Raw genomic sequence first — 57,671 nt, 5'->3', positions numbered from 1 at the left:
CCGATACTAATTATTCTACACTAAAGAAAAATCACATATCAAAGTACCAGCATTTATTTAATCGTGTTGATCTAACTCTGAATAAAAATAAAAACTCTGATCTGCCAATCAATAAAAGATTAGAAGCATTTGCTTCCGATAAAAGCGATTTCGATTTGGTAGCCCTGTATATGCAATATGGACGCTACTTGCTTATATCATCTACACGTGTAGGTGGCTTACCGCCAAATTTACAAGGATTATGGGCTCCTCAGATTCTAACACCTTGGAATGGCGATTACCATTTGAATATCAATCTACAAATGAATTTATGGGGTGCAGAAGTTGGTAATTTATCTGAACTGCATTTACCTATGATCGAATACACAAAAGGCCTAGTTGAACCCGGAGAGAAAACTGCTCGTATCTATTACAACAGCAGAGGATGGGTTACTCATATTTTAGGTAATGTTTGGGATTTTACTTCTCCCTCCGAAGATCCTTCTTGGGGAGCTACTAACACAGCAGGAGCTTGGTTATGCCAACACTTATGGGAGCATTACTTATATACACAAGATTTAGATTATTTGAGATTGGCTTATCCTACAATGAAAGGTGCAGCTCTATTTTTTGAAGATATGTTGATTGAAGACCCTAACAACGGTTATCTGGTTACAGCCCCTACCACTTCACCCGAAAACAGCTACTTTGCACCAACGGGGGAAGCTGTTAGCATCAGTGCAGGTTCTACAATGGACAATCAAATAATAAGAGAACTATTTACCAATGTCTCGGAGGCTGCTAAATTATTGAATATTGATCAGGATTGGATTCAAACAATAGAGACTAAAAAGGAAAGACTTGCACCTACTTCTATTGGTAAATATGGACAAGTGATGGAATGGTTACAAGACTACGAAGAGGTGGAAATACACCATCGTCACGTATCCCAATTATACGGACTATATCCCGGATACGAATTAAATGAAGCGACCTCTCCTCAGTTAATGGAAGCTGCAAAAGTAACATTAGACCGACGAGGTGATGAGTCAACAGGATGGTCTATGGCTTGGAAAATAAACTTCTGGGCTAGACTTAAAGATGGAAACAGAGCTTATAAATTGATTGGTGATCTGCTTAAACCTGCCGGAGAAGGAAGAGGTACCTACCCTAACCTATTCAGCGCTCATCCTCCAATGCAAATAGACGGTAACTTTGGAGGTTCTGCCGGAATTATAGAAATGCTAATACAAAGCCACGCTGGCTATATTGAACTATTACCTGCAATACCGACAGAATGGAAAGATGGATTGGTAAAAGGCGTAAAAATAAGAGGTGGAGCTGAAGTAGACTTTTCTTGGAAAAATGGAGTTATTGATTTTATTGAAATTAAATCTGATGTTCCAAACAATTTTATACTTAAATTACCCCAAGGACAACCTTCAATTAAGGGTGTAAAAGATTATACACTTAATGAGGGTAAGTTAAATTTTCAATTAAAGAAGGCTGAAAAAATAACAATACAATTCAGATAAGGTTTCAGACCTCTTTATGCTTTAATAAGCACAAGTTAGAATAATAGAAATACATTGATCGATAATCAAATTACTTAAATACAAAATCAAAGAAGAGGATATGAAAAAACTATTTTTCTGTAGTATACTTGCTTTGTTTACTTCCCAAACTCAAGCACAAACTAAATCGGTGCCTGTTTATTTGGACGAAAGTAAACCTATAGAGGTAAGAATAAACGATGCTTTGTCAAAAATGACACTCGAAGAAAAGATTGCCATGATACATGCACAATCTAAATTCAGCACACCCGGATGTCCTCGTTTAGGCATCCCCGAGATTTGGATGAGTGATGGTCCTCACGGAGTCCGTATGGAAATAGATTGGGACACATGGGGACACGCAGGATGGACAAACGATTCTTGTACCGCATTTCCTGCTTTAACTTGCCTCGCAGCAACTTTTGATCCTGAACTATCTCTCGAATATGGAAATGCATTAGGAGAAGAGGCACGTTTCAGAAAAAAAGACATTATTCTAGGTCCCGGAGTAAATATTTATCGTACTCCAATGAATGGTCGTAACTTCGAATACTTAGGAGAAGACCCTTATTTGGCATCTAAAATGGTAGTTCCTTTCATCAAAGGAGTTCAACAAAATGGAGTTGCTGCCTGTATGAAGCACTTTGCTCTTAATAATCAAGAATTATGGCGTGGACATATAGACGTAGAAGTAAGCGACAGAGCACTCTATGAAATCTATTTGCCAGCATTTAAAGCCGGAGTTGAAGAAGGAAATGTGTGGGCTGTTATGGGATCATACAATAAATTCAGAGGACAATATTGTAGCCATCACGAAATACTGGTAAATAAGATTCTAAAAGGAGAATGGGGTTTTGATGGTATTCTGGTAACAGATTGGGGCAGTGCTCACGATACCAAAGAAGCTGCTTTAAATGGTTTGGATATAGAAATGGGCAGCTGGACAAATGGATTGACATGGGGCGAGAGTTTCGCCTATGACAACTATTTTATGGCTCAACCCTATCTAGATATGATAAAAAGAGGCGAAGTTTCCGAATCGACATTGGATGATAAAGTGAAAAGAGTTCTTCGTCTAAACTTCAGAACCAATATGAACCGTAACCGTCCTTATGGCAGCTTTGCAACTCCTGAACATGCAGATGTAGCTCGTCGTGTAGCAGAACAAGGTATTGTATTGATGAAGAATGAGAAAAACTTCTTTCCTATAGCAAAAGACAAATACAAAAAAATTATAATTATAGGAGAAAATGCAACTCGATCGTTAACCGTTGGCGGAGGTTCATCGGAACTTAAAGTAAAGCAAGAAATTTCTCCATTAGAAGGTCTTAAAGCTAAGTATGGCGAAAACAATGTATCCTATACAATGGGATATGGTTCAGGTCCTACTGTGTATGACAGTTTTGTACCATCGCCTTACAATGCTGATTCGTTAAAAAAAGAAGCTCTAGCCTTGGCTAAAGATGCAGATGTAGTTCTTTTCTTTGGAGGATTGAATAAAAATTTCCAACAAGACTGCGAAGGAGCAGATCGTATTACATATGATTTGCCTTTCGGACAAAACGAATTGATTGATGACCTACTAAAAGTGAATAAAAACTTAGGTGTAATACTTGTCAGTGGTAATGCTGTTTCGATGCCTTGGCTTGATAAAATCCCTGCCCTTATGCAATCTTGGTATTTGGGTTCGGAAGCAGGTAGTGCTACAGCAAATGTTATAGCAGGCGATATTAACCCATCGGGTAAGTTACCTTATAGTGTACCTCGCAAATTAGAAGATAATGGAGCTATCTCGTTCGGTACGATATCATATCCCGGAGACAGCATCAAACAAATCTATAAAGAAGATATTCTGGTAGGTTACCGCTGGCACGATACAAAAAAGATTCCAGCTTTATTCCCATTTGGTTATGGTCTTTCATATACAACATTTGAATACGGAAAAGCCAATACTGACAAAAAAGAATATGGAAAGGACGAAACGATCAAAGTTTCTATTACTGTAACCAATAAAGGTAAAATAGATGGTGCTGAGTCAGTACAAGTATATGCCTCTCAATCGAAACCATCTTTAGAACGTCCAGAAAAAGAACTTAAAGCATTCAAGAAAGTATTCTTAAAAGCGGGTGAGACTAAAACTGTTGACTTAATCGTTCCAGTTAAAGATTTAGCCTTTTTTGATGATAAAGCTCATAATTGGACTGTGGAATCAGATCAATTTACATTGCATTGCGCGGCATCTTCTGCTGATGTGAAAAGCTCGGTAGCTGTAAAAATAAAATAAATACTATAATCTTAATTCGTATAATAAAATAAGGTTGCGCTAATTGAGCAACCTTATTTTTATTTATGTTCTAATGCAACTTACTTCTTTTCCAAAACAAAGGCAGTGCGTGCGGGAATATACACCCTCAACACATCTTTTCCTTTAATACTGAGAGTTGAATAATCGTAATTATCGTCTACCCTGTCGAAACCATCAAATTCGGAATCATCAGAGTTTAGAACAATTTTATATTGACCCTTATCCACTTCAAAACCATAATCAGTAAATGATTTAACCGGGTTGAAATTAAAGATAAACACCAAGTTATTACGCTTAAATATCAATACCTGATCGGGGGTACTTTGTATAATAGCAAAAGGTCTGAACGAAAATATATCCTGCTTATTTATCAAGCCTAGCATCTCTTTCTCAAACTCTGCTAAAAATCGATATCTCAGATTGGTATCAGTAAGCAAAGACCATTGACGGCGGGCATATTTATAAGACCAATCATTACCTTCTCTCGGAAAATCAATCCATTCGGGATGTCCAAACTCATTACCCATAAAAGTAAGATAGCCATTTCCTGCAGTGGCTAGTGTAGCCAATCTGATTATTTTATGAAGAGCTAAACCTCTATCTACTTTCGGATTGCGTCCAAAAACATTCATATCCGTATACATCAAGCTATCAAGCAAATTGAAGATAAGTGTTTTATCTCCTACCATTGCTTGATCGTGACTTTCTACATAACTGATTGTCTTTTCTTCTTTCCTTTTATTAGTCAACTCATAAAACATATCTCCTACATGCCATTCCTCGTCTGTTTTATCTTTGAGTATTTTAACCCAGAAATCAGCAATCCCCATCGCCATACGATAATCGAAGCCTATACCTAAATCTTTAATAGACGAAGCCAATCCGGGCATTCCGCTGACATCTTCGGCAATTGTAAATGCCTGAGAGTTCACTTCATGTATCAACTTATTAGCCAAAGTCAGATAAACAATTGCATCGTCATCCTGATTACCATCATAATACATGGAATAGTTAGTAAAATCACGTCCAATGCCATGATCGTAATACATCATACTGGTTACACCATCGAATCTGAATCCGTCAAATTTGAATTCTTCCAACCAATATTTACAGTTCGATAAAAGAAAAGCCAATACTTCACTCTTTCCATAATCAAAACAACGGGAATTCCATACAGAATGTGTTCCACGTTCTCCAGAATGAAAATAAAGATCAAAAGTTCCATCAAAACGGCTTAACCCATCAGCTTCATTAATTACCGAATGTGAATGTACTATATCCAGAACAACCCTGATATTTAGCTTATGAGCAGTATCGATCAATTCTTTCAATTCTTCGGGAGTACCAAAACGTGAACTTGGAGCAAAAAAATTAGAAACCTGATAACCAAACGAACCATAATAAGGATGCTCTTGTATAGCCATCAGTTGTATGGTATTATAACCCATATCAGCGATATAAGGTAGTACCTTCTCCCTAAAATGATTGTATGTAGCTACATTTTCTTCCTCTCCCGACATCCCTATATGCGCTTCATAAATGATAGGAGCTATTTCTTCCTTAGGCTGATCATACTTCCAAACATAAGGTTCGGGCTGCCACACCTGAGCCGAGAATATTTTGCTGACATCATCCTGTACAACTCTTCGAATATAAGCAGGGATACGCTCTCCTGCCCCATCTTCCCATTTTACCCATAGTTTAAATAACATGCCATGCTGCAGGGTTTCCAAAGGTAATTCTAATTCCCAATTACCTCCGGGTATCGGATAGAAAGCGTACTTAAGGTCTATTTGCCAATGATTAAAATCTCCCATCAAATAAACAGCCGTAGCATTAGGAGCCCATTCACGCAATACCCATTTATCTGGATATGCATGCAATCCATAAAACAGATATCCATTAGCAGCGTCACTTAAATTATCCGAACCGCTTGTCAGTTCAGCCACTTTTAACTGATATTTTTCATGTCTGCGCAAAATAGTAGATCGATATTTTTCGAGTCCACTATCACCATATATTGAAGCTTTCATTTATAATGTCAGGTATTAGTTTAAGTAAAGTTATCAATAACAATAGGTCTGCGACCTTAAACATTATATGGCTAAATTGGATTACAAAATAGCCATATAATTATTATTTTATTATAGGGGTGAAGTCGAAACTCACTTCTATAAAATTTTTACATCCATTTCACCAGACCCGAATCTTGTTGATGTGCCAACAAATCGTTTTTAGCAAAAATACGAAGTCCCATATTAAATGTTCCGGCTTGTTCACTGGTATGCTTCAAGCGATACGTAGCAACACTACTATCCTGCGATACACAAGTAAATGCATGTTTAATCAAGAATTCTTCGCCTTTACTGGTTTGATCATTAGTAATAACTAGCTCAACACCTATATCTTCAGCAGAAAGTGAGCCGCAAGTAAGTCGTATTTCCATTTCGTACTCATGTCCCAGTACAATTGGTTCTTTATAGACACTTGGCATTTTTGTTGAGATAATCTCAACACCATCCCACTCTCTCGACATTTTGTGTTTCCAAGTAACGATGTCTTTCGCCATTGCATAGTCATTCTCCCTGATCACCCTTGCACGTTTACTCAACTTATTATAGAAACGATCCTCATAATCTGTCAACTGACGGTTCATGGTAAAGTTTGAAGCAACCTTATCAATAGAGTTCTTTACATGCTGCACCCATTCAGTAGGAATACCTTCCGCATTTTGTTGATAATACAATGGAGCTATTTCATTTTCAATAGTATTGTAAATTATCTCGGCATCCAACTCATTTTGGTAGTCGTTATTTTCATAAACCTGCTCAAGAGGCAATGCCCATCCTGCATCTTTTTGATAACCTTCAACCCACCATCCATCAAGTACACTGAAGTGCATAACACCATTCATCACAGCTTTTTCACCACTAGTACCTGATGCTTCCATTGGTCTTGTAGGAGTATTCAACCAGATATCAACACCTTGAACCAATTTCGAAGCCAGCTCCATATCGTAATTCTCGATAAATAAGATTTTACCTAAGAATTGAGGATATTTAGATACTTCAACGATCTTTTTAATTAAGTCCTGACCTGCTTTATCAGCGGGGTGAGCTTTTCCTGCAAAGATAAACTGAACCGGTTTTGTCGGATGATTTACTATCTCGTTTAATGTGTCAATATTCTTGAACAAGAGTTGAGCACGTTTATAAGTGGCAAAACGTCTGGCGAAACCAAAGGTTAATTTATTCGGATCAAGTCTTTCTACAATTTCTACAATTTCACGAGGTGTATAATATAATAACTCATTATTACTATTGATGCGTTCTTTGATATGCTCAATCATTGCTCCACGCAATTTGCGACGAATATCCCAGATCTCTTTATCTTCAACGTCTTGAATATTAGAAAAACAAGATTTATCATAATGATGCGTTGCAAAGTCTGCACCAAAGACACGCTCATGTAAAGTTTTCCACTCCGGAGCAGCCCAAGTAGGATAATGCACACCATTAGTTACATAACTGATATATGATTCCTGAGCTAAATAACCCGGGAACATATCTTTAAACATTTCCTGAGAAACTTTTCCGTGTAACCAGCTTACACCATTCACTTCCTGAGAAAGATGTACTGCAAGATTACTCATCGAGAACTTTTCGTATGGATTATCTGCATGTACACGACCCAATGCCATTACTTGTTCCCAGGTTATCTGGAAACGATCAGGGTAATGTGATATATATTTACGCAACAATCCTTCATCAAAAGCATCGTGACCCGCAGGTACAGGTGTATGAGTTGTAAATAATGAAGATGAACGGATAGCCTCTCTGGCTTCTTCAAAAGACAGTTTTCTATTAACCATCAATTGGTGTACACGCTCTAATCCTGTAAATGCAGCATGTCCTTCATTACAATGATATACATCAAAATGACGTCCTATTTTTTGGAGTACTCTAATACCTCCAACACCTAACAGAAGTTCTTGTTTTAGTCTGTTTTCCCAGTCGCCACCATAAAGATGATGTGTAACCGAACGATCTTCCGGTAAGTTGTCTTCAATATCAGTATCCATCAAGAACAGCTCAACACGTCCCACATTTACTTTCCAGACACGTGCATGTAAGTCACGTCCGGGTAATGCTATTTTCACAGTCACCCAATTGCCATCTTCATCACGTACTGCTGATACAGGTATTTTATCAAACAATTGAGCTTCATAGATATTTTCTTGCTCTCCTGATGTTGATAAACGTTGTGTAAAATAACCATAGCGATACAAAAGCCCGATACCTGTCATGCGTACTCCTTTATCACTAGCTTCTTTCAAGTAGTCTCCGGCAAGAATACCAAGCCCTCCCGAATAGATCTTAAGTGAAGTATGCAAACCATATTCCATACAGAAATAAGCAACAGAAGCTTCGCTCAAATCACTCTTATTATTCATGTATGTTTGAAAGTGATTGTATACAGCAGCTAAATTTGCTACAAATTTTTCATCATTTTCTAATTCATGATAACGTTGCAAACTAATATTATCAAGCAATACAATAGGATTATAATATACTTTTTTCCATGCAACAGGATCTAATGATTCAAAAAGATCTTTCGCATCCTGATTCCAACACCACCAAAGGTTATTAGCAAGTTCTTCGAGAGCATGAAGTTTTTCGGGTACGTTACGGTGTACAATGACGTTAAACCAGTTAGGTGTTGTATGTTGAGACATTTGTGGAATATAATTATTTTGTGGTTCTTCAATAATAAAATCACTTTCGGTATAGCGTTCTGCAACTTTTTCAAGAGCAGTACTATACGCTTGCATATAATAAGTTATCAGATTATCCCAAAGGGCTATTTTCGAAATCTCATATGCATTTTGTTTTGCTTCTAAATATTCTGCATTACTATTTTTAGCATGACGGATTACATGAGCAACAATACGATCGATTACTTCTTCATCATTAGTATCCGTACGATTTATAACTGCAATGCCCGGACGTTCACCTTCACGATGAGTTTTTACCCATAACCCGAATCCGGCTAATGTTGTAGTAATAGTAGGAACTTTAAATGCAACACTCTCCAAAGGTGTATAACCCCATGGTTCGTAATAAGAAGGGAATAAAGACAGATCGAGTCCTGCCAACAAATCATAATATGGAACATCAAATACTCCGTCATTACCATTCAAATAAGAAGGAACGAAGAATATTTTCACCTTATCATTTTTTGTATTGTAAAGTTCATTTTTTCTTACAGCATTCAGTACAGGATCGTAATTCTCATCATTTAAATCATGAGTTAAATATGGGTTTGCCAGAGGAGATATCGCTTCCTTACTTTGTAAATTGTGCAGAAGAGCCTTAGATGGTCCATGATGTCCTGCAGGCACTAGTATAAAGCCTACAATCTCTCTGTTTAGAGCATCACTCTTATTCAATTTGCCCAAAGCTTCGATAAATACATCTATTCCTTTGTTTTTATACTCATAACGTCCACTGATACCGATTAATAAGGCATTACTGTCAATTGGTTCAGCCAATATCGCCTCGGCAGCCGTCATTAATCTTTTACGTCCGTCTTTTTGCTTTTGAGCAAATTCTGCTTCATTTGTTATGAAATCCTGAAATCCGTTAGGTGTTACCAAATCCACAGGTCTTCCGAGAAATTGCTCACATTCTTTGGCAGTAATATCGCTCACTGTTGTAAAAGCATCAGCTTGTTGGGCAGCAATTTTTTCAAGTGATTGCTTAGCTGTCACATTAAAATTATGTGCAATATTATCAGGATTATAAGTTTTCAAACTATCGTAAAGAGGTAAATTATTACCTGCGATACATCTTCCCAGTGCCGTTGCATGAGTAGTAAATGCACATCCGATCTGAGGAACTGCCGATTTAAGATATAATAATCCTGTACCCGTCATCCACTCATGGAATTGTGCTATAATCTTATCACTTGGCGAGCAATGGTATTTTACATAACTCTCGATCACTTTACCGGCTGCATAACCAAATAATGCAGGTTCGATATAATCCCATTGTCCCGAAAGAGAATCTAATTTGTATTTCTCCCACATAAATGACAAAATATCATCTTTTTGAGAAAAAAACGGAGTGAAGTCTACCAATATTGCAATAGGTCTTTCTGCAATATTCCATCGACCTACACGAATACGTAATCCATCATTTGCGGCTCTGGCTTTCCATGATTTCAGCAAGAGAGAATCTTCTATAAATTCTGGATTTGAGTCATTTTCTTTTACAACATCCGGACCAATCAGAATGTGGGGTTTTCTTAATACCTTCTCCAAAGTAGGAACTTTAGTCGCAATAACGGTATGTATACCGCCAACTTTGTTACATACCTCCCAGCTAACTTCAAATAAATAATCCGGCGTTAGTAATTTTTCGTTTTGCATAAAATTATTATTAATACACTAATATAAATTCTAAATTAAGGTCTCTTAACTACTTTATAGTAGTTATCTACAAATAAAATAATAAACTTAATATCACCTTTAAAATTCACTGTTAATTATTTTGACTTTGAAACAGGTTTGCCTGCTTTAGTCGATAATAATTCGACAACTTTTTTTATTTGTAATGATGAATATTCTGTCTCCTTTGATGTAACAAATTTAGATATTTCATTTGCATAATGACTATCTTTCATCAATAAACCCACCTTTTCTGCCACAGCATCATTAACACGGGATATCAAATCACTTAATACATTCATATAATTGATATATGCATCATAAGGGCTGGAATACACACTCTTGAATCGACGAGAGGCTGCATCAGACATCCATTTGGTACACATATAATAGTAATGGTCGCTATCTTGTAAACGCTCCCAATCCTGAGTTAACACTGCATCATCAAGAAATCTAACTTTTTCACCCAGATCACAAAGAGATGTAAAAGCATCATTTTGCAGGTCATTTCCAAGCCAGATACTTAAATCGCGTTCTTCTTCCGACCAAGAAATAGGATAAGGCACATGTACAGGACCTACGGGCTTATGTTTCTTAATGACCTCTGAAGGGGTTAAAAATTCAAATTTATCATGGCTAAACACCTCTTTAGGCAAATAACGCATAAATTCGAATATTCCGGTAGCCCGTGGATGACGATTTCCGAAGGTTATATAATCCATAAACAAATTTACAACCTCATCCGTTTCGTTGACTTCATCCAGCCAGTTTGCAAATTTTTCGCTGGTAACCGGCCATTCACTCCAACTTCTATCCGAAAAACGATAAGCAATATCATCACTCAAATGGAAATTACGGAGTAATACATTTAAATCGGGATTATTAACATTGCTATACACATAATTAGGACTCTTCCATCCTAACACATGTTTTGCACCTTCCGTTACAATAGCTTTAAAGCCTAACTTAGCAACTCTTTCTCCAATCTGATCAGAATACATAAGCCCTGTCAGACGAGCTGTTACAGGCTCTTGATTAAAATATTTTTTAATCGTTGCGGCTTGTTTTTTCAACTGACGTTCCAATTCTTTCTCATCTTTCAGAAAAGCAAGTGAATGGGCATATGTTTCGCATATGAACTCAACAGAACCTGTAGCTGCCAATTCTTTAAAACTATCTAATACCTGAGGGGCATACTTTTCGAGTTGCTCTATAGTTTCTCCCGTAATAGAGAAAGCTACTTTAAATTTACTGCCATGTTCTTTAATAATGTCTAATAACACTTTATTCATAGGCAGATAACATTGCTCTACTATCTTACTCAAATAGTTACGCATATTAAACTCATCATAATACTGATGTGAGTTTCCTATATCAAAAAAGCGATACCGTCTCAATTGGAAGGGAAGGTGAATCTGAAAATAAAAGCATAAAGTTTTTTTCATGACTAATTATGTATGTCTGTTATATTTTGCGTTTTTAAAATCTGTTCAAAAAACAATGAGAATATCACTGCATTTATCCAAGTATAACGATTCAATACGCTATACTAAATCAAAGGACTAAACTATATTATCCTAAATTAGAGTCTGCTAACATTTTTTCGTACACTTCTTTTACTCTAACTGCACTATCATCCCAACTTAAAGAGTTAACTTCATCCGTTCCTCTTACTTTAAGTGTATTAGTCAAAGTAGGATAAGCTAATAAACCATACATAGCATCTGCTAAGGCATCTATATCCCAGAAATTAACTTTCATAGCATGTTCCAATACTTCTGCAACTCCCGATTGATTCGATATAATGACAGGAACACCCGTGCGCATAGCTTCCAATGGAGATATGCCAAAGGGTTCGGATACTGATGGCATCACATATACATCGCTTTGAGCATACATTTGATTTACATCATCTCCTGTAAGAAAACCCGTAAACGAAAACTTAGAGCCTATACGTAATTTAGCAACTCGTTGCACCATTTTATTCATCATATCGCCACTTCCTGCCATTACAAAACGGACATTCGGATAGCGTTTCAAAACTTTACTTGCTGCCTCGATAAAATATTCAGGTCCTTTCTGGTAAGTAATACGCCCTAAGAAAGTGATTACTTTCTCTTTAACAGCTTTCTTTACCTCTATTTCCTTACGTCCTGAGAAATCTACTGCGTTATGTACTGCAAATACACGTGACTTATCAATTCCATAACGGTTTATTACGATATTACGAGTCAGATTACTCACAGCTATTACTGCATCAGCCTGCTCCATACCCATACGTTCCAGTTCATAAACAACCCTGTTTACATTTTCACCGCTTCTGTCAAATTCTGTAGCATGTACATGTACAACTAATGGCTTTCCTGAGATCTTTTTGGCAACAATACCTGCCAGATAAGTAAGCCAATCGTGAGCATGAATTACATCAAAATCATTTTCTCTGGCTATTTTAGAGGCGATATAAGCATAGTTTCTAACTTCTTCCATCAGATTAGCACCATACTTACCCGAAAACGGAAACTTCCCCCCCAAGTGAGTAAAAGACCGTTGCCCTCCACCATTTTCAGTTTCTGTTACATATTGTTCGTACTCTTCTAAACCTAAATACGGAATAAGCCCTGAACTGACAGGCAGAAAGCTCACATTTTGCCAGAAATCATCCACGTAAGATGTTGTTCTGGGCATTTCAACATCGCTGGCATTGATTATTTTCCCAATGCTGGAGTCTTCATCACCTTCAGCCTTAGGCATAACAAACAGGACTTCAACTCCTTGTTGTGCTAATCCTTTTGTTAATCCGTAACAGGCAGTTCCTAGTCCTCCTGATATATGGGGAGGAAACTCCCATCCAAACATTAATACTTTCATACTATATCATAGCATTTAGGTTGTTTTTATTTTTTCTTGTCTTGTTTTTTGTGTTGTTCCATCATTTGCAGAATACGAAGTACCTCGCTTACACTCCATGCCTGAGAAATACTTCCTCCCGGATGGTGCGGTGGATTACCATCATATACCTCAGCTATGCTACAGATCCCATAATCGGTCATATCCTCTTCAAAATGCTCTACAATCCATTTAGCATCTCCATAGAAAGCATCTCCGTAAAGTTTAAAATTAGCTTCGATATAATGACTTAATTGCCATACCCAAACCGTACCTTGATGGTAAGCTAAATCTCGGGTTCTCTGATCACCGCTGTATATACCCTTATAATCAACATGTCCCGGTGATAACGTTCTCAAACCTTTAAAAGTTAATAGTTCTCTTTTGATTACATTTAATACATTGCTTTTAATTTCATCACTAACAGGACTATATGGCAATGAGGTTGCTATAACCTGATTTGAACGGATATCTAAATTTTGTCCTTTCTCATCTACATAATCAGCTAAATAACCCAAATCTTCATTCCAGAATGTTGACACATAACTCTCTTCAATACGATCAGCCAGGTCTTTCCAATCTTTTACAAATTCTTTATCTCCGTTTGCTTCAGCCAATTCTATTGTAAACCGAATGGCATTGTACCATAACGCATTTATTTCGACAGCATAGCCTCTACGAGGAGTTACGGGTCCTTCTTCGACCACTGCATCCATCCAAGTTAGAGCTTTGCCTTCTTGTCCTGCCCAGATAAGCCCGTTTTCATGCATAAGAATATGCTCGTTGACCCCAGACCTGAAAGCAGACAATACGGCTTTCATTTTTTCACCATATGCTTTCCAAACAGTTTTTTGATCCTTTGTTGCCTCTGCATATTTTTGAATAGCCCAAAAATACCACATAGGAGCATCTACAGAATTATAAGCTGCATGGTCGCTCTTCCCGATATTGGGAAAAAGCCCATTATTCACTTCACCCGACATGGTATCCAGTACTCCTTTACAACTCTCTAAGTCATAATTAGCAGCTAGAGTAAGTCCCGGTAAGGCTATAAATGTATCGCGTCCCCAACGTCCAAACCAAGGATAACCGGCTATAACTTCTGTATCTTTACCCTGCTGAACAATAAATTGGGTCGCCGAATTTTTCAAACAATTCAAAAAACTATCTTTTGGAGGACGTGATGCAACTCCTTTTTCAAAGGCATCTGCCAGTGTCTTTACTTTTTCTTCTTTTAATGAAGCGGAAAAAACAATACTTTCTCCTTTTTTAATAGGCATTTCCAGATACCCGGGAGTAAATAAGTCCTCCTGAAAATCATAACCTCTTTCTTTTTCTTCCGAATATTCTATGTTGTAATACCAATCGGGATTTTCTACGAATTCGTTCTTCTTGCTTAACTGCATGTTCAAAGTCGGAAATTCGGTGTACAGCCTCGAAGCGATACCGTTTTCTATTTTGTCCGTATCTGTATTAACAAATAAGTTGGCTTTGCTCAGTTTATGCCTGCTTCTGAAAGCCAGAAAAGGTCTTAAACGTAATTTTGTATCAGAGTGGGCCTCCAACAGAGTATACTTAATAAGTATACGATCTGCATTATGCTCCATTAGAAATTCTTTTTTGAGCACAACTCCTCCTACCCTATACACCAGAGTTGGTGTCGGCTCGAACTCAAAATCGATAATATACTTATGCCCACGAGGATTATATATACCTCCCGGATACTGATGTATACCCAGATTAAATGATTGGTCGTGCTGTATGACCGTCTCGTCCAAGGACGAGAGTAACACGTAACTTTCACCATTAAATTTTTCAATGGGACAAACCAGCAGGCCATGATATTTACGGGTATTACAACCAACAATAGTTGTACTCATGTAAGCCCCTGCTCTGTTAGTACTCAAAATCTCGCGATGCAATGAATATTGTAGATTAACTAATTCATCTTTATTAAAATTCAGATAGCTCATAGTATATAATAGTGTTTTGTTTAGTAAAGTGAAACTATTAAAATAAATACATCCTAAATTTAAGAATTTTTTCAATAAAAACTCCAAAATCCATGATGTTTTATAACATTTTATTAAAATGGACACAACCTATATCAAGGCTGAAAAGAATTCAGCCTCAACCAATCTGAGTGTAATCAGTTACTCTATTCATTTATAACACCTCAAACCTCGTTATTGTTTTTGTAAACGGCGTCTGAATTCAGTGCAAATTATAGCAGTAGCAATTGCGACATTTAAAGATTCGGATGTTTCCCTGTCTTGAGGGTAATTCGGGATGAAAAGTTTATTTGTTATAAGAGTTTCTATTTGCGGACTGATACCATTGCCTTCATTTCCCATGACAATAATACCTGTTTGTGCTAATTCTTGTTCATACATATTACGACCATCCAGAAAAGTACCGTAAAGAGGTATCTCTTCTATATTCTTTAAATATGAATACAAATCCATGTAATGCACTTTAACCCTTGCTAAAGCGCCCATAGTAGCCTGTACAACCTTCGGATTATAAACATCGACAGTATCTAAAGAACATATTATATTTTCGATACCATACCAGTCAGCCAATCTTATAATTGTACCCATATTTCCGGGGTCCTGAATACAATCCAAAGCTAAACTTAACTGATCTTTTAATTGGTGTGAATCCAATGCATAATGAGGTTGATAAAACACAGCTAATGCTTGCTGAGGGTTTTTGAGGAAACTGGCTCTGGATAATTCTGATTTGGAAACCTCTATAATTTCTTCTATATTGTCTGGTCGAATAAAATTCGTTTGAATAAAATCAGGTGTAGCAATCAGTAATTGGCATTTCATCGCAGGCAATAATTCTGCTACCATTTTATCTCCCTCTACAACAAAAGTATTATGCTCCTCACGGAACTTTTTATCTTTCAGGGATTGTACATACTTTATTTTATTCTTACTTAAACTCATCCAACTATGTTAACCAACATTATTTAATAATTCTTTATTGGACAAATCTACAAAAAAGATACAATTATATCCTAAATTTGTCGTTTTTTAAGCAACTGATCCTCTTTTAAGGTTACAAACCTTTTTTATTACTTTGGCTAGCGAATAACTAGAGACAGTATACTTGTAAAATGTAGCAATAATATTTAATGTTACTTATCTATATCAAAGAATGAAATTCAGACCTCAAAATATAATTTTCATAATAAGTACTTTATTAATATTGGGTTATTCTTGTAGCTCGACCAAATATGTTCCCGATAACGAATTTCTTCTCGACGTAGCCACTGTAAAAGTAGATGCAAAGGATATCTCTTATTTTGATCTGGAACCATACGTGAAGCAAAAAGCAAACTTTAAAACTTTTGAAGTCTTTAAGTTTCCTCTATTTATGTATAATCTATCGGGAAAAGACTCTACAAAATGGTATAACAGAGCTTTAAAAAAGGGAGGCGAACCACCTGTTTTATACGATAGCACCCAAGTAGCCCCGACAGTAGTCAATCTTGAACGAATAATGAATAACAAAGGTTATCTAAAAGCCGAAGTTGCCCCCAAGATTACTCAAAAAGATAAAAAAGCAAAAGTTATATATGATGTGAAATCCGGAGCACCCTCTAATATCGAGAGCTATACAATTAATATAAGTGATACTGTATTTGCCGCTGAGGTTATAAACAAATCATTCCGGCTAAACCGAAGAAGGGCACAATCATCAGCCGATTCTACCAGGCTGAGTCTGAACAGATATTTAAGCAGAGGTAATCTTTTAAAGGAGGGAGACCGATTCGATCTGGAACTGTTGGATGAAGAGCGTAACCGAATTACTTCGATCTTAAAAAGAAATGGTTACATGGCTTTTAATAAGGAGTATATCGGCTTTGTAGCTGATACAATAGAAAAAGAAAATAAAGTAGACTTAGAACTTATTATCTATCCCTTTACTCAACGTATAGGCAATAATGAAACAGCAGAGGTAGCACATCGCCAATATTACGTGGGTAAAATAGATATATTCGTCGATTATGATCCTATTGCCGATGGAGATATCAGTAATTATCAGGCTACGGATACTGTAACAAGAGGAAAATACAAGATATATTACGGAACCCGGGGTAAATATATAAAGCCTTTCGTTATTTTGGAAAATTGCTATATTCAACCTCAGGCATTATATAATGAGAATCAGGTTTCAATGACTTATAACTCATTGTCTCAACTACACATCCTTAAGAATGTCAATATAAAATATGAAGAGTATTTAGAAAATGATTCTACAAAACTCAGATGTATAATAACAGCCGTTCCCGATAAAAGACAAGGTATATCAGCCGAAATCGAAGGAACAAACTCTGCCGGTTTTTTTGGAGTGGGTGCAAGTTTAGGCTATACACACCGAAATACTTTTAAAGGTTCGGAAGTATTCAATACCAAAGTATTAGGATCATACGAAGCTGTTACTCCTAATTTTTCCAGTTTCAAAGACAATTATTTCGAAATAGGAGGTGAAACGTCACTTACTTTCCCTCGGTTTTTATTTCCCTTTCTGGATCGGGATTTAAGGCGAAGATTAAGAGCTTCTACTCAGGTTGTATCGAGCTATACCTTTCAACGCCGCCCCAACTATTTTACAAGAACTGTTTTTACGACAGGAGTAAAGTATATATGGGAAAACAGAGGCAACAATACAGTGCGCCACACACTTGATCTTATTGAGATAAGTTATGCACACATTCCTCATCTTGACCCACGGTTCGAAAACACATTATCTCCCAATGCCAAGCTATATAGCTTTACCGACCAGTTTATAGTGGGAACAGGCTATACTTATTATAAAACGAACAGCATTGTTCCGGGGATTATCGCTTCGAACCGCAGAAATACAAATAGGTCGACATACTCTTTAAGAGCCTCTATAGAAACAGCAGGTAATGGTCTGGCATTAGCCGCAGCATTAGCCAATATAAAGAAAGACCCAGAGACCGGATCAAGAAAGATATTCGACACCTTCTTCGCCCAATATGTACGTGGTAATTTAGACTACAGCAAATCAATACGTATTGATGAAAAAAATGCCCTGGCATGGCGATTAGGAGGCGGTATAGCCTATGCGTATGGAAACAACACACAAGTACCTTTCGAAAAACGTTTCTTCTCAGGAGGAGCCAACAGTGTAAGAGGATGGGCTGCCCGCGAATTAGGTCCCGGAGCATTCTACAGAGAGGATGCCAATTTCAATGACCAATCGGGGGATATCAGATTTGACGCTAATATTGAATACCGAAGCAAGGTATTCTGGAAACTGGAATTAGCAACATTCCTTGATGCCGGAAATATCTGGACAGTTAGAAGCAGTGACCGCCAAGAGAAGGGAGAATTCAAATTAAACAGTTTCTACAAACAAATTGCTTACGCATGGGGAATGGGTATAAGACTCGACTTAGAGTTTGTAATCATTCGTCTTGATTGCGGGTGGAAACTATATAATCCGGCTGATATACCCAACTTTAGAATGGATGATAGCGGCTATCAAGTAGTAGATGGCTATCAATCGAAATGGTCTGTATTAAAACCTCTCAAATTCAGGGAAAATACAGCCTGGCATATTGCAGTGGGGTATCCATTCTAAACACTTCACTTCACAACCATCTCCTGCTGATATGGAGTAAAGGTCGCAGACCTTTTTATTGCGTTGGCCGGGCATAACAACCGGAGATAGTTATGCTGATAAAACATAGCACTAAAAGTTAGTATTACTTATTTCTCCTCTTAAGGGAGATTAAGAGGGACTGTGTTATTTATCTTCTAATAAATCAGGTCTAAGCAATTTAGTTCTTGCTATAGCTTGCTTTAACTTCCACTCATCTATTTTAGCCTCATGACCTGACAATAATATATCTGGAACTTTCCAGCCTTTATATTCTGCGGGACGTGTATACACGGGTGGAGCTAATAAGTTATCTTGAAAAGAATCCGAAAGTGCCGACTGTTCATCGCCAATGGCACCGGGAATTAATCGGACAATTGCATCTGTAATAATAGCCGCTGCAAGTTCTCCACCCGTCAGGACATAATCGCCTATCGAGATTTCTTTAGTTATGAGGTGTTCTCTGATTCTGTAATCGATACCTTTATAATGACCACAAAGGATAATTATATTTTCGAAAGACGACATTCTGTTTGCCATCTTCTGATCGAATCGCTCACCATCGGGCGATGTGAAGATTACTTCGTCATACGATCTTTGGCTTTTTAAAAGAGATATAATATTATCAATAGGTTCAATTTGCATTACCATTCCGGCTTCTCCACCAAAAGGGTAATCATCAACCCTATGATGTTTATCCAACGAATAGTCACGAAGATTATGAATTTGAATTTCGACAAGTTCTTTGTCTTGTGCTCTTTTTAGGATGGAACAATTCATAGCTCCTTCAAGCATTTGTGGAAGTACGGTTATAATGTCTACTCTCATTCTTGTATCTGTAATAATTAGAGGGATTGAGCCCAATCTCTTTTCAGAAGACAAAAATAATCAAAAATAAACGATTAAGGTCTTAAAATTTTGTAGCCTAAGAAATAAACTTTCACCTACATTTGTAAATTATTAGAGTTCGTATTCAATAGATTGTTATATTTCTGGTTCATACTAATTTAAGCATAGAATAATACCTTGACGTCCTTTGTGTTTAAATCGAATTTATTCAAAAAAATATGTTTTTATTGAATGTAAACTCTATTATATATATTAACTTTATCTAAATCAGAATTTTATGAGATTATTTGAAATTAAAGAAAACCAAATCATTTTCTATCCAAAACGACACGATTTTTTAGCTTTAGGAATCATCTTATTTGTAAGTCTGTCTATGATTAGTATTCCGATATTTTTTAATATGAACGAACAAAGTCTAAATATTGGCAGTATTCCAATATTATTAGCAATTTTTATTCCTTTAATTATATTGGTTCTATTTATTATTCTAAGTAAAACACAAATAATAATCAATACTAAAGAGAAAACAGTGGTAAGAAGAAATTTATTTGTACAAACTAAATTAGCATCGTTAGATAATGTTTGTAAAGTCCAATTTTCAGATAGTGGATCAAGTTATGTGACTACATACATATATGAACTTATTTTCAAAGATGATATATATGGGCAAGGCATAAGGTTGACTCCTGCTTTAAGAGAAAAATCAAAAAAACTGAAAGAGATATATGATAATGCTATCATCAAAGTAGACAGTTTTCTGAGCGAAAACATATCCACCGATTCAAATACCAATACAATACAGAAAATTCATTTCTTCAATGAAATACATCGAGGATGCTATTCTTACAGACAGAAAAGTATTGTGGCATTAATTTTTAGTATACTGCCATTAATACCTTTCGTCTACTTAACCATATTCCAACCAGTAGACTCCTATTATCAGTATATATTTATACTATTTTCTATAATTTTTCTTGTTGCCTATGGGAAAGAAGTAAAGATTGACACAGATAATAATACTATTGAAAGCTCGACTTTTGGATTCTTCAAATCTAAATGTCTTTTTATTGAAATTGCTGAGATTGAAGCCCAAAAGTCGTTTTATAATGGTTCGTATTCAACAACTAATATTATTGTAAGAACTAATAGAGACAAAAAGCCATATCAAATACATTTAGCGAGTATAAAAAACACTAAAAAAGTTGCCTTATTTATAAACGACCTTGCCATTTTATTGCCTTCTATAAATCAAAGGCTCTAATTGTATTTAGGTTTAATTTTGCCCATCATTTTATTAAAGCGAAGCCTTATCACCCCATAAAATGCCTCTCCGAAAATGCCTGCATTCATTTTTGATTCGCCTAAAACACGATTGACAAAAATGATAGATACTTCTTTCAGTTTAAAGCCTAAGGTATAAGCTGTGTATTTCATTTCAATTTGGAAAGCATATCCTTTGAAACGTATTTTATCCAAATCGATAGTCTCCAATACTTTTCGTTTGTAACAAACAAAACCGGCTGTAGCATCGTGTATATTCATTCCCGTTACCAGCTTTACATACTTCGATGCATAAAACGACATGATAACCCTACCCATTGGCCAGTTCACCACATTAACTCCGGTAGAGTATCGTGAGCCGATTGCCATCTCTGCACCGCCTATCGCACATGCATTGTAGAGATGTATCAGATCATTCGGGTCATGAGAAAAATCAGCATCCATTTCAAAAACGTACTGATAATCGCGAGCCAGAGCCCATTTAAAACCTGCAATATAGGCGGTACCTAACCCTTGCTTCCCCTTTCGTTCGAGTAAGAATAACAAATCAGCATACTTCTCCTGTAATCGTTTTACGATAGCAGCCGTACCATCGGGAGAGCCGTCATCGACTACCAGAATATGAAAAACTTTCGAAAGGGAAAAAACCGTTTCGATCATTTTTTCGATATTCTCTTTTTCGTTATACGTTGGAATAATAACAATAGAATCCGACATCACATTATATTTTTACCCAAAATTAGCTATTCCATAATTCAGTTTATGCATAGATTATCCGATTTTTAAACATTTTTCATCAAAAAACCGTGATTTCTCTTTTATTCACATCTATATTGCTGCTATCTTCAATTATTATTACCTTTGTAAGCATAAAACAACTCTATTTTGGAATCGATTTCTCCTCTCCATCTTTTCGATGGACATAAAAGCATAAAAGCGATATCAAGCACCCTAAATAAAGACAAAAACGTACACATCAAAGGTTTACTAGGCTCTTCATGGTCAGTTTTTGTGTCAGCTTTATTCAATCAAAAAAAGGGGCAATATCTATACATATTAGATGATCTTGAAACGGCCGGATACTTTTATCACGACCTCAATCAGTTATTAGGATCAAAGGATGTACTTTTTTTCCCTTCTGCATACAAGAGGGCAATTAAGTATGGACAGTCTGATCCTGCAAACGCTATACTCAGAACTGAAGTTTTGAGCCGTTTACAAGGAGAAAGTACTCCGCTCATCATAGTAACGTATCCCGAAGCGATAGCTGAAAAAGTTGTATCGAAAGACACACTTAAAGAAAATACTTTACGAATTACTGTAGGTGAGAAAATCGATTCGGCATTCGTTTCGGAGGTTCTCGATTCATACGGCTTCGAATACACTGAATATGTATACGAACCCGGTCAGTATGCAATTAGAGGAAGTATTCTCGATGTTTTTTCATACTCCAGCGAATACCCTTTCCGTATTGATTTCTTTGGGGATGAAGTAGAGACCATACGACGTTTTGATATCGAAAGTCAATTATCAAAAGAGCAATTGACCTCTATACAAATTATACCCGAAATGTCTAAAGCCAGCCAGCTTCAAGACTCGTTATTGAGCCTTCTACCTGCTGAGACTGTTATCGGATTTAAAGATTATTCGTGGATACAAGGACGTCTGAATTTGATATATGAAGACAGTGCTATATTAGATAATCCCGAATACGAAGCCGATGTCCAATTGAAAGTAATATCCGAGCCCCTCTTTACGAGCGAGCTTGTGAAATTTAAGCAAATGCAATTCGGAAATACCTGCTTTGGCGTACCTGATGCTTCTTTTGAATACAATACTGCATTACAGCCTATCTACCATAAAAATTTCGATCTGGTAAGTAAAAGCTTGCACGAATTTATAGCACAAGGATATACAATCTATATCCTGAGCGATAGTATGAAGCAAATAGAGCGTCTGAAAACAATTTTTGAAGACAGAGGCGATAAAATACCACTCGTTCCTATAAACAAAACGTTACACGAAGGTTTTTACGACCAGACTCTAAAGATATGCTGTTTTACAGATCATCAGATTTTCGATCGTTTCCACAAATACAATCTGAAATCAGACAATGCCCGTACCGGAAAGATTGCATTAAGTCTAAAAGAATTGAAGCAATTACAGGTTGGCGATTTTGTGGTTCATAACGATCACGGGGTCGGTAAATTCGGTGGGCTTGTCAGGCTCATTGCCAATGAAAAATTGCAGGAACATATCAAAATATCGTATCTGAATAATGATGCCATATTTGTCCCTATCCACTCTTTATACAAGATATCCAAATACAGAGGAAAGGACGGTGAAGCTCCACGCCTAAACAAATTAGGTTCGGGTGCATGGCAGAAGATGAAGGAGAACACGAAAAAACGTCTGAAAGACATTGCTCGTGATCTAATAGTTCTTTATTCGAAACGTAACGAAGAGGAAGGCTTCAAATTCTCGCCTGATACCTTTATGCAAACTGAGTTGGAAGCTTCATTTGTATATGAAGATACTCCCGACCAGATAACAGCTACGGCCGATGTCAAAAAAGACATGGAAAACCATCGTCCTATGGACAGACTTATCTGTGGGGACGTAGGCTTCGGAAAAACTGAGGTTGCTATCAGAGCAGCATTTAAAGCTGTTGCCGATAATAAACAGGTAGCAGTTCTTGTGCCTACTACAGTATTGGCGACTCAGCATTTCCATACTTTCAGAGATCGTTTAAAAGACTTTCCCTGCAAGGTCGATTACATAAGCAGAGCTCGAAAGCCTGCAGCTGTAAAAGAACTGCTGGATAAACTAAAAAAAGGCGAAATAGATGTACTTATCGGTACACACCGCATTGTCAATAAAGACATTCAGTTCAAAGATTTAGGATTACTCATCATAGACGAAGAGCAAAAATTTGGAGTATCTGTAAAAGAAAAATTGAAGCAGATGAAATCAAACGTCGACACACTGACTATGACTGCAACGCCAATCCCCAGAACGCTTCAATTTTCGTTGATGGGAGCTCGCGACCTTTCAACGATAACGACTCCCCCACCCAACCGATACCCTACTCAAACGGAAGTACATACTTTCGATGCTCAAATAATAGCGGAAGCTATCAATTTTGAGATGAGTAGAAACGGACAGGTGTTTTTCTTGAATAATAGAATCAACAATCTACCCGAAATAGAAGCTACTATACGCAAGGGTGTTCCCGATGCACGTATTGCAGTAGCACACGGGCAGATGCCTCCCACTAAATTAGAGGAAATAATTACTGATTTTGTGGATTACGAATACGATGTGCTGATTGCAACATCTATCATAGAATCGGGTATAGATATTCCTAATGCCAATACGATAATAATAAATAACGCTCAACGATTCGGATTGAGTGACTTACATCAATTGCGTGGACGCGTTGGTCGTGGCAACCGCAAAGCTTTTTGTTATCTGCTTGCTCCGCCATTGGATAGCTTAACAATTGAGGCAAAGCGAAGATTACAAGCAATAGAGAACTTTGCTGAATTAGGAAGTGGAATACATATCGCGATGCAAGATTTGGACATAAGAGGTGCAGGAAACCTTTTAGGTGCAGAGCAAAGCGGTTTTATTGCCGACTTAGGTTACGAAGCATATCAAAAGATATTGACCGAAGCCGTTACCGAATTGAAGAACAACGAATTTGCAGAATTATATCACGAAAGTAAAGACGGAGAGAAAAACAAAGGCGATAACTTTGTGGATGATGTGGTTATTGATAGTGATTTAGAGCTTTTGTTCCCTCCTATTTATATACCCAACGATTCGGAGCGTATATCTATTTACAGTACTCTAAATAATTTAGAAAAGGAAGAAGAGATAACCGAGTTTGTAAAAATGTTGAAAGACCGTTTCGGTGAAATTCCGCAGGAAGGTCAGGATTTAATAGGGGTAATTAGAATCCGTAGAATAGCCAAATATCTAAGTATAGAGAAAGTAATTTTGAAAAAGGGACAAATGCTATTGTATTTGGTTTCAAACCCTGACTCCCTATATTATCAATCTCAAGCTTTCGATAAGTTGCTAAGCTATGTACAAGGTCATCATCGCGACTGTCAACTAAGAGAGAATCAAGGAAAGCGATCTATTATAATTAAGCATATCGACAATGTGGAGAAAGCATATAATGTATTAAATAATATATATTTACAAGAATAATATAGTAGAGAGAAATACTCTACTATATTATCCTCATATGCTTTATTTAGGCAGCACAAACTTAATAGGCAGTACATAGTACACATCTACATCCTTGCCATTTTGTTTTCCGGGTGTCCATGTAGGCATAGCTTTTACAACTCTTACAGCTTCAATATCGCACCTTGCATCTAGGCTTCTTAGCACTGTAACATCCTTTACTTCACCTGTCTTAGAGACAACAAGGCGAATTACTACGTTTCCCTCCACTTTGTCTTTTACCGCTTGCTCAGGATATTTAATATTTGCATTGATATACTTCATCAACGCCTCATCTCCTCCCGGATATTGCGGCATTACTTGAACTGAAGTATAAACATTCTCCTTCTGTCGAGACATGTCTGTATTCACACTTGGAGTAGTTTCTGCACCAATATGCTCTTCTACCACATTTTCAATTTGTCTTGAAAATGTCTTTTGAGCATTTCCTAAAAGCATTAGTGCTACAATCGGAAAAGCAAGTAAATACTTGCAGGACATAAGCCTTGAGGTTCTTTTTTTATTAATCATAGTAATACGTTTTTTTAATTGTGAAACATTGAAATTGTTAACAATCTGTATAGTAGCGCTAGGTTTTATTACTTGTAATAATAGATACTGGTATTTTTTCGCCTCTACACCTTTTTCGAGGACTCCTTTATCTGCAAGATATTCGAGGTTTATTTTAATTTCTCTTTTTAATAGCCATGTAACAGGATTCCACCAGAATAAAATATAAAACAATTCGCTGAGAAGTATATCCAGAGAGTGGTACTGATCGGCATGTTCTTTTTCGTGTTCGAGCATCAGACTCAAATCCTCTTTTTTAAAACTATTGTAAGGAATAAATATCCACCTGAAAAAAGAGAAAGGGGTAATATCCATATTCAAGCTGATTATCTTATAATTGTCACTATTCTGATACCCGTTTCGAAGTATTAGATTTAGCACACCCGATAACTGAATCAAGAATCGGGAAAGCATAATTAATATCCCACAGATATAAGTGATCAAGAGTAATTCGACCAATCCGATATCTAATAATGGCTTATGATCGACAGTTGTATTGTCGGTAACTTCTATCTGCGGTAATATTGCCTGATACATCGGAATATCGGCAGATGTGGATATACTTAATTTACAAAATGGATATAGCAAAGAAAAAACAACTATAAATAGTAAATAAAATCGTTTCGCCTTATTGAAAGTGTCATTCCTAAAGCACAATGCATATAACCCATATAACAGAATCATAGCCAAAGATGCCTTGATCGCGTATGATATAATTAAACCTTCCATAGTGCATAATTTTATTATTGGTCTTTTTTTCCCTCTTCTATCATCCGGATTATTTCTTCTAAATCCGAAGAAGATATTTTTTCCTCTTTAGCAAAGAAGGATACAAGCTCTTTGTATGAATTCTCAAAATAGCTTTTTACAACTCCCGACATAAATACTTTCTTATATTCGTCCTCTTCAACCCGAGGAGAATAAACATAAACATTAGCATATTTCTTAGAGTTCAAATATCCTTTTTGTTCCAGATTGCGAACTATTGATGCCACAGTAGTGTAAGGAGGCTTAGGTTCTTTCATTTCATTTACAATATCCTTGACAACGCATTCTTTTAATTGCCAGATATGTAACATTACGATTTCTTCCTGATGAGTTAATTTTTCCATACAACTATTTCATTTAAGTACATCTACTATTTTTTCGTAAATATACGCATATCTTTTATATGAGCAAGAAAAATGGATAAAAAAACAAGAATTCTTATTTTTTTATTTTATCCAGAATATATCTTTTTGTAGGAAAAATAGATTGAAGAATTTTATAAGCTTCCGCTTTTTCTTCGGTAGTAGCTTCCGAATAAATATTAATAAGCTCGTCCAGCTTAGTGTCACCATAAAAAGAGAGAATAGCCGATGCAGGTCGGGCTTTATAGATAGTTTGCAGATCGGGGACGGTCGCAATAACACCTGCGCGCCCACGACTCGGATTAGCAGCCATTTCATCCAAACCCTTACGATGAAAATTATACCACATGGAGTGAAATACCGAAGAACTCTCTTCCGTTAAAGCCAATGCTATGGCATATCTGTTGCGGTCTCCACCAAAAGGAGCCCATCCTTTAGCATTCAGCGATTGAGCAGCATTTACAATTTCCATTGCCTTCTCAAAGTAAGGTTTCCCCCCTTGCAAAGCAAAAGAATCAAAATCGAGCCCTAAAACAATATATGTATAATAAGCAATAACGGCTACCAGATTATTATTTACATTACTCTCTATATATTCGAGATTTTCACCCAACAAATAGCTGAACTCAAATTCGGTATCCCGAAAATTAAAAATAGGTGTATTATAGGTTGCATTGTAAACGGGTCGGTTGGCTATTATCTGAATTTCGCCCTTGTATGAATTCTCTTGTGGAATCTCACTCAATGTAATGAGTATGCTACCTTCAATTAATTCGTTCGAAGCAAAAGTAGCATCTGTCCATTTGCGGTCATTCACTAACTGATTCAGAACCTCTTCAATTTTAGTAAACACACTTTTATCTGTCGTCTGAATTTGGTTGCTATTCACCGTAACTTTCATATTCAGCTCCTGAGCCCTTACAAGACTGAAACCCGAAATGACCACAAATAATATATATACAAGTAGTTTTTTCATTTAATGATAATATAAGTAATGCTAACTATTTAATGCTATGTTTTACCATTAAAAAGGTCTGAGACCTTAAAAATGACAGTCTAACGCAGGTTATAATTGATAGACAATACTTTAAATTCAGTCCGTCTGTTTATCTGATCTGCTATCTCTTGTTGTTCAGGAGGTAACGCCAATATAAATTCTTCTGTCAACACATCTCCCACTTGTAGAAAATCGTATTTCTTGACAATACTCTTAGTAACAACTTTCGGTTGAAGCTTTCCATAACCCGCTACAGTCAGGCGATCTTTAGATATTCGGTGTGCAATCAAATAATCCACAACCGATTGTGCCCTGCGCTGCGATAATCGTTGATTATATTCCTGTGTTCCTTTACGGTCTGTATGTGCTGATAACTCAATAGTTACATTGGGGTTTATTTCCAACAGCTCAATCAGGTCATCCAGTTCTTTTTTTGATTCTTCTCTTAAAGCTGCCTTATCAAAATCATAGAATATATTTTCAAGTACAGCAGGTTTATTGATCGCATACATCACGAAATCAACATAATATATAGAGTCTTTTTCAGTTTCAACAGTTCGAAGACTCATTTTAGTATTAAGGTAACCTTCTGCACTTGCCAAAAACACGTAATTAACACCTCTTTGTACATCCAGACGATAAGTACCATTGGGCTTTCCTCCGAATTTTTCATTGGTACCGTCGTTTCCTACTACACGAATAATAGGATTAGGAACAAATTCATCGTCTTTATCGACTACAAAACCTTCTACAGCCACTCTTACAATAGGGTATTCAAAGGAATAAATATGATCTAATCCTCTTCCATCACCTCTGTTGGAACTGAAAAATCCGGCTTCCCTATCACCTTCAAATGTTAGCCCGAAATCATCAGCCTGCGAATTTATAGGAGAACCCATATTTTCGAGGTTCCATATTTTTGTTCTTTTACTTAGAGTTGCTTTAAAAATATCCAGTCCCCCCATCCCCGGATGTCCATCCGAAGAAAAATAAAACGTAGAATCAGTTCTTACATAAGGAAACATTTCATCCCCTGCCGTATTTATATCGGCTCCCATATTTTCGATATAACTGATCTCATCGCCAAACATACCTGCTCTCCAAATATCTTTTCCTCCATATCCACCGGGCATATCAGATACAAAATACAGAAAATCACCCGTAGGAGTAAGCGAGGGATGAGCATACATAGACATCGTATCAGCCAGAAGAGCTAGTTTCTCTCCCTTTCCGAAAGCACCATCGGCACGTTGAGCTTTATGGATTACAGCAGTAGTAGACCACCCTAGTTCTTGCTTACTAAATGTATAATACATTATATTACCACTTGCAGAGAAGGCAGGTGTACCCTCGTCAGCTTCTGTATTTATAGGTCCCGCCGATTCGGGTTTCATCCACTTTCCGTTTTCGTCTTTACGGGCAACAAAAATGTCATTGTTCTTCATTCCTGTTATAGTGCTTTTCTCATCACCCAGAACATTTTCCCGATTGGTCGTTATATAAATAAGATCGTAATCGGGAGGCAATAACATCGGACTGAATTCACCTCGAGGAGAATTAAAGACATCCATTTTTTTGACAATATATTTAGTCGGATTATTTTTCATATCCGTTGCCATTTCAGCACCTTTCAGTCCATTCAATGCAAATTGATTATCGGGCATCGTTTTCAGAAACAATTTATATTGCTCTATCGCTTGCTTATATTTAGCGTCTTTATGTAAAGTTCTCGCATATTGCAACCGGATTAAACTGTCGGTTGGATTGTATCGGATAGCATTCACATATGCGGCACTGGCCAATGCTACATTATTAATCAGACGAAAACTTTCTGCCTGACGATAAGCTACACGCCCCCTTAATTCTCTGTTTTTAGGAGGAGTCTTCCTATATATTTTACGATACATTGTTGCAGCTTCAAAATATTCCCCATTTTTGAAGTGGCGGTCAGCATCTGAAAGTTTAACCGGTTTACAGGAAAACATAAAAATTGCCGAGCCAAAAATAAAAAATAAAAAATAAGATATTAAGCTTTGCGGTTTTATCATCCTAAAATTCATAATAAGTAAATGAAAGTATTTAATGATATACTTCCGATTTATAACCAACTATTGCTATAATGCTTACCAAAGCAACAAAGAGGTCTACGACCTTAGCAATAAACAGGTCTGAGACCTTTAAATTATAATATACAATCACAAAGTTATAAATATTACTGATTTTCATTCTAAGGGATGCTCTTTTTTGAATAAAAATGCGTCAAAACAACATCTCTGATTATTTTAATTTTTGTAAGTCAAAGAGATAACTTATCTTTGCATAAGATTAAGGTTAAAGACCTTTTTATTACTTTAGTAAGCATAACGACAACTGATAGTTATAACTCTTGAATACGACATTAAATACTTTCTTTTACTCATCACAACATATATGAATAAATTTATTCTTTTCTGTATTTCTTTTACAGTTATTTTTGCATCTTGCAAATCGGGAGGCAGTAAGGATTTTAGCAATATATCCATTTTGGTTGACGAAGCAGAAGTTATTATCAACAAGTACGATAATAATGTACAAAGTGCTCTCGACAGCAAGAAATACGATTATATAAAGGTCGTTTCTCAGACAGCAATGGATTCTTCCAACGTAAAAATCAATGATCTCAAAAATCTGATTATACCTCCTCCTGCCGAGGAGTTACGAATTTCGGCTATAGCTTACATCAAATCTTTGCAAAAAATTATAAATGCACAGGAGATGTATACTACAATAACCGATACGACATCTACTAACACAGCTAAAGAACTCGACTCCAATTTTTTGGAAACCGTAGAGCATGCCAAAAGAATGCGTGATACCTATATAGGTAAATTAGACGCTCTCACAAACTAATTTTTATAAATAAAAAACGATGAAAAAATTATTATTCTTGCTTTTACCATTATCATTGATACTTACCTCCTGCGAAAAAAAAGTTGATCCTTTAGCTTATAATGAGCAATTGGTTGCATATTCGACGGAAGCTGATAATTATCTGGTGACTCTTGACAGCAAAATCGACGTATTTTTTGACAGTGAAGAATTTACAGCCGATGATATCGCTCAACTAAATGAGGGTATAAAAGAAGCCAAAGACAGTATTCAAAGCGATTTGGACAAAATAAAAGTATTGCCAAAAGCTGAAGGTGCTGATGATTTTTACAATACTACAATAGCATATGTAGAATCATTACTTACTCAGATAGACGTTTATAAAGAGCAATACTCCAAATTATCGAACGATATTTCTGAAGAGGAATTAGTGAAAATGGATGACATTATCAATAACTCACTAGCAAATACAGATGCAAAATTTGAAGATATGCAAAAGGCTCAGAGCGAATATGCAAAAGCAAACAATATCGATCTCAATACGCATGAACCTGCAACTTTAAACATTGTAGAATAAAAAGACTTAAATATTTTATACCTTTGAGCACAGATTTGGATTTCAAATCTGTGCTTTTTTTCATCTTAAGGTCTCTGACTTTTTTATAGCTTTGGCCGGGCTGACAACCGGAGGCAGTTATCGTGATAAAACATCGCATTAAATATTTAACATTACTTACGTACTGTGATAAAGAACAAACAAATAATAAATGATCCTGTTTTTGGCTTTATAACCATTCCGAATGAGTTTATATCGCAAATTATAAATCATCCATATTTGCAACGGCTCAGCAGGATAAAACAACTGGGCATGGCTTCCTTTGCTTACCCCGGTGCACAACATACCCGTTTTCATCACACACTGGGAGCCATGTACCTGATGCAGGAGGTTATTAATAACCTGAGATCGAAAGGTAATGAAATCACCTTGGAAGAAGAAAACGGAGCATTGGCATGTATACTCCTGCATGATGTAGGGCATGGTCCTTTCTCACATGTATTGGAACATACAATAGTTAATGGCATTTACCACGAAGAAATATCTCTTCGATTAATGCAAAAGCTGAATATTGAATTAGGAGGGAAACTTGATATCTGCATAGCTATATTCAAGAATGAATACCCGAAAGAATTTTTACACCAATTGGTAAGCGGACAACTGGATGTCGACAGGCTTGATTATTTGCGTCGCGATTGCTTTTTCACAGGTGTAAATGAAGGAAATATAGGTTCGGAGCGAATAATTCAGATTCTGGATGTACGAAATAATCAATTGGTAATAGAATCAAAAGGAGTTTACTCTATAGAAAATTTTCTTTTATCCAGACGATTGATGTATTGGCAGGTATATCACCATAAAACAGCTATCGGAGCAGAAAATGTATTAATCAGCACTTTGAAAAGGGCTAAAGAATTAACTAATAAAGGAGTAAAGCTTTTTGCCTCTCCTTCTTTAAGCTATTTTCTTACACAAAACATCCAAAAGAAGAATTTTGGAGATGAAGCCATCGAGCATTTTATAAATCTGGACGATTCGGATATTTGGTGTGCCCTTAAAGTTTGGATAAATTCGGATGATTTCCTTCTTTCGACATTAAGCCATGCTTTTGTTAACAGAGATTTGTTTAAAACAGAAATCCTGCAAGAACCGGCTTCCGAAGAGCATATAAATACATATATAAAAAAGTATATGGATAAATGGAATCTATCGGAAGAAGATGCTGCATATTTTGCATCATCACGAACTGTCACCACAGACATATACAATCTGAAAGACAATAGTATAGATATCCTTTATAAAAATGGTGAGATAAAAAGTATTTCGGATGCTTCCGATTTACTAAACATACAACTTCTCTCTAAAAAAGCAGAAAAGTATTATTTCTCCTATCTAAATATATAACTTTGTGGAATAAGACCTTTGATTTTATTATTGCTTTAGCTGGTAAAATAACAAAAGGCAAACTATACACTACTTAAAACAAGAGCTAATTAATGATTCAAAAATATCCTTCCGTATTATTAGAAAATGCGGTAAATGAATTTGCCAAGTTACCGGGTGTCGGTCGTAAAACCGCACTAAGGCTTGTGTTACATATGCTTCGACAGGATAACAAGACTGTAGAGAATTTTTCTTCTGCAATACTGACTCTTAAAAATGAGGTCAAATATTGCAAATCGTGTTATAATATTTCAGATGCCGATATCTGCCCTATTTGTTCAAACACGAGTCGCGATAGCTCTATTGTATGCGTCGTGGAGAACATCAAAGAAGTGATGGCTATCGAGAATACTTCTCAATTTAAAGGTCTGTATCATGTATTGGGTGGGATTATATCACCTATTGATGGTATCGGACCCGGAGATCTACAAATTGAAAGCCTTGTAAAACGTGTTGCCGAAGGACATATAAAAGAAATAATACTGGCATTGAGTACAACAATGGAAGGTGATACCACCAATTTCTATATTTATAAGAAACTGGCACCTTATAACATTAAGATATCGATGATAGCCAGAGGTATATCCATTGGCGACGAGATTGAATATGCCGATGAAGTTACGCTTGGCAGATCAATTATAAACAGAACTCTTTTCAACGAATCATTCAACCTATAAGGTCTCAGACCTATTTATTACTTCGGTAAGTATAATAGCGAGAGATAGTTGTAGTTCTAAAATCTAAAAATAAATATTTACTGTTACTTAAAATAGCCTCTAAAATGCTTGATAAAACACATAAGCAACTAAAACTTATCTATTGGAGCTGTGTTATAATTATGTTCATCGCTTTTGTGCTGGACGTACTATATACAAGTAAATATACGCTGCCAACCGAAAATACAGGGTTGGAACGGTGGGGAATAATTATCACTCTGGGAGGGATATTTGCATCTTTAAAGTTGCTTCATCCCCGATTGAATGAAAGTGATAAGACAGACACAGAAACGGCGCTGAGAAAATATTTCACGAAATATATTATTCGCCTTACTGCGTTGGTATCCGTATCGGTATTCAATCTTATCTGCTTGAATCTGACAGGCATCGAAAATTTCAGATATCTGGCTTTCCTCAGTGTATTTGCATTATTTTTGTGTGCCCCAAACAAAGCTCATATTGAAAGCGAAACTGAGATTTAAGACCATTACTTTGGCAGAGATTACCAAAGCTGTATAAATGATTAAAATAAAACACGAATAGTTTATTGTAACTTAATATCGATCGAATTTATGATTATTGCTGTTGATTTTGATGGAACAATTGTTGAACACGAGTACCCCAGATTAGGAGCTCCTATACCTTTTGCTATAGATACTTTATTGAAGCTTCAAAAAGATGGTCATGTGCTCATTTTATGGACTGTGAGAGATGGTGATCTGTTACAGGAAGCAATTGATTATTGTGCAAAAAAAGGTCTGACCTTCTTTGCCGCCAATAAAAACTATCCGGAAGAAGATCCAACGAGAGCATCCCGAAAGTTAACTGCGGAACTATTTATTGATGACCGCAATGTAGGGGGGTTACCCGATTGGGGTGTTATTTATAATGCTGTAAAGGCTGCGGAACGTGGCGAATTTTCTTTTGAACGGATCATGATGTCTGCCGGGGAGAATCAGCAAAGACGCCGCCGTAAAAAAAACTTCTTTATCCGCTTGGGTGAAATGTTTGAGCGTGACGGCTATTGAGGTCTCAGGTCTTCTTAATCAGCTTATCCTGGCATAACATGGACTGTAGTTAGATGAAATTATCCATTATTATTGTTAATTACAATGTAAAATATTTTCTGGAGCAATGTTTGAATTCTATTTTGGCTTCAAACATTGCTTTCAGCTATGAGATCATTATAGTCGACAATAATTCTACAGACGGATCTATTGAGTATTTGAAAAGTAATTTTGTACAATCAAATATCTATTTCATTGAAAACAAAACCAATCCGGGATTTTCAAAGGCGAATAATCAGGCTATAAAACGAGCTAAAGGGATGTACATTTTATTGTTGAATCCGGATACAATTGTTGGTGAAAATGTACTATCGAATGTTTGCCAGTTCATGGATTCTGAAACCCGATCAGGGGCTGTAGGTGTAAAGATGATAGACGGATCAGGGTGTTTTTTACCTGAATCTAAAAGAGGTTTTCCCTCTCCATGGGCTTCTTTCTGCAAAATATTCGGTCTCGCTGCTATATTCCCAAAGTCGTTTTTTTTCGGAGGATATAATTTATTATATTTGGATGAAGATAGTATGCATCAAATCCCGATATTGGCAGGAGCTTTTATGATGATACGAAAAGAAGCCTTAGACAAGGCTGGATTATTGGATGAAGCTTTTTTCATGTATGGTGAAGATATTGACTTATCGTATCGAATACAGGAGGCAGGATACAAAAATTACTATTTGCCCGAACGTATTATACACTACAAAGGAAAAAGCACCAATAAAGATGATGCAAAATATACAAGAGCTTTTTATGGAGCAATGCAGATTTTTTATAACAAATACTATCCTCAGAATAAGCTGTTTTATTTTTTTATTTCGGTCGGCATAAAAACCAAAATAGCGATTGAGCAAGTAGCAGGAAAATTTAAATCATTGAATAAAAACACTCTTACAGATAATATTGTAACATTTGATAAAAGCGACTTCAGTTACGAAGAGATAATTAATCAAATGGATAAGAGTAAAAGTAAAAACATACAATATAAAATAGGTACAATAAAATGAATAACTCGGATTAGTAGTTGGATGATGTAAAACGCTCATTTAATTTATTAATTCCCTACGCACAATCAAAGATTGTTTGTGTTCCTTTTGCCCAAATCCGCAAAAGGAACCAAAAAGTCTTTGCCGACCACTTACGGGTGTGATCCGTTAGCAACTTGCCGCCGGAATAAAATAAGCCGTCCTATCGGACTCTTTGTATTTTATTCTTATCGACTGCTTCGTTGAACGGATGCCTCACCCCCGAAGTTAATGTCGGCTTTGCTTACGCCCGTCAGGTTCTCCGACCTTGCCGGTTGCACGGGGTACCCGATGTGGGAAGAAAGCGTAAAAAACAAAAAGAAATCAAAGTCAAAAGAAATTTTTTGTTTTCGCTTTCAGATCACGTATCGGGTCGGGCAAAAGGCATAGTCTTGATCTTTTGTTTCGTTTTGCATCAAGGCAAAATGAAAGACAAACCCGATAGGGTGCGTCAGGAAAAATGAGCGTTTATTACTAACAATTCAACTACTGATTGGCTTAAATATCAAAAAAAGAAAACTAACTTTAAAGTAGAATAACCATAAAACACAATTCACCAAACAAATAATACAATTACTATGTTTCTTGAAAACGAAAAATTAAAACTCCGAGCTCTCGAACCTGAGGATTTGGAAGTTCTTTACAAGTGGGAAAATAATACCAACCTTTGGGTACATGGTAATACATTAACACCCTACTCTAAACTGGCATTAAGACAATATATATCAGAAACTCAACAACAGGATATATATGAAGCCAAACAACTGCGGTTTATGATAGAACTCAAAGCCACCAATACAGCCATCGGTACTATCGATTTATATGAGTTTGATTTCCATCACAGCCGCGCAGGAGTAGGAATTCTTATTGATGAAAACCACAGAAATAATAGTTATGCACTGCAAACTCTTGAGCTGATAAAAGAATATGTGTTTGCATTTTTGCACATTAAGCAAATATTTGCTTACATAACTACAGACAATTCTCAAAGTATACGACTTTTCGAAAAAGCAGGTTATAAACGTGCCGGAGAATTATTGGACTGGGTACATTACGATTCTATTTACAAAAACGTTTATATCTATCAACTGATAAATAACTAAAATACCAACTGTTGTATTTTCAGACGTAAATTCCGGGGGCAGAGCAGAGCCCTGCCCTTACTGGTAAATGCATCATTAGTTCTTAACAGTGGGTTATTTTATCTATCTATGTAAGGATCTGTCAACAGAAAACAGTAAAGGTTGACCTGAGTTCAAAAAACAGTAAACAAAGAGAAAATAAGACAGAAAAAAAGTGTTACTTTTGTCACTTTTGTAACCTTTTTAATTATTTAAAACTGATATACAACACATTAAATAATTCAAAAAAGTAACACTCAACAGTCACCTTTGTAACTTTATTGATTACTGATTGTAACTGTTGTCACCTTATTAAAAACCTTTATTCTCTGAATAAAAAATGAAAGAAGATATACAAAAAGCCTGTGAAGTGATGAATGCAGGAGGTATTATATTATACCCTACCGACACTATCTGGGGAATTGGCTGTGATGCAACCAACGAAGATGCAGTACGCAAGGTATACGAACTAAAAAAACGTTCGGATAGTAAATCAATGATTGTATTAATAGATGTTCCTGTAAAATTAGAATACTATCTGGATGAAGTACCCGATATGGCTTGGGATTTGATTGAAATTTCAGAGAAACCGCTCACCATTATTTATGATAAAGCTCGCTATGTAGCTCCAAATCTGATAGCAGATGATGGAACTCTGGCAATACGGGTTACTCAGGAAAAATTCTCACAAGAGCTATGTAAACGATTTCGCAAAGCCATTGTATCTACATCTGCAAATGTGAGTGGAGAACCTTCTCCTCAAAATTTTTCACAAATATCTGATGCCATCAAAAATGGTGTTGATTATATTGTCAGCTTCCGACAAGAGGAAACCTCTAATCCAAAACCTTCAAGTATCATTAAGTTAGGATTAGGCGGAGAAATTAAGGTGATTAGGGAATAATTCCATTTTAAGGTCTCAGACCTATTTGTTTCTTTGGTAAGTATAATAGCGAGAGATAGTTGTAAGGTTAAAAATAAATATTTATTGTTACTGATTAAGGATATGGGAAAAATTTACGAAAACCAAACGATAACACAAGGTACACTTCTTGAAGCAGGAATGTACGGCGTTGAATATTTCGAATGTACTATTGAAAGATGCAATCTGTTCGAACAACAACTAAACAATTGTATCTTCTCTAACTGTACATTCAAAGATTGCGATTTATCGATGTGCAAACTTAACAATACTCAAATGAACGATATTAGGTTTGAGAATTGCAAGCTTATGGGAGTAGACTTTAGCCGTTGTCCGGGTTTTCTGTTTGAAGTAAACTTTATCGATTGCATACTTGATTTTTGCTCATTCGAAAAACTCAAGATGGCAAACACATCTTTTCGGAAGTGTTCTATGAAGGGAGTTGATCTGGTAGGTACTCAGCTTCAAAACTCGCTTTTCCATCAAGTTAATTTAGAGGAAGCCATATTTACAAATACGAATCTGAAAGAAGCCAATTTAAGTACAGCCTATAACTTTACAATAAGTCCTACTCAAAACAATATAAAAAAGGCTGTATTTTCTGAAAATAACTTATCGGGGCTACTTCATGAGTTTGGTATCTCCATTGTTTAAACGGCTTCTGCATATTTTCGGAATTTGATCGTTTAAAAGCTTCTTTCTTTGTATTCTTATTTGTAAATTTGAGGTTCATAAGATTTATAGGTATGTCGGAGAAAAGCACTTTTAACAATTTTATAGCCTGGAAGAACAGGAATGTCAAAGAACAGCACTTTATTATTTTTCTAAGTTTTCTTGTTGGTATACTTACTTCTGCGGCAGCACTTATACTTAAAACAATAATTCATTTTATACAGCACGTTCTTACTGATAATTTCACTGATTCACATGTCAATTTTTTATATCTGATTTATCCCGTAGCAGGTATTCTCATAGCCGGACTTTTTGTAAAATATGTAGTGAGAGATGATATAAGTCATGGAGTAACCAAAATACTCTATGCCATATCTCAACGCAAAAGCTATATAAGAGCTCATAATATGTATACCTCTATCCTTGCCAGTTCTGTAACCATTGGTTTTGGGGGATCGGTCGGAGCAGAGGCACCCATTGTATTAACAGGTGCAGCCATCGGTTCAAACTTGGGTCGTGCTTTCAAAATAGAACAACGCCATTTAATGCTACTTATAGGTTGCGGTGCTGCCGGAGCTATTGCAGGTATCTTTAAGGCACCTATTGCAGGTCTGGTATTCGTTATCGAGGTATTGATGCTCGACTTAACAATGACTACCGTGCTTCCTCTATTGGTAACATCGGTTACTGCCGCTACCTTTGCTTACATGACTACAGGCACGGGGGCAATGTTCAGATATGCTTATGTAGAAATATTTCACCTTGAACGCATACCTTATGTAATTCTCTTAGGTATATTTTGCGGACTTGTCTCTTTATACTTTACCAGAGCAATGAATGCCATTGAAAATGTATTTCGAAAACTTAACTATTGGCAGAAATTCGCACTTGGAGCAAGTTTATTGAGTGTGCTTATTTTCCTATTCCCTCCTTTCTATGGTGAGGGTTATGATACTATAGATTCGTTATTAAGCGGTCTTAAAGACAATGAATCCATCATGAACGGTAGTCTGTTTTACCCTCTTAAAAATTCATCATGGGGAATTGTTGGGTTACTAGTTTCCTTACTTATATTTAAAGTATTTGCATCCAGTGCAACCAATGGTGGTGGTGGTACCGGTGGTATCTTTGCTCCATCGTTATTCTTGGGATGTATTGCAGGATTCGTATTTGCATATATATTGAACCATCTTCATTTATCACCATTTCTTCCTCACGAAAACTTTGCACTTATGGGCATGGCTGGAGTTATGGCCGGGGTTATGCATGCACCTTTAACCGGAACATTTCTGATAGCCGAACTAACCGGTGGTTACGAATTATTGCTTCCACTGCTGATCGTTTCTACGATCTCATATGCCACAATCAAATTATTTGAACCTCATAGTATATATGCCATGCGATTGGCTAAAAAAGGAGAGCTAATAACTCATCAAAAAGACAAAGCGGTATTGACTCTTATGGATTTAAAATCGCTTATAGAGCATAACTTCCAAGTCGTAAATCCGGATATGACTTTGGGTGATATGGTAAAGGTTATTACTCAATCATCAAGAAATATTTTCCCTGTGGTAGATAATGACGGGAAACTTGGTGGAGTTGTATTAATTGATAACATACGGAATATTATGTTCCGACCCGAGTTATATGATAAGTTTAAGATTACCCGCTTTTTGGTATCTCCTCCTGCCGTCATCAGTATCAATATGCACATGGAAGAAATCATGTCGCTCTTTGATAAAACAAAGGCTTGGAATCTTCCTGTTATTGACGAGAACGGTAAATATATGGGATTTGTATCCAAATCGAGCATTTTGAATAACTATCGTAAGGTATTAGTTGATAATTTCTCTGAACGTGATTAAGGTCACAGACCTTTTTATTGCTTAGGTAAGCAGGACAATAGAAGCCTGTCATAAATTAAGATATAAAAGATATTTACGAAATATTAATGGATAAAAAAGATTTACGAATCGTCTTTATGGGTACACCAGACTTTGCTGTGGCAAGTTTGCGTGTATTGGTTGAGAATAACTATAATGTAGTAGGAGTTATAACCATGCCCGACAAACCAAGTGGCAGAGGGCATAAAATACAACATTCGGCTGTAAAACAATATGCATTAGAGCAGAACCTACCTATTCTTCAACCCGAAAAGCTAAAGAACGAAAACTTTATAGAAGAGCTAAAGACTTTAAGAGCCGATCTTCAAATTGTAGTAGCATTCAGAATGTTACCAGAGGTAATTTGGGATATGCCACGCCTTGGAACATTCAACCTACATGCCTCTTTATTACCTCAGTACAGAGGTGCAGCGCCTATTAACTGGGCAATTATCAACGGCGAAAAAGAAACGGGAGCAACTACATTCTTCTTGACACACGAAATTGATACAGGTAAGATAATAGCACAAGAACGCATTCCTATTGGAGAGTCGGACAATGTAGGTAAGATACATGACGAGCTAATGAACATGGGTGCAAAACTTGTACAAAAAACTGTTGACTTACTTCTCGAAGATAAAGTAGACGCTATCCCTCAAGAGCAATTCTTCAATAATGAAGCTGACCTCAAATCTGCGCCGAAGATATTTAAAGAAACATGTCGCATAGACTGGAATAAGCCTGTTGAGCAGATATATAATCACATTAGGGGACTATCTCCCTACCCTGTTGCTTGGACTGAACTATATACTATTGGAGAAGAGCCGATAGCAGCAAAAATATATTCAGCCAATAAAATTCAGACCGAAGGACAACTTCCTGTAGGTAGCATATCTACGGATAATAAAACGTATTTGCAAATTGCATGTATGGGAGGAGCTATTGAAGTCAAAGAGATACAATTACCGGGAAAAAAGGCTATGAAAATAGACGAACTCCTTAGAGGCTACAAATTTCAGGAAGGAAGTTATTTTAAATAAGACTACATATACAAACTAATATTCGCAGTATAAAAATATCGAATAATGCAGAAAGTAATCAAATCTACAGATCTGAATGCAGATCTTAAAAATATATTATCGGTAATTCCACATGATAAATTATTTATTCTAACCGATAGAAATTCAGAGGAGTTGTGTTTTCATCTGATTAATAATCTGGATGAAATAAAGAATGCTGGAAAAATAACCATAGAAGCTGGAGATAACAACAAGAATATGGAGAGTCTTTCTTCTATCTGGACATTCTTGTGTAACAACGGAGCAACGCGCAATTCTCTCCTTATCAATCTAGGAGGTGGAATGATTACTGATATAGGTGGATTTGCTGCCGCCTCTTTTAAACGTGGTATAAAGTGCGTAAATATACCCACCACCCTACTTGGAGCCGTAGACGCTGCTGTCGGAGGGAAAACTGGAATCAATTTCAATGGTCTCAAAAATGAGATAGGAGCTTTTGCTGCTGCCGAAACGGTATTGATAGACTCGGTATTTTTCAAATCACTTGACTATTCGAATTTCATGTCAGGCTATGCAGAAATGCTAAAACATGGACTTATCTCAAATGAATCAACTTGGGTAAAGCTTCTTCAATTTGATACTCGTAATATTGATTATCAAATTTTAAAAGAATTAGTAGTTGAGTCGGTAGAAGTAAAAGAAGATATTGTAGAGAAAGATCCTCTTGAAAAAAATATCCGTAAATCTTTAAATTTAGGACACACTATTGGGCATGCTTTCGAAAGCTTATCCTATACAATGAAACAACCTATGCAACACGGTTATGCAGTAGCTTGGGGAATTGTATGTGAATTATATCTGTCTCACAAGAAGTGTAATTTCCCCAAAGATAAGCTATGGCAGACCTTATCATTCATCAAAGAGAACTATGGTACATTCTACTTCGGTTGTGACGAATACGAGGCTCTATACGAGTTAATGAAGCACGATAAGAAGAATGCGTCAGTTGATGAAATCAATTTCACTCTATTATCTGATATAGGGCAATGCTTATTGAATCAAACAGCAACAAAAGAAGATATATTTGAGTCTATTGACTTTTTAAGAGAATCAATAGGAGCATAATATGTAGACCTATTACATATAAGATAATTAAAAAGGAGCTAATAAAATATTAGCTCCTTTTTCTATACTAAATAATCTAATACGCAATATTATAGACTTATAATATTGCAGAATAAACAATACCTATAACCAAAACACTTTTATAGAACACTAAACCTAAAAAACTAAACTATCAAATAAACAACTATTTAAAGAAACTAAACTTTTTATAAGGAATAAATTGTATTGGAAAGAGTAATCATTTTATAATTCAAGCTATAATCTTAAGCCAAGATGCTCTCTTAACAATAAATAACCATTTATAAATAGAATGGGTTATTTAGGCATCTTTTAGGTATAACACCAAAGAGGTCATAAAAGTTTAGTAGACAAAGATTTCAAATAGAAATAACGTCTTTTTAACTCTCTGAGGTTGTCATATTACATTTGAAACGGACAATTACCCAGTTTTTTTCAAACATTCAGGACTTAAACTATTTCTTTTACTCTTTAGAATCTTCATAAATACAACTCTAGTCATTATCCCAAACTATTAGAAGTACATTAAATAATTTTACGCAAAAAAGTATGACCTTGTACTTTCGCACAAGGTCATACATATTTAGATACGATTTTATCTTTTTATTGAACAATCACTTTTATACCATTTGTGTTAGATATAAATTCGGGAGCATACATACATTGTATAGAAGTTATTCCATTAGAATATTCACCACTGCGATTTACGTATACAGGATATTCAAAAACATATGTTCCTTTTGCTAAATGATCGAAAAAGAAATTAGTTGAAGCATCTTTAGTTGATTGATAGTAGTAAGTATTATTTTGCCATCTCAATCCTGATAAAGTTTCTATTGGCTCGAAACAAGAAGCTCTCATATCTTTCAAGTGTACAAACTCCATATCACGATCTACTCGAACAGTTAGACGCATAGTTACTTTATCGCCTACTTTCAGAGGATTAGATTCTGTAACTTCTACTAATGTCTTTCCATTAGCAGTTGCCTTTTCTACAAATAACTTCTTGTCAATATTCAGCTCTCCTTTTTGAGTAGTGATCTTATTCAAGTCTTCGTAATATTGCCAATACATAGCACCCCATGCTGGTCCGTCTCCCGATTTCTCGATCTTCACATTACCCATTTGATTTAAAATCTGATCTCCTGACCACGACTCTTTAATATAGCCTGTACCTAGTTCTTTGTTTTGAGACTCAATCTCTTTATTATTCACAAAGATTTTAGATTCACCTGTTGATGCAAACCAATCGCTACCAGTACTCAACAATGCATATATTGCATCAATAGTAGCATGAGTAGACTCCCAAACCTGAGTTTGTTTTTGTTTCAACAACCACTGTTTCATCATATTCATATCACTGGCAGACGCCTTTGTTTCTTGGAAAGCTTCCATTATGAAAGAATGGACAGTTACTGCAGAGTTACTCATAAAGGCACTACTTGTATTATTTGCCCAGAACATACCCATTTCATCATTAACGGTTGCGTGCTCACGAATCGAGTTCATAATCTTATCACTCACCGCTTTATTACCATTGCTTACAGACAATACTGCAAGTAGAGAACGTTCATATAAATTCAAATCAGTCCAATTTTTCTCGACTACAGATGTATAAAATTTTTCTGCCTCTCTTGTAGCTTGGTCAATTGGAATATCTCTGTAATTAGATCTTACATATAAATACTCTAATTGATTGGTAGATATACTTTTTATTTTAGCCCAATCTGGATTATGCTTTTTCAGTTCAGTAAAATCCTTTAATATTTGGGCATCAATGTATTTTAAAGCATTCATTTGCATCACACGTACTTCATTAGGATATTCAACCGCATTGAGTTTTACCAATTGCGAAAATCCATATAATATATATTGTGTCATACTTCTACTCGAATACATGTCTTTATACCACGACCATCCACCATCAGGATTTTGTAAATCCTGCAATTTGGAAATAGCTTGCTGAGTCTGCATATTCGTATTATTCAAATCGAATAATAACGAAAGACGATTCATCTGCTCTGTTTCATCTTTGGCATCTAAAACCCAAGGGGTTTCTTCCAGCAACACTGCTTTTAGCTCTTCATTTTTCTGCAATTTTGATACAAGCGTTTCCTTACTTCCACCTTGTTTTTTCCAAGCCTCAATCATTGTAGCCACCTTTGGATACTGTTTCATCATAAACGATCCCAAAGTATTTACATAATAACTGGCAAACCAGTTTACAGCATTTTCATTTGTTGGATTACTCAGTGTAGGTAGTGCTTGTATGGCATACCAAGCAGGATTTCCTGTATACTCAAGAGTCAAACGGTAATTAGATAATGTATTCGATTTATTAGTAATCAATTTTTCAAAAGTAAAATCTTTTGTCTGATTTCCGTTTACATTCATAGTCATGCTTTCGGTTACTAACATCCTATTAGGAAGTACCGAAACTACATGTTGTTCACCATCACTAAAAGATGCGCTTTCAGCAATAATTCTACAACCCAGCATATCAATATCAGCAGGGACTTCAAATGTCCATGTAGCCGATCCCGAAGCATCTTTCTCTAAAGTAAAGTCTTGATATTGATTAGATACTCCAATTGATTTCACTTGATCTGTCAAAGGATCAAAGAATTCGATTCGAACTTTTCCACTGATCGCTTTATCCGATAAATTAGATATTTTGGTAGATATACTTGTTTTATCACCTTCGCGAACAAAGCGTGGCATATTAGGTGTAACCATCAATTCTTTACGAGAAACTGACAACGCTTCTAAACTTCCAATATTTAATGATTTATCATATGCTAAAGCTCTAAATCTCCAAGTAGTATTACTTTCCGGAACAGTAAAACTAATGACAGTCTCTCCATTTTTATCTGTTTTTAATTGTGGGTAAAAGAATGCAGTCTCATTGAAATTTGTACGAATTTGAGGCTCTGCAGACTGATCCATATAATTCTCTACAAGACTTTTACCTTCTTCCTCACTAGCAATAACTTTATGCTCTTTTAATTCAGCAACATCAAGAGAGGCGTTTAAACCCGCAGCTCTACCTAGCAACATTTCAGGAGCAGGAGACATCACAGACACACCTCTCACCATAACACCATACCCATTGCCATAGAAACGGAATCCAAACCAATTTAACTGATCCCATTTAAACGGATCATATTTATAAGTTATACCTATAAAAGATGATGATGTAAGCTCAGTTCCAAAAGCTGAACCGTCGCTAAATACTCTAGGGTAAATATATTCTTGATATTGAGGATTTAGCATCCAAACACTTGGAGATTGCAATTGATCTAATGAACTGTCGTACATCGAAGCCAATAATTCAGCAAAGGCAGGTTTGTTTTTATTATCTTTTACAGAAATACGCCATTCTTCCTGCTGCCCCGGACGAAGTTTATCTCTGAATACTTCAAATTTCAAATTCAAGTTCTTAGCCTCTTCTTCTTTCGAAAGAGTTACTTGCTTGATATATGGTTTTTCATCAATTACATATGTAAATACTGCTGTAATCTGATCACCATACTCATCTTTATAAGGAATTACAAATTTCTTATTCTCGTTACTCAACTCAAGATGTTGACGTTGTAATAGCTTGTCGCCCTTTAGCAAGTCATACAGTATAGTTGCATTTTTAGCAGATACCCCTAATACTATCTCAGCATTTTTACTAGAATTAAAAGTCTTTTGTTTTTCAATTAACCATTCATTTGTTTCGATCGGAGGAGTCTTATCATCCAAAGAATACAGGATAAAGTAACTGCGAGATACTACATCTCTATCCTTGTCATCTTTAGCATTTAATGATAACATATATCTAGCCGAGGGTAATTTAACAATCTCATTTCTAAGATCAAAGACCGTAGTATCTGTAGTAAAACTACCTGATAACACTTCTGCTTTAATACTATCATTAGGCAATACACTATATACTGTATAATTACCCTTAGCTTCGAGAACTTGTCTGTTAAGGTTTGTAGCCGTCACGTGTATCTTTTCTTTTGAAGCTTTATCTAGTTGTAAAGGAATATTAGCTGATAGTATCATGGAAACATCGCCTATCGCAAAGTTATAATTCCCACTTTGTGTTTCACCATTTATGTCAGTCACCTCCGCATTTACAGAAAAATTATAGATATTATTATTGAATCTTCCTGCAGGAGAATCATTTAAAGGTGCAGTAAAAATAATTTCAAAAGAACCATCATCGTTAGTTGTTACAGTTCCGTTATCTACATTTTCAGTAGGTGCCGGAGACCACCATCTAAAGAATGAACTTTTTGTGATACTATACTCCACATTAGCACCCTGTACTTTAGCTCCCGAATAGTTTTCGGCACGCCCTGTAAGTTTTACAACATCACCAAAGGCATATGTCTTCTCTATTTTATCGAAAGTAATTTGAAAAGTAGGGCGTTTGTATTCTTCAACACTAATGTATTGAGAAGATTCTCCCACTTCGATTCGATATTGTCCCGACAGTCCGTTTTGAGGTAATACAAACTCACCAGATATTGATCCGAATTCATTAGTCGAAAGTGTTTTATCCACAACCAATTGATTGTTTACATTATATAAACTTACTTTATATTGCTTATTCGGATTTAATACTGTTGTTTTCTTGTCAACTTGTTTTGCAGATATAGCTTTAAAATATACAATCTGACCGGGACGGTATATACTCCTATCGGTGAATATACTAATCACATCATTATTTAAAGAAGGGGAATATACCGAAGTATTAGAAAAATATTGATATTGAGGCAATTCTACCCCATCTTTACTCACTCGGTATACATATCTGAAATTATCTTTGTTTTTATTAGCCTCTAATAATTTTTTAAGATCATATGTAGCGAAACCTTCTGCATTAGTTTTTACTTCATCCACCTTCGTGTACTTTTCCGGAGACCACGATACGGCATAAATAACAATAGAAGCATCCTTCATGGGCTTGCCCGAAAGGCGATCTACCGTATAAAACTCATATTGGTCTTCGCCTGTAATTCGTGCAAAATCGGCTATAGTAGAAATACTGAATGAAAACCAATTATCAGTTGGTACATTACTTTTCTTATCGAAATCGGCAGCTATTTCATAATTACCTATTTTATCCAATTCTAAAGTAAACTCATGTTGATCAGTTGAATACGTAGTCTTAGGATTAAGAGCTATTTTTTGAGTCTTAACAATTGCTTTGGTCTTTTTATCCTTGACTTTGATAGTCATTTCTTTCAAATTCTTATATGTCAATTTGAAAGTTTTACTTTTATTATCAGGATGATATACCGACGAACCTTCTATTCTTGCATAAGGACTTTCAAGTGAAGCCAGTTTACTTTTCAGCAGATTTATACGCTTGTAATTAGGATACTTCTCCAAACCATATTTACACCAGTCATATGCTTTCTTTGTATTAGGATTCTCTCCTTGATCTATATTTCGATAGCCCCCCCATCTGGAGACATTATTGCTATTTAAGTTATCAACTAAAGCTCCAATAACCTCTACATTATAATCATAGGGCTGATTCTTTTTCTCTAACAACTGTAAAAAGTCATATGCATATTTAGTTCGATATGTTTCCGAACGACCCGATAAATAGTCATTTCGTTGCAGTTCCAGCAACGCTAAAGATTCATTCTTGTTACGGCTAAGAAGAGATTGAAGGAACTCTTTATAATATTGTAAAGTAATAAGATTATCTTCTCCCGAGAAGTCTAATTTCACAAAATAGGACGCAGGTACAGCCAAATCTGATACTTTATATTTTTTTGCAGTAAGAGCTTTTTGAAATTCTGACGCTTGATTACTTGCCGAAGTTATCCTCGTCGATTGATCTATTGCCCGATTCATCAAGAAATCATAAAGTGTAGGATACAATGTCTGAGAATCAGCACCCAGTTCTATAATATCCTTATAATCTTTTGTGGGTTGTTTTAGAAGAGATGGCTGATCTTTTACTGATTCCGCCAAATTGCTTAAAGCTTTCTCTTGAAATATATTCTTCGACCACTCTTTCATATCATCAGGAACAAAGCCTGCAATATTAGTCCTACGATCAATAGTCCATCTATCCGCATCATAATAGTTCAGATATATTTCTGCTAACATCGAATGTAATAATGCTTTATCATTCACATCCTTAGAAGTGGTTATCAGATTTTCCAGATCAGTAAATAGCTGAGTATTCTCCTGATTATCTGTAACTATTTTATACTTATTCTTGTAGATGAGAGCTTTTATTGCCTGAGGTGTATTCTTATCTGCAATTGCCTGTTTGAGAATCTCGTCTATTACATTTATTGCAGACTTGGGCAGATCGTCCTTCTCAAGCTTTTCTATCTGCGCCCACTTTTGTTCATATGACTTCATAGAACCTCCATTTTTTAATGTCTGGGAAAATACTCCTATAGATAAGAGCAGAGCCAGACCTAAAATTAATCGCTTCTTCATATTTTGATTATTTTACGTTTCTATAATAAATAGGTAAATTTGAAAGGAAAATTCCATACAACACCTTCTCTTTTTAACCTTTGCAGCTATTAGTTACCAGATATTAACAGTACTGCTACCAAATTATCACTTTGATAACCCAATGGACGATGGTAAACGTATATACAATATTGATTCTGTGTCTCAAAATAATTCCCCTCGATTAAAGAGGTAGTATAATTTTTACCAGACTTTGCCAAGTATTGATAATTATATGCACCTTGCTTTAATAGCATGGAGCCACGATACTCTTTCTCATTATAATCGTACGTCATCAAAGACTTCTCATCGAATGTATCATTTGTAAAAGCTCCGTTTAAATAGATTGGTTCTAAGAATGGATTATCAGCCTTTAAAGTAAAATTGGTGATAAAGTAATCGGCATCTGTATCACTATCTCGTCCCTCTGCATTTCGAACAACAAATCTCCCATCCTGATCACGGTCATATACATGCCTTCTGCCTGCTCTTATTTTGTCGGGAACAACATAAGTGTAATAATAAGGTCTTATGTATTTTGTTGACTCTATCCTCAATCCATTGTACCGAAAGCTTACAGATTCGAATCTTCGATATTCGTTACCTGCTTCAAAAATCAAATCTTTATTCAACTCATATACCAACCGATTTCCTTGTATAAAAGTTGGCTTAATAAAAGATTTCTGATTATCCATCCGATTATTCTGACGAATAAATACCGTCAAATCGGCAAACACATCTCGTATCCTCAAATTATTAGTATTGATAACGAACGATACTTGTTGATGCTCCTTGTTACTATCTATGTCAGTATTAGAAGAAACCGATCCTGTAATCTGCACCTCCGGATTCAATATGGAAAAGCAGGCAGTCAATAAAACCTTATCGGGATTATCTTCCTCATAAACTTCTACGACATAATTACCCGAAAGCATTATTCGTTGCCTGTCGTTGGGTATTTCGATATTGAAATTTATATAATCAACCGTTGTATTAAAGGAAAGGGCAAAATCTTCGATCGGAATATTATTAAATCCATCCACATATTCAACATCTATTAATGGCGAGCGAGTCCAATCAGCATAGCAATTGATAAGACGATAACGCAACTGCTTAGTTGAATTAGGCCCCATCCTGTCGAAATTTATCTGAATATAGTCATTGTTATTTAGTTGAATAAAAGGTAAACGCTGCCAATCACCTCCTGCATTAACCTGTAGGGTATGTATTTCGTCCGATAATGCCTGTGTTTTATATACTTGTCCATACATTAAAACAGTAGAAACAATTAGCAAGTATAAGAGTAAGGGTATACGTTTCATAGAAAATTATTTATTTCACACACTAAAGTACTAATAACAAATAAACGAGCATGTAAGTTTAAACAAAACTTATACAACAGATACTTCAAAAAATAATATTATTGGATTTCTACCCATACTTATGGAATCGGAGAGCTTTATCTCCTCTATAGTTATATAATCTAAATTCGCATATTATGATTCTACGAACTAAATCGATAAGTATTATACTAGGAGCATGTTTTTTATTATCATGTTCGAACAGATCGTCTAAAGCAGAGCATCAGACTAGTGATATTTCTGAATCAGCAAGTGCAGAAACCGAAGCAAATATAGCTTTTACGCCCTCTGCTACACTGCAAGAAACATCAACAAGTTCTTCTCAATCTAATTTTATAAGTTCTCTGGCAGCATCTACCAGCAACGATGATGGCGTTCATAAATTTATACGAACTGCCCAAATGAAATTCAGAGTAAAAGATATTCCCAAAGCAACTTATACGATAGAAGATATAATTATTAAGAATAATGGTTTTATCATTCGCTCAGCCATAAATAACGAAAATAGTTATTCAACCACTACTAATATTTCCACAGACTCATCTTTAGTGATTCATTATAGTAATCTGGTTGCCGATTTGACACTGAGAGTGCCGTACAGCAAATTAGATACTGTATTAAAACAAATGGCGCCACTTGCTCTCGAAATCAATTATCGAACGATAGAAGCAAATGATATTACCTTACAGCTACTTTCTGAGAAAATGAAACAGGAACGCATGAGTAAAAAAGGTAAACGAGTTTCCGAGGCCATTAATAACAAAGGACATAAACTGAACGATGTAATGGATGCCGAGGAAGTTCTTGATAACACACTCGAAGAAACAGATAAAACAAAGTTAGCTGAATACGAGATAAACGATCAGGTAGAATACAGCATCATAACCATTAAATTATATCAAAGCACAAGTGTATATAAAGAGAAAGTATTACGAGAAAAACCAGTAGAGGAATACCAAGCCAGCTTGAGCGAAAAAGCTAAAGACTCATTATATAACGGATGGATAATTATCAGTTCATTATTTATATTCCTGCTAAATATCTGGCCTCTTATTATAATCGGAGTAATCGCAGCCGTACTCTATTTCAAATACAAAAAGAAGAAAGAATAAAAAAATGTTATATAAAAATAGCCGAACAAACTTGTTCGGCTATTTTTATTATTGATATATCATATTAAGAAGATAAGACTCTTTTCTTGGCTAAGAATTCTTTTATTCCACCGATATGTTCTCTTACTTTTTTATCTGAGAACTCAAATACTTTAGTAACTAATCCGTCAAGAAAATCACGGTCGTGCGATACCAATATTACAGTTCCATCATAATCCAGAAGAGCATTTTTCAAAACCTCTTTCGTTTTTAAATCAAGGTGATTAGTAGGCTCATCGAGAATCAGAAGATTTACAGGTTCAAGCAATAGTTTAATCATAGCTAAACGTGTACGTTCTCCTCCCGATAGTACTTTTACCTTTTTATCGGAATCATCCCTATTGAACATAAAAGCACCTAATATACTACGTATTTGCGTACGAATATCACCTTCGGCAACTCGATCTATTGTTTCGAAAACAGTTAAGTCTTCATCCAATAAATCCGCTTGATTCTGAGCAAAATAACCAATCGTTATATTATGCCCCAACATCATTGTTCCTGTGTATGGAGTTTCGCCCATCACACATTTAACGAAAGTCGATTTACCTTCACCATTCTTTCCTGCAAGAGCAACTTTCTCACCACGCTCTATCATTAGATTAGCATGCTCAAACACAAGATAATCATCGTATTTTTTGGTAACCATATCAACCGTTAACGGATAAGTACCCGAACGTGTTGCAGGTTGAAATTTGATGCGAATAGAAGAGCGGTCTTCTTCATCAATCACCACCCTGTCCAGTTTCTCTAATTGACGAACACGGCTTTGTACCAAAGTAGCCTTAGCTGCCTGAGCACGAAAACGCTCTATAAATTCTTCAATTTCCTGTATTTGTTTTTGTTGGGCCTCCCAAGCATGAACCTGCTGTTGACGGCGTTCTTCTCTCAATTCTATATATTTAGAGAAGTTTACTTTATAATCGTAAATCTTACCTAAAGTCAACTCAATAGTACGAGTCGTTACCGCATCAATAAACGTACGGTCATGCGAAATAAGAACTACTGCATTTGCCTGAGTAGTTATAAAATCTTCCAGCCAGCCGATAGATTCGATATCGAGGTGATTGGTAGGCTCATCCAATAGCATAATATCAGGTTTACGAAGCAACAATTTAGCCAGTTCGATACGCATACGCCATCCACCGCTAAACTCGCTTGTAGGTCTGTCCAAATCATCACGTTTGAAGCCTAGTCCCATCAATGTTTTTTCAACTTCGCCATCGAAGTTTGTATCTTCTATATTTGCCAGTCTTTCATGGGCATGGGTAAAATCATCCAATAATTTGGAGTAAGAATCCGATTCGTAGTCTGTACGAGTCTCTAACTGACGATTCATCTCTTCTATAAGTGCTTCCAAATCATAAATCTGCGAAAAAGCCAATGATGCTTCTTCACGAACTGTTCTATCATCCGAAACCTGCATAACCTGAGGCAAATAACCGATAGTCATCCCTTCGGGACCTGAAACAGAACCTTGATAGCTTTTATTTACACCTGCAAGTATCTTCAACATGGTACTTTTACCTGCACCATTTTTACCAACAAGAGCTATACGGTCTTTAGCGTTTATTATAAAATTTATATTATCAAAAAGAGTTTTTCCACCAAACTCTACCTTAAGCGATTCAACTATCAGCATGTACTTCTATTCTTCTTTATTTAAAACGAGGTGCAAAGGTAGATATTTTGAAGAGATAAACAACCCTGCAAGTATCTAATAACCATTCTCAACCAATTTAAATAATGCTAAATATCTATTGCTATATTACATAAGTATAACTAACTATATGTATTTCACTTACGGAATTAGCCAAATAGCTTACCTCTTCAATTATAAGCATCAAAACATTCTAAAAATAAAACAACTGTAAGGAGAACTTAAAAAATGGTATCAGATTTGATCCAAAGCAAGAAAATACAAGTTTTTTTTTGTATTTTTGTTCATCTTTATTCAGTATATTGATACTGGAAGATATCTATTGTTACATAATTTATAGTAAAGAGATTAAAGCTTGCTTTATAATCCGTATACTTACATTGTATAATAAATTTAGGTCTATACCTTAGTAGTCATTTTTTAATACAACATATAAAGATGAAAGTTCTGAAATTCGGTTCCACTGCCATTGCAAGCCCTGAGAGGCTCAAAATTGTTACTAAACTAGTTAGCCAAATACCTAATAGTATTGTAATTCTTTCTGCTATTGCAGGTACAACCGGTCAATTAGAAGAAATTTCAGATTATTTATACAAGAAAAACCCTGAAGGAGCTAACGAGTCTATCAATCGTCTGGAAAAGGAATATCTAGAAAAAGTGGAGGAATTATATTCTGCACAAGCTATAAAAAGCGAAGCTGAATCTTTTGTTATTGAAACGATTTCTTATATCCGCTCATTTACAAATGATCTGTTCACACTTTTCGAACAAAGAATAGTACTTGCTCAAGGCGAACTTCTAAGTACAGGACTCTTTACATTAATGCTGAAAGAGTTAAACATTAAAGCTCTTGAACTACAAGCTAAAGACTTTATTAGAATAGATAAGAAGCAAGAACCCGATTCTACTTTTATTCAGCAAAACCTTACTAAGCTATTACAGCAAAATAAGGATACTGATATATTTGTGACCCAAGGTTACATTTGTCAGAATGCTTATGGAGAGATAGATAACTTCCAATTTGGAGGAAGCGATTATTCGGCATCACTTGTTGGTGCTGCAATTCAGGCAGAAGAAATTCAAATTTGGACAGGCTTTGATGCTCTGTATGGTAACAATTCTCAATTGATTTCCAATACACACATTGTACATCAGATCAATTTTGATGAAGCTGCCGAGTTAGCATACTTTGGTGCTAAAATTTTGCATCCAATGTGTATACTTCCTGCTAAGATGGCGAATATACCAGTAAGATTATTGAATATATATAAACCAGAAGGAAAAGGTACACTTATCTCTAATCAGACTGAAAAGGGAAAGATTAAGGCAATAGCATCTAAAGATGGCATTACCGTTATCAATATAAAATCGAGCAGAATGTTACTCGCTCACGGATTCTTAAGAAAAGTCTGTGAAATATTCGAGAATCATCAAACCTCAATTGATATGCTTACCACTTCCGAAGTAGGTGTAGCCGTTACAATTGACAGTCCTAAATACTTGACCGAAATTACAGACGAGTTGAAAAAGCTAGGCGTAGTAACTGTAGATCGTAATATGACTATCATATCGGTTGTAGGTGATCTGAATTGGGAAAATGCAAGTCTCGAAGCTGAAGTTCTGGATGCCATCAAAAATGTGCCTATCAGAATGATTTCATATGGAGGAAGCAGCTATAATATATCTTTTATTATCAAGGAAGAAGATAAAGAAAAGACATTACAGTCTCTAAATAATAAAATATTCTAAGCAGTAAGATTTAAACCTTTTATAGCTTTGATTGTTGCAATATCCAGAGATTGTTATGACTCAAAAATATATCATTAAATATTTTTCATTTACTTAATTACAATATATGACAAAAGGAACATTTCCTGTGGAGAGCTTTAAAGGGCTCGAAACTCCTTTCTATTATTACGATGTCAATCTATTAAAAGAAACCCTATCTATAGTTAAGGAAATAACTCACAAGTATGGTTACATACAGCATTATGCGGTAAAGGCAAATGCAAATCACCGAATTTTACAAACAATTGCAACTGCGGGATTTGGTGCGGATTGTGTAAGTGGTAACGAAGTAAAAGCTGCTATTAATGCAGGCTTTCCGGCTTCAAAGGTGGTTTTTGCAGGAGTTGGTAAAACTGACAAAGAAATAAACTTAGCATTAGATTACAACATTTTCTGTTTCAATGTAGAATCACTACCCGAATTAGAGGTAATGAACGAATTGGCCGAGAAAAAAGGCAAAACAGCATCTGTAGCTATTCGTATCAATCCGAATGTGGATGCTCATACTCATGAATATATTACTACAGGACTGAATGAAAATAAATTCGGATTCTCAATATCTTTTCTGCCTAAAGTGTTTGAAAAGATAAAGACTCTAAAAAATATCGAATTAATAGGAATTCACTTCCACATCGGGTCGCAAATTACAGAGCTTGATACCTTCAGCGAACTATGTGAAAAACTAAATGATATCCAAGCTATATGCGATAAAGAAGGAATAAATATTCAGCATATTAATTTGGGTGGTGGATTAGGAATAGATTATGATGATCCAAATGCTAACCCGATACCAGACTTTAAAGGCTACTACGAATTGATCAACCAGAAAGTTAGTCTGAGAAAAGGACAAATATTACATACCGAATTGGGACGCTCTATTGTTGCACAATGTGGTTCTCTTATTTCGAGAGTTACTTATGTGAAAGAAGGCGAAAGCAAAAAATTTGTAATTCTTGATGCAGGTATGACCGATTTGATCCGTCCTGCTTTATATCAGGCTTATCACAAAATCGAGAATATTTCATCGAATTTGCCTGTTCAACAATATGATGTAGTAGGTCCTATATGCGAATCTTCTGATTGTTTTGCTAAAGATTACGACTTGAATGAAACAAAAAGAGCTGACTTTGTAGCCCTTCGCTCCGCAGGAGCATATGGCGAAATAATGGCTTCACAATACAATTGCAGAGAATTGCCTAAAGCCTATTTATCGGATAGTCTGTAAGCAAAAAAGCTATATATCAGTATCTAAAGAAAGTCAAGAGCAGATAATTCTTGGCTTTCTTCTGTTGTAAAGGAGTAAGGTTTATAAATCTTAGTATCTTTGTCTAATATTTCAGTAGCGATAGTGTATATATCAACGTCTCTACTGTTAAATACCGCTACAAATATTTTACGGTACATATACATATTCTAATGGAACAATTTCTATCTTATTTTACGCTTGATATTATTGGAATAACACTACTATCAATACTGTTAATAACACTTATTATCCAGATATTTTTTTATATTCAGTACTACAAGAAACCTGTGTCTTATTTCAACAAAATAAGTAGCTACAAAGAAGATATAACCAATTTACCGTCTGTGTCTGTCATCATAGTAGCTAAAGACGAATCCGAAAATTTAGCTAGATGTTTACCTTCTATTCTCAATCAGGACTATCCCGATTATGAAGTTATAGTTGTCAACGACGGATCAACTGATGAAAGCGAATTCCTTTTAAAGAGTCTGAAAAAAGAATATCCATATTTATATAGTACATTTTCACCGTATTCAGATGCTAACGAAACTATCCAAAATAAAGTTTTACCACTTACCATAGGCATTAAAGCTGCACGCAAAGACATATTGTTATTTACAGAAGCCGATTCTTTGCCTATGACTAATCAATGGATTAAATCGATGATGAATAACTTGGCCGGCAAGGATATTGTAATTGGTTACAGTCGTTTTACAGAAGGTGAAGATTTCAGCAATAAAACCGCCTTATTCGACAATTTGATTTTCACTTTGCAATATATGTCAATGGCTATCAAGAATAAGCCTTTTGCTGGTCTGTATAAGAATCTAGCCTATAAGAAACATTTGTTTTTTGATAATAAAGGTTTTTCCGCAACACTCAACTATGACAATGCAGAAGAGGTTTTTGTGAACCATATTATGACAAATAATAACACTGCGGTAGCTTTAGATCAGGATAGCTATGTATCTACTGAGCTGGACAGCTTTTCTCATTGGAGAAAAATTAAAACAGCTTATAGCAGAGCAAAATTTAATTTCAAAGGATTTACTGCCGGAGTATTTTCATTGGAAACATTCTCCAGATACTTATTTTATTTGATAACTATTGCTTCAATAGCATATAGTTCCATATCACTTCTTTGGGTATATTTAACTGTTGCAATCCTATTTTTTATCATTAGATATACAGTGCAGGTTATAATTTTGAATAAAGCTGCTGATCATTTTCTAACAACGCGGTTTCATTTAGCCTTGCCTTTTCTGGATACTATTCAACCTTACTACAATTCTTACTTCTCTCGAATTTCTAAAAGTAAAAAAAGACGAAAAAAATAATGCCTCTCCTTTAGGAAAATTGGGAGTAACAAAAGCAATAAATAAAAAGGTCTGAGACCTTAAAAAGGCTCATTGATATTTCAATGAGCCTTTTTTCCGAACAAAATTATTATAATAAAACTAATCCTAGAGAATTTTCATTTACAGATCCGTAATCGGTTTATATTTCGGCACGAGCGTTTTCATAACAGTCCATCCGATGAGATAAGCCACGGCACATACCGAGAAGATGATAAAATAGCCGGCCTCTTCACCTTTGAATCCCATAAAGACCATCTGAGTCTCCCCTGCATGATCAAACAATACACCCGAACCCTTATTAATAAGGAACGAACCCACACCACC

Annotated in this window: 38 protein-coding genes and 1 pseudogene (1 of these 39 running past the window's edge); 23 read left to right on the top strand and 16 right to left on the bottom strand. The window is 35.8% G+C overall.

From position 1 onward, the window contains the following. Together CLV62_RS08900 and CLV62_RS08895 are read left to right on the top strand one after the other, a co-directional pair. On the top strand, positions 1-1,514 hold the 3' portion of the coding sequence (locus CLV62_RS08900) for a glycoside hydrolase family 95 protein (protein ID WP_245904058.1). Its footprint begins 796 nt before the window's first position; the window shows 1,514 of its 2,310 coding nt (coding positions 797-2,310); its start codon lies beyond the left edge, outside the window; its stop codon occupies positions 1,512-1,514. Between the two features lie 100 nt (positions 1,515-1,614). Continuing rightward, the gene (locus CLV62_RS08895; protein WP_110310433.1) at positions 1,615-3,816 is read left to right on the top strand and encodes a glycoside hydrolase family 3 C-terminal domain-containing protein; all 2,202 of its coding nucleotides are present in this window, start codon (positions 1,615-1,617) and stop codon (positions 3,814-3,816) included. 80 nt (positions 3,817-3,896) lie between these two features. Here CLV62_RS08895 and CLV62_RS08890 read toward each other — a convergent pair whose 3' ends face one another. The 6 genes from CLV62_RS08890 to CLV62_RS08865 form a co-directional block, all read right to left on the bottom strand. Further along, entirely contained in the window at positions 3,897-5,870 is a 1,974-nt protein-coding gene (locus tag CLV62_RS08890) for an alpha-amylase family glycosyl hydrolase (RefSeq protein WP_110310432.1), read from the bottom strand. Between the two features lie 149 nt (positions 5,871-6,019). Further along, positions 6,020-10,267, bottom strand: a complete 4,248-nt coding sequence (glgP, locus tag CLV62_RS08885; RefSeq protein WP_110310431.1) for an alpha-glucan family phosphorylase — start codon at positions 10,265-10,267, stop codon at positions 6,020-6,022. Positions 10,268-10,383: 116 nt separating this feature from the next. Next, positions 10,384-11,730, bottom strand: coding sequence for a glycoside hydrolase family 57 protein (locus CLV62_RS08880; RefSeq protein WP_110310430.1), 1,347 nt, complete (start codon positions 11,728-11,730; stop codon positions 10,384-10,386). A 127-nt stretch (positions 11,731-11,857) separates the two neighbouring features. Next, positions 11,858-13,153 carry a glycosyltransferase family 4 protein gene (locus tag CLV62_RS08875; protein ID WP_110310429.1) on the bottom strand — a complete coding sequence of 432 codons (1,296 nt, stop codon included), beginning with the start codon at positions 13,151-13,153 and terminating at the stop codon, positions 11,858-11,860. A 26-nt stretch (positions 13,154-13,179) separates the two neighbouring features. Then, positions 13,180-15,144, bottom strand: a complete 1,965-nt coding sequence (locus CLV62_RS08870) for an amylo-alpha-1,6-glucosidase (RefSeq protein ID WP_110310428.1) — start codon at positions 15,142-15,144, stop codon at positions 13,180-13,182. Between the two features lie 213 nt (positions 15,145-15,357). Continuing rightward, a complete protein-coding gene (locus CLV62_RS08865; RefSeq protein WP_110310427.1) occupies positions 15,358-16,125 on the bottom strand; it encodes an RNA methyltransferase in 768 nt (255 codons plus the stop codon). Between the two features lie 211 nt (positions 16,126-16,336). Between CLV62_RS08865 and tamL the strand changes: the two genes are divergently transcribed. After that, positions 16,337-18,793 carry a translocation and assembly module lipoprotein TamL gene (tamL, locus tag CLV62_RS08860; RefSeq protein ID WP_110310426.1) on the top strand — a complete coding sequence of 819 codons (2,457 nt, stop codon included), beginning with the start codon at positions 16,337-16,339 and terminating at the stop codon, positions 18,791-18,793. A gap of 165 nt (positions 18,794-18,958) precedes the next feature. Here the strand turns inward: tamL and trmD are convergent, their stop codons facing one another. Further along, a complete protein-coding gene (gene trmD, locus CLV62_RS08855) occupies positions 18,959-19,639 on the bottom strand; it encodes a tRNA (guanosine(37)-N1)-methyltransferase TrmD (RefSeq protein ID WP_110310425.1) in 681 nt (226 codons plus the stop codon). Positions 19,640-19,937: 298 nt separating this feature from the next. Here trmD and CLV62_RS08850 point away from each other — a divergent pair, with 298 nt between their 5' ends. Then, on the top strand, positions 19,938-20,921 hold the full coding sequence (locus tag CLV62_RS08850) for a hypothetical protein (protein WP_110310424.1): 984 nt from the start codon (positions 19,938-19,940) through the stop codon (positions 20,919-20,921). Here the strand turns inward: CLV62_RS08850 and CLV62_RS08845 are convergent. Further along, positions 20,918-21,658 (bottom strand): polyprenol monophosphomannose synthase, encoded by a 741-nt coding sequence (locus CLV62_RS08845; RefSeq protein WP_110310423.1) that lies wholly within the window; start codon positions 21,656-21,658, stop codon positions 20,918-20,920. The genes CLV62_RS08850 and CLV62_RS08845 overlap by 4 nt on opposite strands. A gap of 168 nt (positions 21,659-21,826) precedes the next feature. Between CLV62_RS08845 and mfd the strand changes: the two genes are divergently transcribed. Then, the gene (gene mfd, locus CLV62_RS08840) at positions 21,827-25,159 is read left to right on the top strand and encodes a transcription-repair coupling factor (protein ID WP_394337198.1); all 3,333 of its coding nucleotides are present in this window, start codon (positions 21,827-21,829) and stop codon (positions 25,157-25,159) included. 42 nt (positions 25,160-25,201) lie between these two features. Here the strand turns inward: mfd and CLV62_RS08835 are convergent, their stop codons facing one another. From CLV62_RS08835 to porE, 4 genes are all read right to left on the bottom strand, one after another. After that, on the bottom strand, positions 25,202-26,476 hold the full coding sequence (locus CLV62_RS08835) for a M56 family metallopeptidase (protein ID WP_110310421.1): 1,275 nt from the start codon (positions 26,474-26,476) through the stop codon (positions 25,202-25,204). A gap of 14 nt (positions 26,477-26,490) precedes the next feature. Further along, positions 26,491-26,859, bottom strand: a complete 369-nt coding sequence (locus CLV62_RS08830; RefSeq protein WP_110310420.1) for a BlaI/MecI/CopY family transcriptional regulator — start codon at positions 26,857-26,859, stop codon at positions 26,491-26,493. Positions 26,860-26,953: 94 nt separating this feature from the next. Next, the gene (gene porD / locus CLV62_RS08825) at positions 26,954-27,853 is read right to left on the bottom strand and encodes a type IX secretion system protein PorD (protein WP_110310419.1); all 900 of its coding nucleotides are present in this window, start codon (positions 27,851-27,853) and stop codon (positions 26,954-26,956) included. Between the two features lie 80 nt (positions 27,854-27,933). After that, entirely contained in the window at positions 27,934-29,922 is a 1,989-nt protein-coding gene (porE, locus tag CLV62_RS08820) for a PorE family type IX secretion system protein (RefSeq protein ID WP_449389517.1), read from the bottom strand. Positions 29,923-30,304: 382 nt separating this feature from the next. Between porE and CLV62_RS08815 the strand changes: the two genes are divergently transcribed. The 14 genes from CLV62_RS08815 to aroB all read left to right on the top strand — a co-directional run bounded on the left by CLV62_RS08815 (position 30,305) and on the right by aroB (position 42,285). After that, the gene (locus CLV62_RS08815) at positions 30,305-30,763 is read left to right on the top strand and encodes a hypothetical protein (RefSeq protein ID WP_110310417.1); all 459 of its coding nucleotides are present in this window, start codon (positions 30,305-30,307) and stop codon (positions 30,761-30,763) included. A gap of 19 nt (positions 30,764-30,782) precedes the next feature. Beyond that, positions 30,783-31,319, top strand: a complete 537-nt coding sequence (locus tag CLV62_RS08810) for a hypothetical protein (protein ID WP_110310416.1) — start codon at positions 30,783-30,785, stop codon at positions 31,317-31,319. Between the two features lie 165 nt (positions 31,320-31,484). Then, positions 31,485-32,702, top strand: a complete 1,218-nt coding sequence (locus CLV62_RS08805) for an HD domain-containing protein (RefSeq protein WP_110310415.1) — start codon at positions 31,485-31,487, stop codon at positions 32,700-32,702. Positions 32,703-32,794: 92 nt separating this feature from the next. Then, positions 32,795-33,418, top strand: coding sequence for a recombination mediator RecR (recR, locus tag CLV62_RS08800; protein WP_110310414.1), 624 nt, complete (start codon positions 32,795-32,797; stop codon positions 33,416-33,418). A gap of 104 nt (positions 33,419-33,522) precedes the next feature. Continuing rightward, a complete protein-coding gene (locus tag CLV62_RS08795) occupies positions 33,523-33,939 on the top strand; it encodes a hypothetical protein (RefSeq protein WP_110310413.1) in 417 nt (138 codons plus the stop codon). Positions 33,940-34,029: 90 nt separating this feature from the next. After that, positions 34,030-34,485 carry a BT0820 family HAD-type phosphatase gene (locus CLV62_RS08790; RefSeq protein ID WP_110310412.1) on the top strand — a complete coding sequence of 152 codons (456 nt, stop codon included), beginning with the start codon at positions 34,030-34,032 and terminating at the stop codon, positions 34,483-34,485. A 53-nt stretch (positions 34,486-34,538) separates the two neighbouring features. Then, positions 34,539-35,525 (top strand): glycosyltransferase family 2 protein, encoded by a 987-nt coding sequence (locus CLV62_RS08785; protein ID WP_110310411.1) that lies wholly within the window; start codon positions 34,539-34,541, stop codon positions 35,523-35,525. A gap of 221 nt (positions 35,526-35,746) precedes the next feature. After that, positions 35,747-36,007, top strand: a complete 261-nt coding sequence (locus CLV62_RS21495) for a hypothetical protein (protein WP_146212722.1) — start codon at positions 35,747-35,749, stop codon at positions 36,005-36,007. A gap of 114 nt (positions 36,008-36,121) precedes the next feature. Next, positions 36,122-36,646: a GNAT family N-acetyltransferase gene (locus CLV62_RS08780; protein ID WP_110310410.1), complete on the top strand. Its 525-nt coding sequence runs from the start codon at positions 36,122-36,124 to the stop codon at positions 36,644-36,646. A gap of 358 nt (positions 36,647-37,004) precedes the next feature. Further along, positions 37,005-37,568: an L-threonylcarbamoyladenylate synthase gene (locus CLV62_RS08775; RefSeq protein ID WP_110310409.1), complete on the top strand. Its 564-nt coding sequence runs from the start codon at positions 37,005-37,007 to the stop codon at positions 37,566-37,568. A gap of 102 nt (positions 37,569-37,670) precedes the next feature. Next, a complete protein-coding gene (locus CLV62_RS08770) occupies positions 37,671-38,240 on the top strand; it encodes a pentapeptide repeat-containing protein (protein WP_110310408.1) in 570 nt (189 codons plus the stop codon). A 92-nt stretch (positions 38,241-38,332) separates the two neighbouring features. Continuing rightward, positions 38,333-40,123, top strand: a complete 1,791-nt coding sequence (locus tag CLV62_RS08765) for a chloride channel protein (RefSeq protein WP_110310407.1) — start codon at positions 38,333-38,335, stop codon at positions 40,121-40,123. A gap of 86 nt (positions 40,124-40,209) precedes the next feature. Beyond that, positions 40,210-41,181, top strand: a complete 972-nt coding sequence (gene fmt / locus CLV62_RS08760) for a methionyl-tRNA formyltransferase (protein WP_110310406.1) — start codon at positions 40,210-40,212, stop codon at positions 41,179-41,181. Between the two features lie 45 nt (positions 41,182-41,226). Further along, a complete protein-coding gene (aroB, locus tag CLV62_RS08755; protein ID WP_110310405.1) occupies positions 41,227-42,285 on the top strand; it encodes a 3-dehydroquinate synthase in 1,059 nt (352 codons plus the stop codon). Between the two features lie 621 nt (positions 42,286-42,906). On the opposite strand, the gene CLV62_RS08750 is transcribed toward aroB, so the two are convergent. Then, on the bottom strand, positions 42,907-48,765 hold the full coding sequence (locus CLV62_RS08750) for an alpha-2-macroglobulin family protein (RefSeq protein WP_110310404.1): 5,859 nt from the start codon (positions 48,763-48,765) through the stop codon (positions 42,907-42,909). 89 nt (positions 48,766-48,854) lie between these two features. Beyond that, positions 48,855-50,105, bottom strand: coding sequence for a type IX secretion system plug protein (locus tag CLV62_RS08745; RefSeq protein ID WP_110310403.1), 1,251 nt, complete (start codon positions 50,103-50,105; stop codon positions 48,855-48,857). A gap of 176 nt (positions 50,106-50,281) precedes the next feature. On the opposite strand from CLV62_RS08745, the gene CLV62_RS08740 reads away from it, so the two are divergent. Continuing rightward, entirely contained in the window at positions 50,282-51,256 is a 975-nt protein-coding gene (locus tag CLV62_RS08740; RefSeq protein WP_110310402.1) for a DUF4349 domain-containing protein, read from the top strand. 64 nt (positions 51,257-51,320) lie between these two features. Here the strand turns inward: CLV62_RS08740 and CLV62_RS08735 are convergent, their stop codons facing one another. After that, the gene (locus tag CLV62_RS08735; protein WP_110310401.1) at positions 51,321-52,937 is read right to left on the bottom strand and encodes an ABC-F family ATP-binding cassette domain-containing protein; all 1,617 of its coding nucleotides are present in this window, start codon (positions 52,935-52,937) and stop codon (positions 51,321-51,323) included. 456 nt (positions 52,938-53,393) lie between these two features. Between CLV62_RS08735 and CLV62_RS08730 the strand changes: the two genes are divergently transcribed. The 3 genes from CLV62_RS08730 to CLV62_RS08720 all read left to right on the top strand — a co-directional run bounded on the left by CLV62_RS08730 (position 53,394) and on the right by CLV62_RS08720 (position 57,326). Then, positions 53,394-54,704 (top strand): aspartate kinase, encoded by a 1,311-nt coding sequence (locus tag CLV62_RS08730; RefSeq protein ID WP_110310400.1) that lies wholly within the window; start codon positions 53,394-53,396, stop codon positions 54,702-54,704. 106 nt (positions 54,705-54,810) lie between these two features. Next, complete coding sequence (gene lysA, locus CLV62_RS08725; RefSeq protein WP_110310399.1) at positions 54,811-55,968, top strand: diaminopimelate decarboxylase; 1,158 nt, start codon at positions 54,811-54,813, stop codon at positions 55,966-55,968. A gap of 191 nt (positions 55,969-56,159) precedes the next feature. Then, a complete protein-coding gene (locus CLV62_RS08720) occupies positions 56,160-57,326 on the top strand; it encodes a glycosyltransferase (RefSeq protein WP_110310398.1) in 1,167 nt (388 codons plus the stop codon). Between the two features lie 141 nt (positions 57,327-57,467). Here CLV62_RS08720 and CLV62_RS08715 read toward each other — a convergent pair. Then, positions 57,468-57,671: pseudogene (locus CLV62_RS08715) on the bottom strand (MFS transporter); the annotation flags it as partial.

This window comes from Indolivaga alginatilytica (assembly GCF_003201355.1).
Lineage (GTDB): Bacteria > Bacteroidota > Bacteroidia > Bacteroidales > Dysgonomonadaceae > Dysgonomonas_A > Dysgonomonas_A alginatilytica.
Note: the sequence above shows the minus strand (reverse complement) of the source record. Positions and strands in the feature narration are given on the sequence as shown.

What these genes read in the sequence shown, in the direction of transcription:
- CLV62_RS08895 (WP_110310433.1), top strand. Translation starts at nt 1,615, where the DNA reads ATGAAAAAACTATTTTTCTGTAGTATACTTGCTTTGTTTACTTCCCAA.
- CLV62_RS08890 (WP_110310432.1), bottom strand. Translation starts at nt 5,870, where the DNA reads ATGAAAGCTTCAATATATGGTGATAGTGGACTCGAAAAATATCGATCT.
- glgP (WP_110310431.1), bottom strand. Translation starts at nt 10,267, where the DNA reads ATGCAAAACGAAAAATTACTAACGCCGGATTATTTATTTGAAGTTAGC.
- CLV62_RS08880 (WP_110310430.1), bottom strand. Translation starts at nt 11,730, where the DNA reads ATGAAAAAAACTTTATGCTTTTATTTTCAGATTCACCTTCCCTTCCAA.
- CLV62_RS08875 (WP_110310429.1), bottom strand. Translation starts at nt 13,153, where the DNA reads ATGAAAGTATTAATGTTTGGATGGGAGTTTCCTCCCCATATATCAGGA.
- CLV62_RS08870 (WP_110310428.1), bottom strand. Translation starts at nt 15,144, where the DNA reads ATGAGCTATCTGAATTTTAATAAAGATGAATTAGTTAATCTACAATAT.
- CLV62_RS08865 (WP_110310427.1), bottom strand. Translation starts at nt 16,125, where the DNA reads ATGAGTTTAAGTAAGAATAAAATAAAGTATGTACAATCCCTGAAAGAT.
- tamL (WP_110310426.1), top strand. Translation starts at nt 16,337, where the DNA reads ATGAAATTCAGACCTCAAAATATAATTTTCATAATAAGTACTTTATTA.
- trmD (WP_110310425.1), bottom strand. Translation starts at nt 19,639, where the DNA reads ATGAGAGTAGACATTATAACCGTACTTCCACAAATGCTTGAAGGAGCT.
- CLV62_RS08850 (WP_110310424.1), top strand. Translation starts at nt 19,938, where the DNA reads ATGAGATTATTTGAAATTAAAGAAAACCAAATCATTTTCTATCCAAAA.
- CLV62_RS08845 (WP_110310423.1), bottom strand. Translation starts at nt 21,658, where the DNA reads ATGTCGGATTCTATTGTTATTATTCCAACGTATAACGAAAAAGAGAAT.
- CLV62_RS08835 (WP_110310421.1), bottom strand. Translation starts at nt 26,476, where the DNA reads ATGGAAGGTTTAATTATATCATACGCGATCAAGGCATCTTTGGCTATG.
- CLV62_RS08830 (WP_110310420.1), bottom strand. Translation starts at nt 26,859, where the DNA reads ATGGAAAAATTAACTCATCAGGAAGAAATCGTAATGTTACATATCTGG.
- porD (WP_110310419.1), bottom strand. Translation starts at nt 27,853, where the DNA reads ATGAAAAAACTACTTGTATATATATTATTTGTGGTCATTTCGGGTTTC.
- porE (WP_449389517.1), bottom strand. Translation starts at nt 29,922, where the DNA reads ATGATAAAACCGCAAAGCTTAATATCTTATTTTTTATTTTTTATTTTT.
- CLV62_RS08815 (WP_110310417.1), top strand. Translation starts at nt 30,305, where the DNA reads ATGAATAAATTTATTCTTTTCTGTATTTCTTTTACAGTTATTTTTGCA.
- CLV62_RS08810 (WP_110310416.1), top strand. Translation starts at nt 30,783, where the DNA reads ATGAAAAAATTATTATTCTTGCTTTTACCATTATCATTGATACTTACC.
- recR (WP_110310414.1), top strand. Translation starts at nt 32,795, where the DNA reads ATGATTCAAAAATATCCTTCCGTATTATTAGAAAATGCGGTAAATGAA.
- CLV62_RS08795 (WP_110310413.1), top strand. Translation starts at nt 33,523, where the DNA reads ATGCTTGATAAAACACATAAGCAACTAAAACTTATCTATTGGAGCTGT.
- CLV62_RS08790 (WP_110310412.1), top strand. Translation starts at nt 34,030, where the DNA reads ATGATTATTGCTGTTGATTTTGATGGAACAATTGTTGAACACGAGTAC.
- CLV62_RS08785 (WP_110310411.1), top strand. Translation starts at nt 34,539, where the DNA reads ATGAAATTATCCATTATTATTGTTAATTACAATGTAAAATATTTTCTG.
- CLV62_RS08780 (WP_110310410.1), top strand. Translation starts at nt 36,122, where the DNA reads ATGTTTCTTGAAAACGAAAAATTAAAACTCCGAGCTCTCGAACCTGAG.
- CLV62_RS08775 (WP_110310409.1), top strand. Translation starts at nt 37,005, where the DNA reads ATGAAAGAAGATATACAAAAAGCCTGTGAAGTGATGAATGCAGGAGGT.
- CLV62_RS08770 (WP_110310408.1), top strand. Translation starts at nt 37,671, where the DNA reads ATGGGAAAAATTTACGAAAACCAAACGATAACACAAGGTACACTTCTT.
- CLV62_RS08765 (WP_110310407.1), top strand. Translation starts at nt 38,333, where the DNA reads ATGTCGGAGAAAAGCACTTTTAACAATTTTATAGCCTGGAAGAACAGG.
- fmt (WP_110310406.1), top strand. Translation starts at nt 40,210, where the DNA reads ATGGATAAAAAAGATTTACGAATCGTCTTTATGGGTACACCAGACTTT.
- aroB (WP_110310405.1), top strand. Translation starts at nt 41,227, where the DNA reads ATGCAGAAAGTAATCAAATCTACAGATCTGAATGCAGATCTTAAAAAT.
- CLV62_RS08750 (WP_110310404.1), bottom strand. Translation starts at nt 48,765, where the DNA reads ATGAAGAAGCGATTAATTTTAGGTCTGGCTCTGCTCTTATCTATAGGA.
- CLV62_RS08745 (WP_110310403.1), bottom strand. Translation starts at nt 50,105, where the DNA reads ATGAAACGTATACCCTTACTCTTATACTTGCTAATTGTTTCTACTGTT.
- CLV62_RS08740 (WP_110310402.1), top strand. Translation starts at nt 50,282, where the DNA reads ATGATTCTACGAACTAAATCGATAAGTATTATACTAGGAGCATGTTTT.
- CLV62_RS08735 (WP_110310401.1), bottom strand. Translation starts at nt 52,937, where the DNA reads ATGCTGATAGTTGAATCGCTTAAGGTAGAGTTTGGTGGAAAAACTCTT.
- CLV62_RS08730 (WP_110310400.1), top strand. Translation starts at nt 53,394, where the DNA reads ATGAAAGTTCTGAAATTCGGTTCCACTGCCATTGCAAGCCCTGAGAGG.
- lysA (WP_110310399.1), top strand. Translation starts at nt 54,811, where the DNA reads ATGACAAAAGGAACATTTCCTGTGGAGAGCTTTAAAGGGCTCGAAACT.
- CLV62_RS08720 (WP_110310398.1), top strand. Translation starts at nt 56,160, where the DNA reads ATGGAACAATTTCTATCTTATTTTACGCTTGATATTATTGGAATAACA.